The 57,671-nt window shown below is 46.9% G+C and carries 53 protein-coding genes, 1 pseudogene, 1 CRISPR repeat array and 1 riboswitch (2 of these 56 only partly in view); of the genes and pseudogenes, 38 read left to right on the top strand and 16 right to left on the bottom strand.

The features are described 5' to 3' along the window. A protein-coding gene (ltrA, locus tag BCOA_RS22525; RefSeq protein WP_014096417.1) for a group II intron reverse transcriptase/maturase crosses the window boundary here: on the top strand, nt 1-63 show its final stretch. Its footprint begins 1,347 nt before the window's first position; 63 of the gene's 1,410 nt are visible here — the last part of the coding sequence; its start codon lies off the left edge, out of view; it ends in the stop codon at nt 61-63. 67 nt (nt 64-130) lie between these two features. Here ltrA and BCOA_RS22520 read toward each other — a convergent pair whose 3' ends face one another. Further along, nucleotides 131-1,315 carry a hydroxymethylglutaryl-CoA synthase gene (locus BCOA_RS22520; protein ID WP_014096416.1) on the bottom strand — a complete coding sequence of 395 codons (1,185 nt, stop codon included), beginning with the start codon at nt 1,313-1,315 and terminating at the stop codon, nt 131-133. A 143-nt stretch (nt 1,316-1,458) separates the two neighbouring features. On the opposite strand from BCOA_RS22520, the gene BCOA_RS22515 reads away from it, so the two are divergent. Together BCOA_RS22515 and BCOA_RS22510 are read left to right on the top strand one after the other, a co-directional pair. After that, nucleotides 1,459-2,874 carry an ISLre2-like element ISBco6 family transposase gene (locus BCOA_RS22515; RefSeq protein WP_014096415.1) on the top strand — a complete coding sequence of 472 codons (1,416 nt, stop codon included), beginning with the start codon at nt 1,459-1,461 and terminating at the stop codon, nt 2,872-2,874. A gap of 447 nt (nt 2,875-3,321) precedes the next feature. Continuing rightward, complete coding sequence (locus BCOA_RS22510) at nt 3,322-4,500, top strand: acetyl-CoA C-acetyltransferase (RefSeq protein WP_014096414.1); 1,179 nt, start codon at nt 3,322-3,324, stop codon at nt 4,498-4,500. A 236-nt stretch (nt 4,501-4,736) separates the two neighbouring features. On the opposite strand, the gene BCOA_RS22505 is transcribed toward BCOA_RS22510, so the two are convergent. Next, on the bottom strand, nt 4,737-5,075 hold the full coding sequence (locus BCOA_RS22505; protein WP_014096413.1) for a DsrE family protein: 339 nt from the start codon (nt 5,073-5,075) through the stop codon (nt 4,737-4,739). 129 nt (nt 5,076-5,204) lie between these two features. Beyond that, nucleotides 5,205-5,663, bottom strand: a complete 459-nt coding sequence (locus tag BCOA_RS22500; protein ID WP_014096412.1) for a CBO0543 family protein — start codon at nt 5,661-5,663, stop codon at nt 5,205-5,207. A gap of 162 nt (nt 5,664-5,825) precedes the next feature. Here BCOA_RS22500 and BCOA_RS22495 point away from each other — a divergent pair, with 162 nt between their 5' ends. From BCOA_RS22495 to treR, 7 genes are all read left to right on the top strand, one after another. Next, the gene (locus tag BCOA_RS22495; protein ID WP_014096411.1) at nt 5,826-6,803 is read left to right on the top strand and encodes a 2-hydroxyacid dehydrogenase; all 978 of its coding nucleotides are present in this window, start codon (nt 5,826-5,828) and stop codon (nt 6,801-6,803) included. Nucleotides 6,804-7,822: 1,019 nt separating this feature from the next. Beyond that, nucleotides 7,823-8,779, top strand: coding sequence for an osmoprotectant update ABC transporter ATP-binding subunit OpuFA (opuFA, locus tag BCOA_RS22490; protein WP_014096409.1), 957 nt, complete (start codon nt 7,823-7,825; stop codon nt 8,777-8,779). Then, nucleotides 8,772-10,301, top strand: a complete 1,530-nt coding sequence (gene opuFB / locus BCOA_RS22485) for an osmoprotectant update ABC transporter permease/substrate-binding subunit OpuFB (protein WP_014096408.1) — start codon at nt 8,772-8,774, stop codon at nt 10,299-10,301. The genes opuFA and opuFB overlap by 8 nt, the downstream gene beginning before the upstream one ends. 532 nt (nt 10,302-10,833) lie before the next feature. After that, the gene (locus BCOA_RS22480; protein ID WP_014096407.1) at nt 10,834-11,316 is read left to right on the top strand and encodes a PTS sugar transporter subunit IIA; all 483 of its coding nucleotides are present in this window, start codon (nt 10,834-10,836) and stop codon (nt 11,314-11,316) included. A gap of 30 nt (nt 11,317-11,346) precedes the next feature. Further along, nucleotides 11,347-12,765, top strand: coding sequence for a PTS system trehalose-specific EIIBC component (gene treP, locus BCOA_RS22475; protein ID WP_014096406.1), 1,419 nt, complete (start codon nt 11,347-11,349; stop codon nt 12,763-12,765). Between the two features lie 128 nt (nt 12,766-12,893). Beyond that, complete coding sequence (gene treC / locus BCOA_RS22470) at nt 12,894-14,570, top strand: alpha,alpha-phosphotrehalase (RefSeq protein ID WP_014096405.1); 1,677 nt, start codon at nt 12,894-12,896, stop codon at nt 14,568-14,570. Nucleotides 14,571-14,610: 40 nt separating this feature from the next. Further along, on the top strand, nt 14,611-15,330 hold the full coding sequence (gene treR, locus BCOA_RS22465; RefSeq protein WP_014096404.1) for a trehalose operon repressor: 720 nt from the start codon (nt 14,611-14,613) through the stop codon (nt 15,328-15,330). A gap of 93 nt (nt 15,331-15,423) precedes the next feature. Here the strand turns inward: treR and BCOA_RS22460 are convergent, their stop codons facing one another. From BCOA_RS22460 to gnd, 4 genes are all read right to left on the bottom strand, one after another. Next, nucleotides 15,424-16,752 carry a GntT/GntP/DsdX family permease gene (locus BCOA_RS22460; protein WP_014096403.1) on the bottom strand — a complete coding sequence of 443 codons (1,329 nt, stop codon included), beginning with the start codon at nt 16,750-16,752 and terminating at the stop codon, nt 15,424-15,426. Nucleotides 16,753-17,153: 401 nt separating this feature from the next. Next, entirely contained in the window at nt 17,154-18,710 is a 1,557-nt protein-coding gene (gene gntK / locus BCOA_RS22455; protein ID WP_014096401.1) for a gluconokinase, read from the bottom strand. A gap of 150 nt (nt 18,711-18,860) precedes the next feature. After that, nucleotides 18,861-19,553 (bottom strand): GntR family transcriptional regulator, encoded by a 693-nt coding sequence (locus BCOA_RS22450; RefSeq protein ID WP_014096400.1) that lies wholly within the window; start codon nt 19,551-19,553, stop codon nt 18,861-18,863. A gap of 60 nt (nt 19,554-19,613) precedes the next feature. Then, on the bottom strand, nt 19,614-20,522 hold the full coding sequence (gnd, locus tag BCOA_RS22445) for a phosphogluconate dehydrogenase (NAD(+)-dependent, decarboxylating) (RefSeq protein WP_014096399.1): 909 nt from the start codon (nt 20,520-20,522) through the stop codon (nt 19,614-19,616). A gap of 767 nt (nt 20,523-21,289) precedes the next feature. On the opposite strand from gnd, the gene BCOA_RS22435 reads away from it, so the two are divergent. Together BCOA_RS22435 and uvrC are read left to right on the top strand one after the other, a co-directional pair. Next, entirely contained in the window at nt 21,290-21,751 is a 462-nt protein-coding gene (locus BCOA_RS22435) for a flavodoxin (RefSeq protein ID WP_014096398.1), read from the top strand. Continuing rightward, nucleotides 21,748-22,833, top strand: a complete 1,086-nt coding sequence (uvrC, locus tag BCOA_RS22430) for an excinuclease ABC subunit UvrC (RefSeq protein ID WP_014096397.1) — start codon at nt 21,748-21,750, stop codon at nt 22,831-22,833. The genes BCOA_RS22435 and uvrC overlap by 4 nt, the downstream gene beginning before the upstream one ends. Before the next feature lie 13 nt (nt 22,834-22,846). Here the strand turns inward: uvrC and BCOA_RS34595 are convergent, their stop codons facing one another. Further along, nucleotides 22,847-23,005 carry an ATP-binding protein gene (locus BCOA_RS34595; RefSeq protein ID WP_017550597.1) on the bottom strand — a complete coding sequence of 53 codons (159 nt, stop codon included), beginning with the start codon at nt 23,003-23,005 and terminating at the stop codon, nt 22,847-22,849. A gap of 71 nt (nt 23,006-23,076) precedes the next feature. On the opposite strand from BCOA_RS34595, the gene BCOA_RS22425 reads away from it, so the two are divergent. The 7 genes from BCOA_RS22425 (at nt 23,077) to BCOA_RS22400 (ending at nt 31,383) form a co-directional block, all read left to right on the top strand. Beyond that, nucleotides 23,077-23,829: a Crp/Fnr family transcriptional regulator gene (locus BCOA_RS22425; RefSeq protein ID WP_014096396.1), complete on the top strand. Its 753-nt coding sequence runs from the start codon at nt 23,077-23,079 to the stop codon at nt 23,827-23,829. Nucleotides 23,830-24,036: 207 nt separating this feature from the next. Further along, nucleotides 24,037-25,980, top strand: coding sequence for a heavy metal translocating P-type ATPase (locus BCOA_RS22420; RefSeq protein ID WP_014096395.1), 1,944 nt, complete (start codon nt 24,037-24,039; stop codon nt 25,978-25,980). Nucleotides 25,981-26,001: 21 nt separating this feature from the next. Next, complete coding sequence (locus tag BCOA_RS22415) at nt 26,002-26,223, top strand: heavy-metal-associated domain-containing protein (RefSeq protein ID WP_014096394.1); 222 nt, start codon at nt 26,002-26,004, stop codon at nt 26,221-26,223. 1,148 nt (nt 26,224-27,371) lie between these two features. Beyond that, a riboswitch (cobalamin riboswitch) is annotated at nt 27,372-27,567 on the top strand. Beyond that, on the top strand, nt 27,525-27,743 hold the full coding sequence (locus tag BCOA_RS35300; RefSeq protein WP_158657222.1) for a hypothetical protein: 219 nt from the start codon (nt 27,525-27,527) through the stop codon (nt 27,741-27,743). Its footprint overlaps the riboswitch before it by 43 nt. Next, nucleotides 27,694-29,928: a ribonucleoside-diphosphate reductase subunit alpha gene (locus BCOA_RS22410; RefSeq protein ID WP_014096391.1), complete on the top strand. Its 2,235-nt coding sequence runs from the start codon at nt 27,694-27,696 to the stop codon at nt 29,926-29,928. The genes BCOA_RS35300 and BCOA_RS22410 overlap by 50 nt, the downstream gene beginning before the upstream one ends. Then, entirely contained in the window at nt 29,913-30,395 is a 483-nt protein-coding gene (locus tag BCOA_RS22405; protein WP_014096390.1) for a flavodoxin, read from the top strand. The genes BCOA_RS22410 and BCOA_RS22405 overlap by 16 nt, the downstream gene beginning before the upstream one ends. Continuing rightward, the gene (locus BCOA_RS22400; RefSeq protein WP_014096389.1) at nt 30,340-31,383 is read left to right on the top strand and encodes a ribonucleotide-diphosphate reductase subunit beta; all 1,044 of its coding nucleotides are present in this window, start codon (nt 30,340-30,342) and stop codon (nt 31,381-31,383) included. Before BCOA_RS22405 ends, BCOA_RS22400 begins: the two co-directional genes overlap by 56 nt. A gap of 322 nt (nt 31,384-31,705) precedes the next feature. On the opposite strand, the gene BCOA_RS22395 is transcribed toward BCOA_RS22400, so the two are convergent. Both BCOA_RS22395 and BCOA_RS22390 read right to left on the bottom strand, forming a co-directional pair. After that, nucleotides 31,706-32,320 (bottom strand): glycerol-3-phosphate acyltransferase, encoded by a 615-nt coding sequence (locus BCOA_RS22395; protein WP_014096388.1) that lies wholly within the window; start codon nt 32,318-32,320, stop codon nt 31,706-31,708. Next, the gene (locus tag BCOA_RS22390) at nt 32,317-33,402 is read right to left on the bottom strand and encodes a glycosyltransferase (protein WP_014096387.1); all 1,086 of its coding nucleotides are present in this window, start codon (nt 33,400-33,402) and stop codon (nt 32,317-32,319) included. The genes BCOA_RS22395 and BCOA_RS22390 overlap by 4 nt, the downstream gene beginning before the upstream one ends. Before the next feature lie 268 nt (nt 33,403-33,670). Between BCOA_RS22390 and BCOA_RS22385 the strand changes: the two genes are divergently transcribed. From BCOA_RS22385 to BCOA_RS22365, 5 genes are all read left to right on the top strand, one after another. Then, entirely contained in the window at nt 33,671-34,600 is a 930-nt protein-coding gene (locus BCOA_RS22385; protein ID WP_014096386.1) for an Rpn family recombination-promoting nuclease/putative transposase, read from the top strand. Nucleotide 34,601: 1 nt separating this feature from the next. Next, entirely contained in the window at nt 34,602-34,838 is a 237-nt protein-coding gene (locus BCOA_RS22380; RefSeq protein ID WP_014096385.1) for a hypothetical protein, read from the top strand. Further along, the gene (locus BCOA_RS22375) at nt 34,835-35,098 is read left to right on the top strand and encodes a hypothetical protein (RefSeq protein WP_014096384.1); all 264 of its coding nucleotides are present in this window, start codon (nt 34,835-34,837) and stop codon (nt 35,096-35,098) included. The genes BCOA_RS22380 and BCOA_RS22375 overlap by 4 nt, the downstream gene beginning before the upstream one ends. Nucleotides 35,099-35,230: 132 nt before the next feature. After that, entirely contained in the window at nt 35,231-35,728 is a 498-nt protein-coding gene (locus BCOA_RS22370; protein WP_014096383.1) for a PaaI family thioesterase, read from the top strand. 143 nt (nt 35,729-35,871) lie between these two features. Then, nucleotides 35,872-36,801 (top strand): DMT family transporter, encoded by a 930-nt coding sequence (locus BCOA_RS22365; RefSeq protein ID WP_014096382.1) that lies wholly within the window; start codon nt 35,872-35,874, stop codon nt 36,799-36,801. A 13-nt stretch (nt 36,802-36,814) separates the two neighbouring features. Here BCOA_RS22365 and BCOA_RS22360 read toward each other — a convergent pair whose 3' ends face one another. The 5 genes from BCOA_RS22360 to BCOA_RS22340 all read right to left on the bottom strand — a co-directional run bounded on the left by BCOA_RS22360 (nt 36,815) and on the right by BCOA_RS22340 (nt 40,557). Continuing rightward, the gene (locus BCOA_RS22360) at nt 36,815-37,129 is read right to left on the bottom strand and encodes a DMT family transporter (RefSeq protein WP_014096381.1); all 315 of its coding nucleotides are present in this window, start codon (nt 37,127-37,129) and stop codon (nt 36,815-36,817) included. Next, nucleotides 37,129-37,470, bottom strand: coding sequence for a DMT family transporter (locus tag BCOA_RS22355; RefSeq protein ID WP_014096380.1), 342 nt, complete (start codon nt 37,468-37,470; stop codon nt 37,129-37,131). The genes BCOA_RS22360 and BCOA_RS22355 overlap by 1 nt, the downstream gene beginning before the upstream one ends. 93 nt (nt 37,471-37,563) lie before the next feature. Beyond that, the gene (locus tag BCOA_RS22350) at nt 37,564-38,346 is read right to left on the bottom strand and encodes a TSUP family transporter (RefSeq protein WP_013858187.1); all 783 of its coding nucleotides are present in this window, start codon (nt 38,344-38,346) and stop codon (nt 37,564-37,566) included. 139 nt (nt 38,347-38,485) lie between these two features. Continuing rightward, nucleotides 38,486-39,511, bottom strand: a complete 1,026-nt coding sequence (locus tag BCOA_RS22345; RefSeq protein WP_014096379.1) for a FecCD family ABC transporter permease — start codon at nt 39,509-39,511, stop codon at nt 38,486-38,488. After that, on the bottom strand, nt 39,511-40,557 hold the full coding sequence (locus BCOA_RS22340) for a FecCD family ABC transporter permease (RefSeq protein WP_014096378.1): 1,047 nt from the start codon (nt 40,555-40,557) through the stop codon (nt 39,511-39,513). The genes BCOA_RS22345 and BCOA_RS22340 overlap by 1 nt, the downstream gene beginning before the upstream one ends. A gap of 156 nt (nt 40,558-40,713) precedes the next feature. Between BCOA_RS22340 and BCOA_RS22335 the strand changes: the two genes are divergently transcribed. The 3 genes from BCOA_RS22335 to BCOA_RS22320 all read left to right on the top strand — a co-directional run bounded on the left by BCOA_RS22335 (nt 40,714) and on the right by BCOA_RS22320 (nt 43,889). Then, nucleotides 40,714-41,676 (top strand): ABC transporter substrate-binding protein, encoded by a 963-nt coding sequence (locus BCOA_RS22335; protein WP_014096377.1) that lies wholly within the window; start codon nt 40,714-40,716, stop codon nt 41,674-41,676. A 328-nt stretch (nt 41,677-42,004) separates the two neighbouring features. Next, nucleotides 42,005-42,820, top strand: coding sequence for an ABC transporter ATP-binding protein (locus BCOA_RS22325; RefSeq protein WP_014096376.1), 816 nt, complete (start codon nt 42,005-42,007; stop codon nt 42,818-42,820). Nucleotides 42,821-42,851: 31 nt separating this feature from the next. Continuing rightward, on the top strand, nt 42,852-43,889 hold the full coding sequence (locus tag BCOA_RS22320) for an NAD(P)/FAD-dependent oxidoreductase (RefSeq protein WP_026104535.1): 1,038 nt from the start codon (nt 42,852-42,854) through the stop codon (nt 43,887-43,889). Nucleotides 43,890-44,028: 139 nt separating this feature from the next. On the opposite strand, the gene BCOA_RS22315 is transcribed toward BCOA_RS22320, so the two are convergent. Further along, entirely contained in the window at nt 44,029-44,667 is a 639-nt protein-coding gene (locus BCOA_RS22315; protein WP_014096374.1) for a hypothetical protein, read from the bottom strand. Nucleotides 44,668-45,460: 793 nt separating this feature from the next. Between BCOA_RS22315 and BCOA_RS22310 the strand changes: the two genes are divergently transcribed. The 11 genes and pseudogenes from BCOA_RS22310 to BCOA_RS34585 all read left to right on the top strand — a co-directional run. Further along, complete coding sequence (locus tag BCOA_RS22310; protein WP_230951711.1) at nt 45,461-46,027, top strand: membrane-spanning protein; 567 nt, start codon at nt 45,461-45,463, stop codon at nt 46,025-46,027. Next, nucleotides 46,020-46,607 carry a hypothetical protein gene (locus tag BCOA_RS22305; RefSeq protein ID WP_014096372.1) on the top strand — a complete coding sequence of 196 codons (588 nt, stop codon included), beginning with the start codon at nt 46,020-46,022 and terminating at the stop codon, nt 46,605-46,607. The genes BCOA_RS22310 and BCOA_RS22305 overlap by 8 nt, the downstream gene beginning before the upstream one ends. A gap of 384 nt (nt 46,608-46,991) precedes the next feature. Then, nucleotides 46,992-47,711 carry a YebC/PmpR family DNA-binding transcriptional regulator gene (locus BCOA_RS22295; protein WP_014096371.1) on the top strand — a complete coding sequence of 240 codons (720 nt, stop codon included), beginning with the start codon at nt 46,992-46,994 and terminating at the stop codon, nt 47,709-47,711. Between the two features lie 198 nt (nt 47,712-47,909). Beyond that, nucleotides 47,910-48,929, top strand: a complete 1,020-nt coding sequence (locus BCOA_RS22290) for an STAS domain-containing protein (protein ID WP_014096370.1) — start codon at nt 47,910-47,912, stop codon at nt 48,927-48,929. A 187-nt stretch (nt 48,930-49,116) separates the two neighbouring features. Continuing rightward, nucleotides 49,117-50,361 (top strand): acyl-CoA dehydrogenase, encoded by a 1,245-nt coding sequence (locus BCOA_RS22285; RefSeq protein WP_014096369.1) that lies wholly within the window; start codon nt 49,117-49,119, stop codon nt 50,359-50,361. Next, nucleotides 50,339-51,112 carry an SDR family oxidoreductase gene (locus BCOA_RS22280; protein WP_014096368.1) on the top strand — a complete coding sequence of 258 codons (774 nt, stop codon included), beginning with the start codon at nt 50,339-50,341 and terminating at the stop codon, nt 51,110-51,112. The genes BCOA_RS22285 and BCOA_RS22280 overlap by 23 nt, the downstream gene beginning before the upstream one ends. 70 nt (nt 51,113-51,182) lie before the next feature. After that, nucleotides 51,183-52,796: a long-chain-fatty-acid--CoA ligase gene (locus tag BCOA_RS22275; protein ID WP_014096367.1), complete on the top strand. Its 1,614-nt coding sequence runs from the start codon at nt 51,183-51,185 to the stop codon at nt 52,794-52,796. Between the two features lie 68 nt (nt 52,797-52,864). After that, nucleotides 52,865-53,428: a TetR/AcrR family transcriptional regulator gene (locus tag BCOA_RS22270; RefSeq protein WP_014096366.1), complete on the top strand. Its 564-nt coding sequence runs from the start codon at nt 52,865-52,867 to the stop codon at nt 53,426-53,428. A gap of 215 nt (nt 53,429-53,643) precedes the next feature. Further along, nucleotides 53,644-54,048 (top strand): acyl-CoA thioesterase, encoded by a 405-nt coding sequence (locus BCOA_RS22265; RefSeq protein ID WP_014096365.1) that lies wholly within the window; start codon nt 53,644-53,646, stop codon nt 54,046-54,048. A 42-nt stretch (nt 54,049-54,090) separates the two neighbouring features. Then, nucleotides 54,091-55,149, top strand: coding sequence for a phosphotransferase family protein (locus BCOA_RS22260; RefSeq protein WP_014096364.1), 1,059 nt, complete (start codon nt 54,091-54,093; stop codon nt 55,147-55,149). 338 nt (nt 55,150-55,487) lie between these two features. After that, nucleotides 55,488-57,366: a CRISPR direct-repeat array (repeat unit 30 nt; unit sequence GTTAGTATTTTACCTATGAGGAATTGAAAC). A gap of 303 nt (nt 57,367-57,669) precedes the next feature. Then, nucleotides 57,670-57,671 (top strand): annotated as a pseudogene (locus BCOA_RS34585) (transposase) (its annotated part continues 127 nt past the right edge of the window); the annotation flags it as partial.

The raw sequence follows: 57,671 nt of genomic DNA, 5'->3' as shown, positions 1-57,671 counted from the left end.
GAACTCTTCCGAAGAGCAAGATATATAAGTTTTCTGGATTATTATCTGTCTGTACGGTCGTAAACTTTAGAACCGCCGTGTACGGAACCGTACGCACGGTGGTGTGAGAGGTCGGCTAATCAAATAATGATTAGCCTCCTACTCGATTGTTTTTATTAACGTATTGCCGCTTGTGCCCTTCGATTCCGGCAAGGCAAACGGTGGCCGGATCCTCGTTCACCGGCAAGGTAACGGCCGACCCGTCGTTTGGAAGCGATGTGGTAAAAATGGCTTCGTATTCGGCAACGCTAATTTCTTTTCGTGCCTCGAGCATTTGCTGATGGCGGGCCGGCTGCAAGGCTTTACGGTAGCCCGGCTGCAGGATCCCTGAGAAAAATTCCCCGACTGCGCCGGAACCGTAGCTGTACAGGCCGATCCTCGCACCTGCTTCTATATTTGTATTTTGTTCGAGCAGGGAAAGCAGGCTCAAATACAAAGCGCCGGTATAAATGTTCCCGACTATTTTGTTATAACTTTTGCTTGTTTCATAATGGGCCAGGAGTCTTTCGCGCCCGTCTTCATCCGTTTCATCCAACACCGTTCTCAGCGCTTTTAAGCCCATTTTTGTATACGGCATATGGAAGCAAATGGCTTTGAAATCACTTAGCGTAAAGCCGGTTTTTTCTCTGTACTGCTTCCAGACATTTTGGAAGAAACTGATGTATTTTTCATTGGAAAACTTGCCGTCCACATAAGCGGAATCCGAATAGACCGGCCGCCAAAAGTCCATGATGTCTTCCGTATGGTACACGCTCGGTTCTTCGATCGCAAGGATGTTCGGATGGGCGCTTACGACCATGGCGACGGCGCCCGCCCCTTGGGTGACCTCTCCTGAAGTATTCAATCCGTATCTGGAAATATCCGACCCGAGCACGAGCACTTTGCTTTCCGGATGCAGGGCGATATGCCCTCTTGCCATTTGCAGCCCTGCCGTAGCACCGAAGCATGCTTCTTTCACTTCAACGGCCCGCACTTCCGGTTTTAAGCCGAGCAGGCGGTGCACATAAATTGCGGCCGCCTTCGAGTGGTCGACGCCGGATTCCGTGCCGAAAATAACGAAATCAATTTTTTCTTTATCTTCGTCTGTTAAAATTTCGAGCGCCGCATTGGCTGCGAGCGTCACCGCGTCCTGGGTCACCGGGGCGACGGCCATTTTTTCCTGGCCGATTCCGATTAAAAATTTTCCAGGGTCCTCATTCCGGGCAAGTGCCAGTTTTTCCATGTCAACATATAAATGCGGGGTATAAAACCCGATCTTGTCTATTCCGATTTGCAACTGCTATTCACACCTTTTTTACAGGAATTGTTAGTATGTGTAAAATTTTACTCGACGGGGCATATGAGTGGAAAAAAATGGGAAGACGCTCTATCATCTAATTGTACACTTCAAGATGAACATCTAGAGAGAGAGGTCTTCCCATGGATATTATATCAATAATTGCTGGATTATTAAAGGATACAAAGAGTCTTATCGAATTTGAAGAACAGCTTAAACTTCTGATGCAGAAGGCTTTTACACAATGGGTTGGGGAAATATTTGAAGAGTTAGATAAAATAATTAAACAGGAGAAGTTAGAGGAGGGCTGGGTGTACTGCCGGAGTGATAACAGAAACATTCAGTTTCTATTTGGAAGTGTGACCTTTAAACGCTCATTAATGCATGACAAGAGAGGAAATTCCCATTATCCTCTGGATGAATGGTTAGGGCTGGTACCACACCAACGATACAGCCCGTTAGTGGAATTAAAGGTGGCAGAGTTGGCAAGTGAGAACACCTATCGGGAAGTAGCTGATATTTTAAAAGAGTGGACAGCAGTGAGTCTTAGTCACACAACTGTAGGGAACATGGTAAAACACGTAGGGAAAACTCAGGCGGAAGCCGATAAGGCACTTGTAGAAGAGCTAGAAATAGCTGTTTCCCTGCCTGAGGGGAAGAAGGTAGACTACCTGTTTTCTGAAGCAGATGGTGTATTCGTTCGGGGACTAAAAAAGAAACAGAGTATGGAAGTCCACCACGCCATTCTCTATGAGGGATGGGAAACCAATGGAAAAAGGGTCTCCCTGCGTCAGCCCACAGTCATCATGACGACGGAAGACATTCAGACATTTTGGGATGAAGTCCAAGCCACAGCTGCCAACACCTATTCCCTCGAAAAAGCGCAAGTCATTACAAACAGTGATGGAGGTGCTGGGTACACAGCTGAACGGTTTCAAACAGCATTCTCACAGTCGGAATTTCCGGTGCTCAACCAGCTGGATACCTACCACGTTGCACAAGCCATCATAAGGACATTTGGGGGCGGAAAGAGCGAGATCAAGGAGCAAATTAGAAAATCGATTAGAACGCATGACCTGGACCAATTCACGTTATATTTGGATACGCACGAAAGCACCTTGACGGATAAAAAGGCCCTCAAGAAAATCAAGGAATTCCGTTCGTATATCTTGAAAAACTGGGACCGCATTTTTGACTGGAGGGACAGGGTGAAAAACGTGCCGGAAGGTGCGAGAGGCCTAGGAGCGATGGAATCGAATCAAAGGCATATCTCCTTCAGGATGAAAAAAAGGGGCATGCATTGGAGTGAACTTGGCGCAGAAGCCATGGTGAAAATCAAACAAGGCATACTCAATGGGACATTGAGAGAAGCCTATCTGAAACACCGTTCAAGAAGCGAGAGAAAGCAACGGAACTTGAAACAATTCATCAGGATGTCTCAACTACTCAAGCAGCCTGTACGCCCGTCAGTGGGCGTAAAGCACGGATCAGTTGCCCTGCATTCAAGCAGTTCATCGGCAATGGGACATTTAAGCAAAATATTAGAGCTTTCGTTTTAAGCCTGGCTCAGTGGGGACTGATCGTTGAGGCGCGCGAAATTTACGAGACTCCTGCGGGAAAAGCGAGCCAGGAAAGACCCCGCAGCGAGGTACGAGCGAGGAGGCTCGCCGGCCGCCCGCGGAAAGCGAGTGAATTTCGCGCGCCTCAACATCCCCGTTATCCATCTTTATACGGAAATATTACATCTTTTCCGAAAATTACACCGAGCAAGTAAAGCACGGTAGCCGAAAGTGTACAAAAAGAGTGTCTTGGAATACCCGATATTTAAACCTTGTCGAGAAAAACTTGACACATACGAATTGTTATTGAAATTTGAGAAACTGTACTAAATAATTTAATATAAACGGTGTCGAAATACAACTTATCACGATGCACGGACACCTTCCCATTATAGTACAAGTTGCTAGGATTGTGGATGGGAAATGACAGAGAGGGAGTAAACGTATATGCATGAAGTTGCGATTATCAGCGCCGTCCGGACCCCGATCGGGAAATTCGGCGGCAGTTTAAAAGATATATCTGCTGTGGAACTGGGTGCGATTGCCGCAGAAGAAGCGATCCGGCGCACCGGCGTTTCTGCACAGGAGGTCGATTATGCCGTTTTTGGCAATGTTCTGTCGGCGGGTCTCGGTCAAAATCCGGCCCGGCAAATGGCAGTCAGAGCCGGCATTCCGTATGAAGTGCCTGCCGTAACCGTGAATGAAGTATGCGGCTCTGGATTGAAAGCTGTGCTGCTTGCTGCCCAGATGATCCAGCTTGGTGAGGCGAAAATAATAGTTGCCGGCGGGGCGGAAAACATGTCGCGTGCGCCCTTTCTTGCAGAACAGGCACGCTGGGGCCATAAGCTTGGCAATATGGCGATGGCAGACAGCATGCTGCGCGACGGCCTGACGGATGCATTTGAAGGCATCCATATGGGTTTGACGGCGGAAAATGTGGCGACAAAATTCGGCATTTCCCGCGAGGAACAGGACCGTTTTGCGCTTCGATCCCAGCAAAAAGCCGCACAGGCACAAAAGACCGGCCGCTTCAAAGACGAAATTGTGCCGGTAAAAGTAAAACAGAGAAGAAGCGAGATGCTGTTTTCCGAGGATGAGCATGTCCGCCCCGATACGACGCTTGATGGGCTCGCGAAGCTGAAACCCGCTTTTCTCGAAAACGGTACTGTCACAGCAGGGAATGCTTCGGGGATCAATGACGGCGCAGCTGCTGTTGTTTTAATGGAAAAATCACTTGCGGATGAAAAAAAGATTCCTTATTTCGGGGTCATTAAAGGGTATGCAGAAGCAGGAGTGGACCCTTCCATCATGGGTTATGCCCCTTATTATGCAATTCAAAAGCTGCTTGAAAAGACTGGTGCATCCCTTGAAGAAGTGGATTTAATCGAGCTGAACGAAGCTTTTGCTTCCCAAAGCCTTGCCGTTATCAGGGATTTGGGGCTTGATCCGGAAAAAGTCAATGTTAACGGCGGGGCGATTGCACTGGGGCATCCGATCGGGGCATCCGGCGCAAGAATTCTCGTTTCACTTTTACATGAAATGGAAAAAAGAAATGTGCGCACCGGCCTTGCCTCGCTTTGTGTCGGCGGCGGCATCGGCATTTCGATGCTGGTCGGGCGCACCTGACACCACCGGGATTTTCCGGCTTTTTGGAAAAGTGAGGAAAAAATCTGTCAGACGCAAAACTTTTCCGCTGTTGCTCTTGCATGAAATGAAAAAAAGAAATGTGTGCACCGGCCTCGGTATTTCGAAGCTGGTTAGGCGCACGTGACATCGCCGGGATTTAGCAAGAACAGAAAAAGCCCTGCCTGATGCAGGGCTTTTTCTCTATTTTTTAGTCCGAATGAGATTTTCCCACCTGGTCAGGATAATGTAAGGACTTCATATTTGGATGCTAATTCTGCAAATTGTGCCATGCTGCTGATTTTTCCAGCTGTAAGTTTTTCGTTTAGCCCATAAAAGTCCACACAGGTTTTACAAGCAAGAACGTCCACGCCTTTTTCCTCCAATTCTTTCAATTGAAGGGAAACAAGCGAGCCTTCTGTTAACGTAAACACACCGCGGTTTACGCAAAAAACAGCGGCCGGCAGTTCTTCCTTTTGTTTCAGGATGGTAAAGAAGGTTTCCAACAATCCTTCCCCCAATTCTTGTTCTCCTTTTCCAAGCTGATCCGATGCAAGCAAAATAACTTTGTTTTTCAATGTCTCCACCTCAATGACTTTCTTTCTATTTTAGCAAATCCTGCCAGACTTTTCCCGTGCCAGATACGGCGGCTGCCACAAGCCCGGGGCGTTCAGTGCCGCGGTTTCTTTAACCATTTTTTTGGATGCCTAGCGGTTGAGGGTATATTTGAGCAAAAGCAGGTGAACAAGCTGATAGAATAACGCCAGGATGCAAAAGAGGATAGGGTACGCAATAGCAGAATACACAGGTTTCCAGCCATTGTAGTAAAACGTACCCGTCATGATGAACAAAAACTCAAAAACCATCGCCACGATCGTCCATCCTGCAATATAGAGGAACCGGGTGCGGAACCGGTTTGGAAAAAAGTTGATAAAGGTAATATTGATGGCCGGATAAATCCCAAACAAATAACAAAGGGCTTTCCAGTCGACTCCTTTTGTAAAGTATCCAAAAAGATCATACTTGAGATCCAGAAATAAATTGACGATTAATTCAAGGTACATGGCAAACAGGGTGGTGCACAGCATTTCAATGCCACTAAATTTTTTGGGCATGAGAAAAGCAAACAGATTCAGGACAATCATCAAAATGATAAGGAATACCATGCTTCAACACCCCGATTCCAGGATTGGCTTTTTCTTATCCTATCCTATTTTGGCCGGGAGATTACAAAAAATCGCACATTCCGGAAACCCGGTTAAAGGACGCTCGCCTTATTCTTTGTTATAATTTTACAAGAATAACGTAAACAAAGGGGGATGGCTCGGTTGGCGAAAAAAGTATTGGTATACAGCGAACTGTCTGGGGATTTGATTGAAAAGCTGAAGGAAACATTTGAAGTACGCTACATACCGGGGGGCAAGGATATTTCCGATCTTCTGCCTGACTTAGCGGAAGCGGACGGGCTGCTTGGTTCCTGGCTCCGGGCAGGAAAAGAATTGCTGGACCACGCACCGGCCTTGAAAATCATCAGCAATATAACGGTCGGATATGACAATCTCGATATCCCGTTGCTAACAGAGCGGGGGATTATGGCAACCAATACGCCGGGTGTGCTCGATGAAACAACAGCGGATACCATCTTTGGCTTGATGCTTGCAGCGGCGCGGCGATTTACGGAACTGGACCGGCTTGTCAAAAACGGAAATTGGAAAGCGCCTGTTTCCACTGAGCATTACGGCATTGATATTCACCATAAAACGCTTGGCATTATCGGAATGGGCAGAATCGGAAGCAAAATTGCGAAACGGGCCCATTTCGGTTTTGATATGGACATTTTATACCATAACCGTTCCCGCGACCCGGAAGCCGAGCAGCTGTATGATGCGGTATACTGTGAGCTTGATGAACTGCTGGAAAAATCGGATTTCATTTGCCTGATGGTGCCGCTTACCCCGGAAACGCACCGGTTAATCGGGGAACGGGAATTCAAAATGATGAAGAAAACGGCCGTTTTTGTCAATGGTTCAAGGGGTAAGACAGTAGATGAAGCGGCGCTTGTCAAAGCCCTTCAGGAAAAAATCATTTATGCGGCCGGCCTTGATGTATATGAACAGGAACCTGTTTCGCCGGATAACCCGCTTTTAAAAATGGATAATGTCGTCACCCTTCCGCACGTTGGCTCTGCTACACACGAAACACGCTATGCAATGGCAAAACTGGCGGTTGAAAATCTCACGAAAGGGCTGCTTGGAGAATGTCCGCCCAATTTGATTAACCGGGAAGTTTTTCGCAGCCGGGCGTAATCACGTACACTTGCTGAACGATTCCGATTCGGTCGGCATGTGCAGGAAAGTTTGAAGACACGGGCACGGGCAAAAAACCTGATGGCAATGGAACGTTTCTAATAAACATGATTGCTGTATTTTTACAATGGGCGTTCCCCGGCCGGGTTGCTTGCCGGGGAACGCCACTGTTTTTACGGCGGGAGCATCCGCTTTTTTTATTTTCCAAGGGGTATATCAATGAGTAAGCGGGGATGTAGACAAACCATTCGTTAATGTAATATAATGAGGAACAATTGTTCTTTTTTGGCAGATTTATTTTATAAAAATATCCAATGTTGGCCTGATTCGACCAAGAGAGATCCTTATAAGGAATGGAACCGTGTGTAAAACGGTTGTCAGTGTGAAAATCCCGCAAAATTTTGGTTGAAAGGTGAATCTGGAGTGGCTCTATGTTAAGAAAGGGAGCCAAATTTGTCTTGTATCTTAACATAGAAGCGCTCTACGTTAAGGAAGCAGCTGAAATTTTCCGTGTATCTTAACATAGAGAGGCTCTACGTTAAGGAAGCAAGTCAAATCTGCCGTGTATCTTAACATAGAGAGGCTCTACGTTAAGGAAGCAGCTGAAATCTGTCTTGTATCTTAACATAGAAGGGCTCTACGTTAAGGAAGCGAGCCAAACCTTCGCCGTATCTTAACATAGAGAGGCTCTACGTTAAGGAAGCAGGCGAAATCTGTCTTGTATCTTAACATAGAGTGGCTCTACGTTAAGGAAGCAGCTGAAATCCGCCGCGTATCTTAACATAGAAGCGCTCTAAGTTAAGGAAACAAGCGAAATTTTGGTTAAAAGTAAGCACAGACAGGTTATATATATATGAAGGAACAGGCCGATATTTTGCCAAAAATAAACGCGGACCGTGCTTAGTCTACGAATTCACCAAAAATTTGCCGGAAAATGAACGCAGAAGCATTTTATTCCGAAAACCCGGTGCAGTTCAAGTGCCGGATAATCGAGAATTCATTGATAAAGGAGAGATAAAATGATCCGGTTTGAACATGTATCGAAACAGTTTCCGAACGGGACCCTTGCTGTAAAGTCTCTGGATTTGGAAATAGAAAAAGGGGAATTTTTCGTTCTGATCGGCCCGAGCGGCTCGGGGAAGACGACAACATTAAAAATGATCAACCGCCTCATCGAACTGTCAAAAGGCTGGGTCCGAATCAACGGAAAGAAAATCAGCGATTATGACATTCATGAACTTCGCTGGGATATCGGATACGTGCTCCAACAAATTGCGCTTTTCCCGCATATGACCATCGCGGAAAACATTGCGGTTGTGCCGGAACTGAAAAACTGGGACAAAAAAAGAATCCGTACCCGTGTCGATGAACTGCTGGAAATGGTGGGCCTGGACCCGAAAGAATACCGGAACCGAAAACCCCATGAACTTTCCGGAGGGCAACAGCAAAGAGTGGGCGTTCTACGGGCTTTGGCTGCCGACCCGGAAATCATTTTGATGGATGAGCCATTCAGCGCGCTCGATCCGTTTAGCCGGGAAAAATTGCAGGATGATGTGCTTGAAATTCAACAGAGGCTGAAAAAGACAATCGTTTTTGTTACCCATGATATGCGGGAAGCATTGAAACTCGGGGACCGGATTTGTCTCATGAAAGACGGGGAAATCGTTCAGGTCGGGACGCCACATGCATTTTTAACCAACCCCGCGAACGATTTTGTACGCGAATTTGTCGGGAATAAACAGGTACCGGTCCGCCTGGAGGAACTCATGGTCCCGGTTACAGATGAACAGGCAATATTGCCCCAAACGAAAACCGTTTCTTTACAGGCTCCATTGGCAGAGGTATTCGAACAGCTGGCCTCGTTTGAACAGATTGCCGTTGAGGATGGCGGAAAAATGGTCGGGGTGATCAACCGCCCGCACGCCATGAAAGTCATGTCACAATACTTAAGGGATGGAGGCCGGATGCATGAGTAGTTTCATCACCACCTTTTCAAACCGGAGAGCCCAGCTTTTGGACGCCCTTTTACAACATATAGAGATTTCATTAATCGCGCTTTTTTTCTCATTATTGATCGCGATCCCGCTTGGTATTTATTTAACGCGGAAACAAAAAATCGCGGAAACCATTATTGGCATAACCGGCGTGCTGCAAACCATTCCTTCTTTGGCTTTGCTCGGCCTGTTAATCCCGCTTTTTGGCATAGGGACCGTCCCGGCCGTGATTGCGCTCGTCGCATATGCGCTGCTTCCGCTTTTGCGCAACACCTACACTGGCATTAAAGAAATCGACCCTTCATTATTGGAAGCAGCAAGGGCGATGGGAATGAACAGAAGAATACGGCTGATAAAAGTGGAGCTCCCTCTGGCCATGCCCGTAATCATGGCGGGGATCCGGACGGCTGCCATTTTGATTATCGGAACAGCGACGATTGCGGCGCTGATCGGGGCCGGCGGACTAGGTGACATTATCCTGCTTGGCATCGACCGGAATGATTATGCCCTTGTCATCCTCGGTGCCATTCCTGCCGCCTTGTTGGCCATTCTTTTCGATGTTTTGCTCAGGCAGCTTGAAAAAGTTTCTTTTAAGAAGATGATGGTGGCATCCGGCATTTTTATCTTGATGATCGTGTTGATCGTTGGTTCACTGGTTGCGCCAAACTTGCTTCATAAAGACGGGCAAAAAACGATTGTGATTGCCGGCAAGCTGGGGTCGGAACCGGAAATTCTGGACAATATGTACAAGTTGCTGATTGAAGAGAACACAGATTTAAAAGTGAAGTTAAAAACAGGGTTGGGCGATACAACCTTTGTTTTCAATGCGTTGCAGTCAAAGGATATCGATCTTTATCCGGAATTTTCCGGGACAGCCATCGTCAACATGCTGAAAGAGAACCCTGTCAGCACAGACGGCAAGGAAGTGTACGCGCAAGCAAAAGCAGGCATGGCCAAAAAATACAAGATGGCATTGTTACGCCCAATGAAATTTAATGACACTTATGCGATTGCAGTTCCGCAAAGTTTTGCAAAGAAATACCATTTGAAAAAGATATCGGACCTTGTAAAAGTCGAACAGGACGTAAAAGCCGGATTTACCCCCGAATTTGCCGATATCAAAGACGGATATCCCGGTTTGTCAAAAAAATACGGGTTGCATTTTCATGTGGTGACAATGGATCCGTCTGTACGGTACCATGCCATCCAACAAGGCAAAGTGAATCTAATGAACGCCTACTCCACAGATGGCGAACTGCAAAGGTATCACCTGGTCGTTCTTGAAGATGACAAGCATTTCTTCCCGCCATACCAGGGTTCGCCTTTATTGCGGCAGGAAACGGTTGACAAATATCCGGAAATTGTGCCGGCATTGAACAAGCTGGCCGGGAAGATTACAAACACCCAAATGCAGAAAATGAATTATGAAGTCGGTGTCAAAGGTAAGAAAGCGGAAGATGTTGCAAGAGCCTTTTTAGTAAAAGAAGGGCTCCTGAAAAAGTGACCGGATTATGCCGGGGCGTGCCGCGGAAACGTTACGGTGCATCGTTGAATGCGTGAACCTCTTGTTGCAAAGGTAGTCCAAAGTTTTAATCTGTGCCGGGAATTTCGCCCCGTATCGGGTGGAAATTGCCCGGCACGAAATTTGTCTGCGATATAAAATGCACAAAATATTGCAGCCTGTTGCCTGCTGTAAAATGGAGTTATCATGCAAATGGGTGCTTGAGCTTATGGTAAAAACTTAAGTTTATTTTTGCCCTCGTCCATCGACATGTTAGGTTATTCCACGATCCTGCCACAATTTTTCAATTCCCTGCCCTAGCATCAGCATATCTAGTAGTCTGCCCCTTGCCTCTTCAATCAATGCCTGAATCGTATTTTCCCACCCCATGGAACACCGGCAGCATTTTATTTCTGGGAAAAAGAAAGCGCTATTGACAAACTTGTATATACAGGATATGATGAGAATGTAAGATGTATATACAAGATTACGAGTAAATGAAAACGGTTTTGTGAAATAAAGTGAGGTGGCAATCATGTTTAAATTATTTCAAAAGAAGCCAAAGGAAGAACGTATTTTTGCTCCGGTAAGAGGGCAGGTTGTTGCCATTGAAGAAGTGCCGGACCCAACTTTTTCCGAAAAAATGATGGGGGACGGCATTGCGATAAAACCAACCGAAGGCCTCCTCGTGGCGCCATTTGACGGGGAAGTGGTGCAAGTCTTTCCGACGAAGCATGCCATCGGGCTGCGCGGCGCATCCGGGCTGGAACTTTTAATTCATATTGGGTTGGAAACGGTGACATTAAACGGGGAAGGATTTGAAACCGCTGTAAAAGCAGGCGATAAGGTGAAAAAAGGCGATACGCTCATCACCTTTGATCTGGCATTGATTCAAGAAAAAGCGGCGGATACCATCACATCCATCGTGGTGACAAACGGCGAGGCAGTTCATCTTGACAAAAAAATAAATTTGGATGCTATGCCGAAAGAAACGGTGGTCATGGTTGCCCAGTTGTAAGATCGCCAACAAGACAGGAGGAATGACAACATGGCGAAAATCAGCAATGAATCTGTAAAACAAATTGTTGAAGCAGTAGGCGGAAAAGACAATATTGCCGTGGCAACGCACTGTGTGACACGGCTGCGGTTTGCATTAAAAGATGAAGGAAAAGTAGACAAAGAAAAACTGGGGAAAATCGATCTTGTCAAAGGTTCTTTTTCAGCAAACGGACAGTACCAGGTTGTGATCGGCCAAGGGACAGTGGACAAAGTATATGACAAAATGGTTGAACTGACGGGTATCGGGCACGCTTCAAAAGAAGATGTGAAAAACGAAGCCGCAAAGAAAATGAATCCGCTTCAACGATTTGTCAAAATGCTTTCCGATATTTTCATCCCGATTTTGCCGGCAATCGTGACAGCTGGTTTGTTAATGGGATTGAACAATCTTTTGACAGGCCAGGGCATTTTTTACGCCCATAAGTCTTTTATTCAAGTTCACGAAAGCTGGGCCGGGCTTGCGGACATGATTAACATCATTGCCAATACCGCCTTCACGTTCCTGCCGATCTTAATCGGGTGGTCGGCTGTGAAACGGTTTGGCGGCAATCCGCTTCTCGGGATTGTGCTCGGCGCGATGATGATCCATCCGGACTTATTGAATGCTTATTCATACGGTGAAGCACTGAAAAGCCACTCTATCCCGGTATGGAATCTGTTTGGCTGGCATGTCAATAAAATTGGCTATCAGGGGCAGGTGCTGCCGGTCCTCGTATCGTCCTTTATTCTGGCGAAACTTGAACTATGGCTGAAAAAACGGATCCCGGATGCCATTCAGTTGCTGCTTGTCGCCCCCATTGCTTTACTTGTAACCGGATTTGTGACATTCGTGGCAGTCGGGCCGCTGACTTTTGGCATCGGGAACTGGATTACAGGCCTTGTCGTATATGTATTTAACCATGTACCGGCAATCGGCGGCCTGCTTTACGGCGGCTGCTATGCGCTCCTTGTCATTACAGGGATGCACCAGGCTTTTCTTGCGGTCGACTTCCAGTTGATCTCGAGCGCTGGCGGCACGTATTTGTGGCCGATTCTCTGCATGTCCAATATTGCACAAGGTTCGGCTGCGCTTGCCATGATGTTTTTGGCAAAGAACAAAGTGGATAAAGGGATGGCCGGCACATCTTCCGTTTCTGCTTATCTCGGTATTACGGAACCGGCGATGTTCGGTGTCAATCTCCGCTTCAAATATCCGTTTGTTTGCGCACTGATCGGCTCAGCCATTGCAGGGATTGTACTGGCAACCGGACATGTGAAAGCCCCGGCAATCGGCGTCGGCGGGATCCCTGGATTCTTGTCCATCTTCCCGCATTCGTGGGGAACGTTTTTTACCGGTATGGCGATCGTCATTGTCGTGCCGTTCGTGCTGACCTTCTTGTTCGGTAAATTAAAAAGACAAAAAGCGTAAAGGACAGGAAAGCGGACTGTACAATGGCAGGCCGCTTTCCGGCTATATAAAATTGGATCGCTTTAACATCCAAATCATATTTCGAGCCTTCATGGCATTACGACGATAGCAATTTGGGAGTGGAAAAAATGGAACAACCTTGGTGGAAAAAAGCAGTTGTCTATCAAATTTACCCTAAAAGCTTTAAAGATACAAACGGGGATGGCATTGGCGACCTTGAAGGGATTATTGAGAAACTAGATTATTTGAAAAAGCTTGGCATCGATGTCATTTGGTTGACGCCGGTTTATCCGTCCCCGCAGCGCGATAACGGGTATGACATCAGCGACTACTATGCCATTGATGAGACGTACGGTACGATGGAAATATTTGAGCAACTGCTTATAGAAGCGCATGCACGAAATATAAAAATCATGATGGACATCGTTGTCAACCATACTTCAACCGCGCACAGATGGTTTATCGAAAGCGCATCATCGAAAGACAACCCGTACAGGGATTACTACATTTGGCGGGACCCGAAAGACGGGAAAGAACCGAACAACTGGGTCTCCAAGTTCGGCGGGCCGGCATGGCAATACGATGAAAAAACCGGGCAGTACTACTTGCACCTGTTTGATGTGACACAGGCGGACTTGAACTGGGAAAACGAAAAAGTCCGGGAAGCAGTCTACACCATGATGAAGTTTTGGCTTGAAAAAGGGGTTGACGGCTTCCGCCTTGATGTCATCAATTTGATTTCCAAAAACCAGGATTTCCCCGATGATGACGGATCAGTCCCGCCGGGCGACGGGCGCAAATTTTATACGGACGGCCCGCGCATCCATGAATTTTTGCATGAAATGAACGAGAAAGTGTTTTCAAAATATAATGCGATGACTGTCGGGGAAATGTCTTCAACCACGATTGAAAACAGCATCCGCTATACGAACCCGGCTTCCCGTGAGCTGGACATGGTGTTTCAGTTTCATCATTTGAAGGTCGATTACGAAAACGGCGACAAGTGGACGGCTGCCGATTTTGATTTTCTAGCACTGAAAAAGATTCTGTCCACATGGCAGACGCGCATGCATAAAGGCGGCGGCTGGAACGCCTTATTCTGGTGCAACCACGACCAGCCGAGAATCGTATCAAGATACGGAGATGACGGCAAGTACCGGGTGGAATCGGCGAAAATGCTGGCAACGGTGATCCATATGATGCAGGGAACGCCTTATATTTACCAGGGAGAAGAAATCGGCATGACCAATGCGCATTTTGACCGGATTGAACAGTACCGGGATGTCGAGTCCCTTAATATGTACAACATTTTACAGAGCCGTGGAAAAAGCCATGCGGAAATCATGGAAATATTAATGCGGAAATCAAGGGACAATTCGCGTACGCCGATGCAATGGGACAGTACGAAAAACAGCGGGTTTACCGAAGGCACGCCATGGATTGCAGTCGCTTCCAACTATCCTGATATTAACGTAGAAAAAGCGCTGAAAGATCCGAACTCCGTTTTTTACCATTATCAAAAACTCATTCAGTTAAGAAAAACGTATGACGTCATCACAGATGGGGACTTTCAGCTATTGCTTCCGGACCATCCGCGAATCTTTGCTTATTTGCGGACAAGTGAAGACGGCAAGCTGCTGGTGGTGAATAATTTTTACGGAGAACCGGTGCAGTTTGAGCTGCCGGGTACACTGGACGGGGTAGCTGAAATATTGATTTCCAATTATCCCGATTCTCCTCTGGATTTTCATTCTTTCACTCTGCGTCCGTATGAATCTGTTGTGTACTTTTTGACAGAATCGTAATGCCGGTTTTGCCATGGTACAATACAAGTGGTGATCCCAAATGAAAGAAAACAAGTATTACACGATTTACCATCAGCTTGCTGAAAAAATCGAAAACGGGGAAATGGAAGCAGGTAGCCTCCTGCCATCCGAGCATATTTTGGCGGAACAATTCGGGGCTTCAAGGGAGACGATCCGGAAAGCCCTCAATCTGTTATCCCAAAATGGCTATATTCAAAAAATCCGGGGAAAAGGTTCTGTTGTACTGGACGTGAAAAAATTTGATTTTCCGGTTTCGGGCCTTGTCAGCTTCCGTGAAATTGCGGAAAGCTCAGGGAAGGCATGGCGCACGAATGTCCATGAACTTGTCCTTATTAGACCTGACGATGCCCTGGCCCGGCAGTTGAAAATATCCGGAAAAGAAGAAGTATGGCAGGTGGTCCGGTCGCGGGAAATTGACCATGAGAACATCATTTTGGATAAGGATTACATCCGGAAAAAGTTTGTCCCGTCGATTACAAGAGATATTTGTGAAATCTCGCTTTACCAGTATTTTGAAAAAACGCTCGGCCTTGTGATCAGCTTTGCGAAAAAAGAAATCACAGTCGAAAAAGCAACAGAGGAAGACTACAAGTATCTGGACATGGGCGAGTACAATCATGTCGTCGTTGTCCGGAACCATGTTTATTTGGATGATGCAAGCCTTTTGCAATATACCGAATCGCGCCACAGGCTGGACAAATTCCGGTTTGTCGATTTCGCGAGGCGGGAGCACCGGTAAGCGGATTTGTTTAAAGCCAAGTGCAAAAAATACCCTGGCGATGTGCGCCAGGGTATTTTTGTGCATGGAGGAATCCTCCCGTGTTTTTCCTGATTATACAAACAGATTGATGATCAGGACAATAAAGAATGCTGCAAACGACAACAAGGTTTCCAATACGGTCCAGGTTTTAAACGTCTGTTTGACAGACAGCCCGAGATATTCTTTAACAAGCCAAAAACCGGCATCGTTGACATGGGAGAACATGAGCGATCCCGCGCCGGTTGCAATAACCAACAGCGGAAGATTGATCCCTGTCATGTGGACAACAATCGGATCGACGATGCCTGCTGCCGTGGTCAGTGCGACCGTTGCAGAACCGGTTGCGATCCGGATCAGGCCGGCTACAACAAAGGCCATGACAAGCGGGGAAAGCTGCCATTGCGTGGCAACCTGGGCAATCGCATCACCGACACCAGAGGAAATCAGCACTTGTTTAAATGCCCCGCCTGCACCGATGATCATCATGATCGAGGCAAGAGGAGCGAGGGACTCCCCGGTCAGTTTATTGATCAAATTCCGCCCGATGCCCTGTCTGGTTCCAAGCAAATAATAAGCGACAAACACTGAAATCAATAATGCAATCAGTGGGTTTCCGATAAAATTTAAAAAGTGGGCCAATTGGACAGGCATCCGGACGAACGGAACAATAACCGTTCCGATCATTAAGATAATTGGCAGTAAAATCGTAAAAAAGGAAACCCCGACAGACGGATAAGATGTTGCCGAAACATTTGCCGCCACTACTTTCGGTTCTGTTTCCGGTTTTACCCTTTTACTAATATAATGAGCAAATAACGGGCCGCCAATGATACCGGCCGGCAAAGCGACAATCAATGAATAAAGCAAAACCTGCCCCACATCGGCATGAAAAATACCGATCGCTGCCATTGCTCCCGGATGGGGCGGGACGATGCCGTGTGAAATGGATAAAGCAGAAATCATCGGGATCGCAATCAGCAAAAGATTTTTCTTCGTTGTTTTTTGGATCGCAATCACAAGCGGCAGTAAAATGACAAGGCCGACTTCAAAAAATACCGGAATACTGATAATCAAGCCGGCAAAGAAAGTGGCCCATGGAAGATTCCGGTCACCGAATGCCCGGGTGAAATAATTTGAAATCTGTATACCGGCGCCTGATTCGGACATCATTTTTCCTAGAATGGTGCCCAGTGCAAGAATCCCCAGCAATGAACTGAGAATACCCCCGACACCTTGTTCATAATCTGTCACAATTTTTGTGATTGGCAGTCCGGCTGCAAGGCCAAGAGCCAAACTTGCAACCGACAGACTGATGAATGCATGCCATTTTAACCATGTGACCCCGACAATGACGAGTGCAATGGCAAGGATGGTAATCGTGATGAGATAAGCACTGCTCATGAAAATCACTGCTTTCTTTAATAATTTTAAGAGTACGATTGCTGATGAAGCGAATGGCCTCTTATCCGTTGATGCAAAACAGGAGGCCTTTCCCCCGGCCGCAACACCGCTGATGTATAAATAGGGCTTGTTTTTTGGAACCGGCTAAAAAGCATTCCCGGTTCAAACGGCGAAAATACCCGGCTAGAGCCGGCATTCATCTGCGGCTTTAAAACGCGGCTGGCGTCAGGCAATGTATGCTTCAAATCGCGGCTCATGCTTGCCTCGCATTCGTTTTAACGGATATTCAAGCCGCGGCCAATACCTGTATAAATATCGCAGTACTGTTGCCTGCTGTAAAAATAGGCATCATGCATGGGTGCTCGGGTTTGATATAAAAACTCAAATTCAGCTTATATCGTTCATTTTTCCGCGTCTGTTCCAAATTGCGATTGTTGAAAAGCAGCAATATCGTTCCATTCATCGTTCAGTTTGCGCGAAAGGCGGATGAAGATCGGGAATAGCTGCTCATAAACCGCCACGTTTTCCGGGATCGGCTGATGGCTGTGTACAGAACCAACCATTGTGGAAACGACATCCAGGCTGTCCGCTTCTCCTACCGCATACAAGCCAAGTACAGCCGCCCCCAGGCAGGAACTTTCAAAACTTTCCGGGACATTGACCGGCTGATTGAAAATATCTGCCATCATCTGGCGCCAAAGCGGTGAACGGGCAAATCCCCCGGTTGCCTGGATCCGTGCCGGTTCTCCGGTTCTTTCCTTCATGGCCAGCATGACACTGTAAAGGTTGTAAATAATGCCCTCCAACACGGCCCGGATCATATGTTGTTTTTCATGATGCAGAGTGAGGCCGAAGAAGGCGCCCCGGGCATTCGGGTTCCACAACGGTGCGCGTTCACCGCTGAAATACGGCTGAAAAATTAACCCGTCCGCACCCGGCTTCACACGCGATGCCATTCTTGTCAGCACATCATAAGGGCTGATGCCAAGCCGCTTTGCCGTTTCAACCTCGGAAGCTGCAAATTCATCCCTTGCCCATCTCAATATGCCGCCTCCGTTATTGACAGGCCCGCCTACCACCCATTTATCTTCCGTCAATTCATAGCAGAAAAGCCTGCCTTTTGGATCAGCAGCAGGATGGTCCAGTACGGTCCGGATCGCGCCGCTTGTGCCGATGGTGACCGCAACAACGCCCGGATCAATCGCGTCCACGCCGAGATTTGAAAGCACACCGTCGCTTGCGCCGAGCACAAATGGCGTATCTTTGCCCAACCCCATTTGGTCTGCATATTGGGGATCAAGCCCGCTCATGATCTGTGTGGTCGGAACAGGTTTGGATAACCGGTCCGCTGTTAATCCGGCCAGTTTTAATGCTTCTTCATCCCAGGACAAGGTGTCCATTCTCATCAGACCGGTGCAGGAGGCAATGGAATAATCGACAACGTATTGATGGAACAAACGGTAAAAAACATATTCTTTAATCGAAATAAATTTTGCTGCTTTTTGAAAGATTTCAGGCCTTTCATGCCGCAGCCACATCAGTTTTGGCAATGGGGACATCGGATGGATCGGCGTCCCCGTCCGCATATAGATTTCATGGCCACCCAATTCTTCTTTCAGTTTGCGGCACCAGCCGATGCTCCGGTTATCCGCCCAGGTGATGCAGCGCATAAGCGGTTTGCCTTCCCGGTCTACAGGGATGACACTGTGCATGGCGCAGCTGAAGCTGACAAACCGGATTGTTTCGGGGCTTTGACCGCTCTTCTCTGTAACAGCCTGAATGGCATGAAGGACAGCTTGGAAAATCTGCTCCGGATCCTGTTCTGCAGTAAATGCATCCGGCGTATACAACGGATAACCTTGATTGGCATTTGCGATGATGGTTCCATCGGTTTTGTAAAGCACAGCTTTGGTGCTGGTTGTGCCGATATCAACCCCTATCATACAGGCGTCATGCATCGTAAAAGCCTCCTTTTTAGTATGTTAAAGCGAACGTAGCAAATTCATTGAATACTTGTCGACAACTTGAATGTAATAAAAAGTGATGCCGCCGGGCCAGATTGCCGAAAAGAAATGGAAACATAAAACCCTGTGCCAGGCAGGCTGCGCCTACTCCGTTTTTCCCTCTGCCGGAAAAGATTTATCGAGTGTTCTTTTTGAGTCTTTAAAATAAGCAGAAACAGATTGTTCCACGTTTTCTTCATTTCCGGTTAAAAGGCTGTTTACGATTTTCCGGTGTTTTTCAATGACCCATGCCAGATGGTCAGGGCCGTGGGCAAAAACATGTTCCGTTGTCACGAGGAGTACGGCCATGATCAAGGACTTCATGCCATTCCAAAGATTCAAGATCCGTTTATGGCCGGCATGGCGGATGATCCGATCATGGAAAGAAAAATCGTAATAGGCGAAATCGCTGTGATTCTCGTATTTTGCTGCAATCTTCATTTTATCGATCGTCTCGTTCAGGAATTGGATCAACTGTTCCTGAGGAGCAGCAGACACTCTTTGCTGCGCAAAAATCTCAATCATTTCACGTACGTCGTACAGTTCATGAATATCTGTCAGTCCCATTCCCAGTACGCGGGCGCCCATTCTTTCCAATTGAATAAGACCGTCGTTGGCAAGGGCTTTCAATGCATCACGGACCGGCGAACGGCTCGTCCCGTATTTCCGGGCAATCTGGTTTTCGGAAATGATGTCACCAGGCTTGATTTCATTTGTAAGGATCAGCAGGCGCAATTCATTTGCGATCTGCTCGCCAAGAGAAGCATTTTTCATCCATTGTTCAGGGAACTGCAGCATATTCAAAACTCCCGTTCGTGTAAATTTGATCCCGAAAAGCCTGTCTCCGTTTCAGGCGGCTTACTGGCCGGACCGGGTCACTGCATGTCCGCCAAATTCATTCCGGAGTGCGGCAACGACTTTGCCGGTAAAAGTATCTTTTTCAAGGGAACGGTACCGGTTCATTAAGGATAAGGCAATGACCGGTATGGATGCTTGCAAATCAAGTGCGGTTTCAACCGTCCATTTGCCTTCGCCGGATGATGCCATGACACCACTGATTTCATCGAGATGGGCGTCTTTTGAAAATGCATCTTCCAATAGTTCAACAAGCCAGCTGCGAATGACGGATCCGTTGTTCCACACTTTTGCAACAGCCTGGTTGTCGTAGTCATACGGGCTTTTCTCGAGAATTTCAAATCCTTCAGCCAATGCTTCCATCATGCCGTATTCAATACCGTTATGCACCATTTTGAGGAAATGGCCGCTTCCCGGTTTTCCGGTGTATAAATACCCGTCTTTTTCTGAAATTTTTTCAAAAAGGGGCTCCAACTGATCAAATACCGGCTTGTCTCCCCCGATCATCAGGCAGGCGCCATTCCGGGCTCCGCTGATCCCGCCGGACGTGCCGACATCAAGAAAATGGATGCCTTTGTTTTGAAGCAAAGTATAATGCCTGCATGAATCGGTATAATGAGAGTTGCCGCCGTCAATTACAATATCGCCGGCGCTGAGCAAGTTGCTGAGCTTGTGAATGGTTTCGTTTGTCGGTTCCCCGGACGGCACCATCACCCAAACTTTTCTCGGGACTTCAAGATTTTGGACCAGCGCTTCCAATGAAGGAAAGCATTTTGCCCGTGAATCAAGGGATGACAACTGTGCGGTTGCATCTCTGGAAGTGTCATACGCCTTTACATCCACTTGATGATCCAGCATATTGAGTGATAAATTCAACCCCATTTTTCCAAGTCCAACGATCCCGATTTCCATAAGAGATCCTCCTCTTCATAAGATTGTAAGATTAGTATACTTGTCGACAAGTTGAATCGTGAGCGCTTTCTTTTTTATGAAAAAGTAAAATGTTTTCGTTTTCAAATCCATCATAGTTGATCGAACAGGGGTTGTCAAGGAAGAGAATGTATTCCTATTTTTTCCACTTATCTGCATACAAGCGTTCCATCGATCCGGAATGGGAAGTTTCAGGTGGTATAAAACTGGATCGGATCTCCCCAGACGCTCCAAGAGCTTTACCTCCGTTAAGTGTGGAGCCTCAAAACGGCTAGAGGTCTAAAGAAAGGCTCTTAAGCTGTTTCGAGGCTTTTTACTCTTTGATTCTTTCTTAATTGTACTCATATTGAGTAGAAGCTTATTATGCCAACAACCCAAAGGAACAATAGTATTCCAATAATTGTAAACAACATAATTTTTGTACTTTTTTTCATGACCCGGCCCCCTTTTTATTAACACTTTTTACCAATCCGCGTAATGCCTGTCCATCTTTTTCCATCACATTTTTACCAATTCTTCATCTATCATTATTAATCAAACAATAAGGAAATTCCTTTAAAAAATGGCCATTTTGTTGCGGGAAAGTAAAATATTTTCGATTTCAACTTTTTCATAGTCTGAGAGATATGCCCGCCGGTCCGCATGGAAATTTTCAGTTGGTATCTAAACTTGATGCAGATCAAATGCAGATTTTCACAATTGATATAGAATAAAGGGAGGGGGAATTCAACAGATCGGAGTGAAAAAAGATGAAAACGATCATTGTGTATTCAACCATGACAGGTACAACCGAATTTATGGCAGAACAAATTGCGGCAGCCCTGACAGAAGCGGGTTATGCCGTTGATATAGCAGAATCAACCAATACAAGCGCGCATGAACTTACCGGTTATGATCTGATTCTGATCGGCGCAAATACATGGGACGAGGGCGATCTTTGGGATGAGATGATCGATTTTTATGAGGAACTTCCGGAAGTCGATTTAACCGGCAAAAAAGGTGCGGTGTTTGGCGCCGGCGACTCTTTTTACGAGCATTTCGCCACCGCGGTGGATACGATGGAGGAAGCATTGAAAAAGCAGGGGTGCGAGCTGCTTTTGGACGGGTTAAAAGTGGATGTCGTCCCGGATGAGGAAATCGAAACCGCCTGCAAAGATTTTGCCCGGAAACTTGATTTGCGCTGCCGCGAGCTGGGGCTTGTGCAGCAATGAACACCGTCATCCTGCACAAGCTTTCCCTTTTGCCAGAAGAGCCGGGATGCTATTTGATGAAAAGCCGGGAAGGGGAAATCATTTATGTTGGAAAGGCAAAAAAGCTGAAAAACCGGGTACGCTCTTACTTTACCGGTTCCCATGATGAAAAAACAACCCAGCTTGTCGGAGAGATTTTTGATCTGGAATGGATCGTCACAGCGACCAACACGGAGGCTTTGGTGCTGGAAATGAATCTGATTAAGCAGTACCGGCCGAAATACAATATTATGCTAAAAGATGATAAAAGCTACCCCTTTATCAAAATTACGGATGAACGGCACCCTCAGCTCATTTTAACGCGCGAAGCAGGCCGTGATAAAGGGAAATATTTCGGCCCGTTTCCGAATGCCCGGGCGGCAGCGGAGACAAAAAAAGTACTGGACAGGCTTTATCCGCTCAGGCGTTGTCCGGAATCAAGCACCCGCCCCTGCCTGTATTACCAGCTTGGACTGTGCATTGGCACCTGTGCAAGGGAAGTGGGTGAAGAAGAATACAAGGAACAAATCCGCAAAATTGTCCATTTTTTCCACGGCGGTTACCGAGCAGTTTTAAAAGACATGAAAAAAGAAATGCTGCAGGCAGCAAAAAAGCTTGATTTTGAAAAAGCGGAACAACTGAAGGAACAAATCATGCAAATTGAAGTGACCATGGAAGATCAAAATATCGTGCTGAACGACCCTGTAAGCCGGGATATATTCGGCTTTGCTGTTCAAGACGGGTTCATGTGTGTCCACGTTTTTTATATGCGGGACGGCAGGATTATAGAGCGGGAGGTTATTTTCAGACCAATTGGAAGTAAGGAACCGAAAAGGGCATTTCTTGACTTTTTACAGCATTTTTATGGCGAGAGTGGCAATACGTTGCCAAAGGAAATGCTCATTCCGGCAGCAGTTGGGAAGGAAGCGGCCGAAATATGCGTTTCCGCCCGTATCGTACAGCCGAAACGCGGGCAGAAAAAAGAAATGGTGCAGCTGGCAACTAAAAATGCGCGTATTGCGCTGGAAGAAAAGGTTTCGTTAATGGAGCTTGAAACGGTGTAGACTGCCGCATATTTCACGGCAATATCGGCAAAAGAATGCGTACTGCAGTGCCTTTGCCAGGTTCGCTTTTTACATTGATAGAGCCCCCGTGAAGTTCCACGAGCTGTTTCGTAATCGCCATACCGAGGCCGGGATCACTTGTCTGTAAAGCGTTTTCCGGGTAAAATGGCATGAGAAGCTAAGCCATCATCATATGACATAAGAGCTTGGGCAAAACTAAATTTTTTTTAGGGGGCTCATCACATGGAGTGCCATCATCATATCCATGGTTCCCATCCCGGGCATGGTTGTAAAAGCCATGCGGGATGCATACGGCTCGTGCCTATTTTCAACCATCTGGAAGAAGAACAGATGGCGAAAATCGGGGCGTCTGTTGAAACGCTGGCATTACAAAAGGGGGAAATACTTTTCCGGGCAGGGGAAAGAGATGATACGCTGTATATTATCCATACCGGAAAAGTGAGAATTTACCGGTTGGCAGATTCGGGAAAGGAGCAGCTTGTCCGCATATTAAATCCGGGTGATTTTACCGGCGAGCTGGCTGTTTTTCAACCGGGGGAAATTCATGAGAATTACGCAGAGGCCCTGCAGGATTCGACTATCTGCAGGATGAAACAGAAGGACCTTCAAGCCTATTTGCTGGCATATCCCCAAATCGCTTTAAAAATCTTAACGGAAATCACAAAGCGTTTGGAAGAATCGGAAAAACAAACGGCCCGGGTAGCGGTCGAAAATGTGGAATCCAGAATCATCTCCTTTTTAGCCAGTTGTGTGGAACAAAGCGGCACGAATGATACAGTGATTGCCTTGCCAATGTCTAAAAAAGATTTGGCTTCTTATCTTGGAACAACCCCCGAAACCATCAGCCGAAAGTTTACAAATCTGGAAAAACAGGGATTAATAGAGCAGTTGCCAAATAAGAAAATCAAAATTCCTGACTTGGACGAGCTGTTATTGTATGCAGATGAGGCAACGTCAGCCGGCGGCCACCACTGAAAAAGTGCTGAAAAAAATAAACAAGCGGCGGGAAACCACTAATAATGGTGACCCGCCGCTTTTTGTGTGTGCAAAATTTTGCCTGCGCATTTTTTCAATGGACCCGTCCTGCGGTGTATTTTTAAATTAAAAAATCTTGACAAGGGTCAATGATGAAAGCAAGGGGCTCTTTTAAAATAATCGTATAACAGGTGAGGGGGAGTTCCAATGTTAGAACAAATCCATCAACATAAGCATCATCTGGCATGGATCGCCGGCATTTTAATCGTTCTTGGTTTATGGATGAAATGGATGGGCTTTTACGCCTGGAGGGACGGTTTTTTGATGGCGGCAACCGTTGCTGCTGTCCTTCCCATCGCCATCAAAGCCTGGCAAGCGGCGAGGATGAAAACGTTCAGTATTGAGTTGCTCGTTACGGTGGCGGTTGCAGGTGCCTTGCTAATCCACGAATATATGGAATCCGCAGCTGTCACTTTTCTGTTTTTGTTTGGCGATTATTTAGAAGCCAGGACATTAAAGAAAACCCGTTCGTCTTTAAAGCAATTGGCAGATATGGCCCCGCAGGAAGCGATCTTGCTTCAAGAAGACGGAACCCGAAAAAAAACGGCCGCAGATCGCGTCCGGGCAGGGAACAAGCTGGTTGTCCTCCCGGGCGGCAAAATTCCGGTTGACGGGATCATTACAAACGGCCGGGCATTCGTGGATGAATCAGCGGTTACCGGGGAACCGGCACCCGTCATGAAAAAAGAAAACGATCCTGTTTTTAGCGGCTCGATTTTAGATACCGGCTATATCGAAATGATCGCTGAAAAGATCGGGAATGACACAACCTTTGCAAAGATGATTGAACTGGTGGAAGAAGCACAGGATGCAAAATCGAAAACCGAACGTTTCCTCGACCGGTTTGCAAACTATTACACACCGGCGATTGTCATCCTTGCACTCGCCGTGTTTGTTTTTACCCGTGATTTTCACAAAGCGATTACCTTCCTGGTCATTGCCTGCCCAGGTGCGCTCGTGATTGGCGCTCCCGTGTCAAACGTAGCGGGAATTGGAAACGGCGCGAAACACGGTGCGCTGATCAAAGGCGGGGATGTGATGGAAAAACTGTCAAAAGTGGATACGCTCGTATTTGATAAAACCGGCACGCTGACAAAAGGGAAGTCGGAAGTCACGGATTTGCACCTGCTTGGCACAAGGCGCGAAGAGGAAGTGCTCGGGCTTGTGGCCAAGGCGGAAACCGTTTCTGAACACCCGCTCGGCCAAACGATTGTGAAAGAAGCAGAAGCAAGGGGCATCCCGTTTAACCGGTATCACTTGCAGGAAGGTGAAGCGATAAAAGGGAAAGGCATGACGGCAACCATTGATGGCATAGCCATTACTGTGGGGAACCGCAAATTGATGGAAGCACAAGGCATCACCATTTCTCCATCAGCGGGCAGTTACGCAACCGATCGTGAAAAAATGGGGAATACTGCTATTTTTATTGCGGTCAATGGAAAGTTGGAAGCCATTCTGTCCATCGCCGACCAAATCCGTGAAGATGCCCGGGCTGCCTTGGAGGACATGCGCGCTGCCGGGATCAAAAGGATCGTCATGTTAACAGGCGATAACCGCCATACCGCCCGAGCCGTCGCCAACCAATTGGGTATTGATGCCTTTCATGCAGAGCTGCTTCCGGATGAAAAAGTGGACTATGTGAAGAAACTGAAAGAGGAAGGAGCTGTTGTGGCGATGGCAGGAGACGGCATGAATGATGCCCCTGCGATTGCAACGGCAGATATCGGGCTTGCCATGGGGAAAGGCGGAACGGATATCTCTATCGAAACGGCTGATATCGTTTTGATGGCAGACAAGCTTTCCCAATATGCCCATGCCTTTGCCCTGTCGAAAAAAACGATGCGGAATATGAAACAGAATATAGCAATTGCACTTTCGGTCGTCGTATTTTTGCTTGTTGGTGTTCTTCGGGGACAAGTAGACCTTGCAGCCGGGATGTTTGTCCATGAAGGAAGCGTTTTAGCTGTTATTCTAAATGCAATGCGGTTGATCGGATTTGCACCAAAGGGCGGACGGCAGAAGTTCAAGATCAGCAAAATCGGCCAACTTGATGGAGATCAATTACGGAAACCAGTGCGGCATGTAAAATAAAAACAAAAGGAGGGAAACGGAATGAAAAAAGCCGTGATGCAATTAGAAACGTTAACCTGTCCGTCTTGTATGAAAAAAATAGAAGGCGCGCTGGACAAAGTGGAAGGTGTGGAAAATGTGAAAGTACTTTTCAACGCCAGCAAAGCAAAAGTGGATTTTGACGAGGCAAAGGTTTCGGCAGATGAATTGAAAGAAATCGTTGAAAAAACAGGCTATCAAGTTCAAGCAGTGAAGACGAATTAAAAAAGGATAAGGTTGAGGCCAGTTGTTGGTCCCAACCTTTTCTTTTTTTGCAACCTGAAAGACGTATACGAATCAGCCCAGAAAGGTCGCGGTTGTTGGATCAACTTTTTCATTTTTGCAACTGCTGCTTGAAAGGGGCGGGAATAACGGGCTAATCGGGATTGCCTCTATAACGTAGACAGGTTCTATGTGAAGGAAGGCCTCCGTTTTTTTCAAGCTTCCTTAACAGGAAGATCTTCGTTATTTCGTGCTTCCTTAACGTAGCTGGGCTCTATGTGAAGGAAGGCCGTCGTTTTTGCATGCTTTCTTAACGTAGCCGGGTTCTATGTGAAGGAAGGCCGTCGTTTTTGCATGCTTTCTTAACGTAGCCGGTTCTACGTGAAGGAAGGCCGTCAATTTTGCAAGCTTCCTTAACATAGCCGGGTTCTATGTGAAGGAAGGCCGTCAATTTTGCAAGCTTTCTTAACGTAGCCGGGCTCTATGTGAAGGAAGGCCGTCATTTTTTCAAGCTTTCTTAACGTAGCCGCACTCTATGTAAAGGAAGGCCGTCAATTTTCCGTGTTTCCTTAACGTAGCCGCCCTCTATGTAAAGGAAGACCTCCGTTTTTTCAAGCTTCCTTAACATAGCCGCGCCCTATGTGAAGGAAGATCTTCATTTTTCCGTTCTTCCTTAACGTAGATGGGCTCTATGTTAAGAAAGCCCTTCATTTTTCCACGCTTTCTTAACATAGCCGGGCTCTATGTGAAGAAAGACCTTCGTTTTTCCATGCTCCCTTAACGTAGCCGGGTTCTATGTGAAGGCAGCAGCCCACATTTTCACCAGTGCTTTACGAAGAGCGCCCCTATGAGAAGGAAACGCTTAAAATTTTTGCCATTGTGCTTCTGGTTTTTTGCAATGTCATGTGTGGGGGAGAAATTTAATGGGTAAAGTCAAACCGATGTATTGTACCTGCTCCCTCAATCGTCTAAAATGGATAACGGACTGTGAAAATCCATTCCTTAAGGAAAAAGGCGAAGAAGGCTGCTCCGTATTCGGCATCTTTTTACGGACAAACTTGAAACATATTCAACGTAACTGAGGATTGATATCTTTTGTCGAATATGGTAGGATAACAACATATAGAAATTCTAAAACAAAAAAATACTAAATATAGTATGCGAGTATTGGTGGCTTTGAGATGCCTGAAAAGGGAATCCGGTGGGAAACCGGAGCTGCCCCCGCAACTGTCAGTGTGGACGAAAGAGCAAACCACTGTACCGGCTGCTTTTTTTGGCGGCGGTATGGGAAGGGCTTCATTAGAATGAAACACAAGCCAGGAGACCTGCCAATACTTGAAGTTTCTATTCTTCGGGGTGCGGGAACGGGAAACGGTAAAACAGATGATCACGGATGCTGTTTTTCTGCCGTTTTTGCCGTTCATCCCCCTGAAATGAACGGTTTTTTTGCGTTCAAAAAAGGGAGGAGAAAACGTGATATCTATTCAACTGGAATCAAAAGAAATGATTTTGCAGCTCATTGATCAAATGTCTGCAGGCCTGGAGATTGAAACCGGCGCTTATAAGGAAAAGATTTTAAAGTTATGGGACCAGGATGCCTCTTTGGTGGAAAAAACAGATCTACTTATTAAACATGCCCTTGAAAATATCGATGAAGCAGGTGCGGCCTGGACATTCTTTGCAGCGAGAATTTACTTACATAAGCTTTATGCCGAAGCCGCCAAAAACCGGCATTATGATCCAACCCTCAAGTACGGGTCTTTCTATGATTTGATCAGGCAGCTGGTAGAAAAAGGCATTTATTCTCCAAAACTGCTTGACAAATATACAAAGCAGGAAATAGAAACGCTCGGCCGCCTAATCGACCCGGAGAAGGATTTGCTTTTTACGTATCCCGGCCTCTATACGCTCGTAACCCGTTATCTGGCAAGTGATTTTGAAAAGCATGTCTATGAACTGCCGCAAGAGCGCTGGATGGTGATTGCGATGTACCTGATGCAGGATGAACAGCAGGAAACCCGGATGGAACATGTGAAGGAAGCGTACTGGGCACTCAGCAATCTGTACATGACGGTCGCAACACCGACGCTCGCGAATGCGGGCAAAACGCATGGCCAGCTCTCGAGTTGTTTCATTGATACAGTGGCGGACAGCCTGCAATCAATCTATGACAGTAACACCGACATCGCCCAGCTTTCGAAAAACGGCGGCGGGATCGGTGTGTATATGGGAAAAATCCGTGGACGGGGAAGCGCGATTAAAGGTTTCCCGGGCATGTCGAGTGGTGTGGTGCCGTGGATCAAACAACTGAACAACACGGCAGTGAGCGTTGACCAGCTCGGGACAAGAAAAGGCGCCATTACCGTCTACCTCGATGTGTGGCACCGCGACATTGAAGATTTTCTCGATTTGAAGTTAAATAACGGCGATGACCGGCTCCGTGCCCGCGATATTTATACAGGCGTGTGCATCCCAGATTATTTTATGGAACAGGTGGAAAAGCGCGGGGACTGGTATGTTTTTGATCCGCATGAAGTAAAAGAAGTCATGGGGTTTGCTCTTGAAGATTTTTACGATGAAGAGAAGGGAAAAGGGAGCTGGCGTGAAAAATATGAGGCGTGCATCCATGCCGATCTCCGTTCGAAAAGGAAAGTTCCGGCGATCGAGATTATGAAGCGCATCATGAGATCGCAACTTGAAACAGGAGCGCCGTTTATGTTTTACCGCGATGAAGTGAACCGGCAAAACCCGAACAGCCACAAAGGGATCATTTACTGCTCCAATTTATGCACGGAAATTGCCCAGAACCAGTCCCCGACTGAGCTGATTGAAGAATGGATCAAAGAAGAAAATGTGATCGTAAAGAAATACCGTTCCGGGGATTATGTCGTCTGTAACTTGAGTTCCATCAATCTTGGGAAAGCTGTCCCGGACGGGGTGCTCGAACGGCTTATCCGCATCCAGGTCCGCATGCTCGATCATGTGATTGATGTCAATACGTTGCCCATTAAACAAGTGCAAATCACGAACAAAAAGTACCGTGCGGTCGGGCTTGGCACATTTGGCTGGCATCATTTGCTGGCACTTGAGGGAATTGAATGGGAAACGGAAGCAGCCGTCGAATATGCGGATAAACTGTACGAAAACATTGCCTACTATGCGATTAAAAGCAGCATGGAATTAGCCAGGGAAAAAGGCAGCTATCCGGCATTTCCAGGCAGCAAGTGGAGCACCGGCGCTTATTTTACCGGTAAAGGCTACACAAGTGAACGCTGGTTGGCGCTTGCTGAAGAAGTGAAAAAATACGGCTTGCGGAACGGATATTTAATGGCGGTTGCACCGAATGCGACCACTTCGATTATTGCCGGCTCGACAGCAAGCATTGACCCGGTTTTCCAGCCTTATTATATGGAAGAAAAAAAGGATTACAGATTTCCGGTTACAGCGCCTGATTTAGACCACCGGACGTACAACATTTACCGCCGTTCGGCTTATAAACTTGACCAAAGATGGTCCGTCCGGCAGAATGCGGCAAGGCAAAAACATATTGACCAGAGCATCTCTTTCAATTTTTATGTGCCGTACAATATCCGCGCGCAAGTGTTGCTTGATCTCCATCTGCAAGCTTGGAAGTCCGGCTTGAAAACGACCTATTATGTGCGCTCGACCTCCAATGAAGTGGAAGAATGCGAGTGGTGCCAAAGTTGAAAGTGCTGATTGCGTACTTATCCTATAGTGGCAATACAAAAGAAACGGCGGAACTGCTGGCATCCTGGTGCAGGGCGCGCGGGATGGCGGTGGACATGCACGAAATCGGCATTTCCCCGCCGTTTTCGCCGCGCGACTATGATTTGATCCTGGTCGGAACTTTCACATGGGAACGGGGCGCCACGCCTGAAGAAGTGAAGGATTTTGTTCTGGAAATTGGCTGGAAACCTCCCAATGTCGCTGTGTTTGGAACGGGGGAAACGCAATTTGGCGGTGATGATTTATTCTGCCTGGCCGCCCGCAAACTTGCAAAATTTTATAATAGCCCATGGGAACCGTTAAAAATTGAACAGTCTCCGAGGGGAAGCCAGGAAAAAGAAGTGGAAAAATGGATAGAAGGAGTGCTGGAAGATGTCAAACGCTTTGCTGGAAAAAGCGAAAACGTTGGATCCGGTTCACCCGAATAAAGCGACTGCCTTATTCGGAGGAAAGTCAAGCGGAATTTTAAACTGGAATGATCTTGCTTATCCGCACTGGTATAAGACGTATAAACGATTGTTGGGGAATTACTGGCAGTCGGATGAAGTGAATATGTCAACAGATGTGAAACAATTCCCGCTGTTATCGGAAAAAGAGCAGGAAACGTTTTTGAAAATCATCAGCCTGCTGGCAACGCTCGATTCTTCACAAACGAGGACGATTTTGCTTGCTTCACTGTATGCGACCGATCCGTCCATCCAATCGATTTTGGCGGTGATTGCCCAGCAGGAAGCTGTCCACAATGAGAGTTATTCTTATATTTTATCGTCCGTCGTGTCCCTTGATAAACAAAATGAAGCGTTTGAAATCGGGCGGAAAGATCCGGTGCTGCTAAAGCGAAACAAAAAACTGATGGAGCAATACAATGCGTTTGCCCAGCAGCCGGATGTGGAAGATATTGTGAAAACGCTCGTGTATTCGACACTGCTGGAAGGGTTGTTCTTTTATTCCGGTTTTGCTTTCTTTTATAATCTGGCGCGGCAGAACAAAATGGTCGGCACATCGACGATGATCAGTTATATTAACCGCGATGAGCTGGAACACGGGCGCTTTATTTCGGAACTGATCCGCGCGGTGCTTTCCGAACATCCGGAATTGAACACGCCGGCCTTTTCCGATTGGGTATATGCCCGGTTCCGCGAGTCCGTTGACTTGGAAACCGAGTGGTCGGAATACGTGCTCCAGGACGTGGAAGGGATCGATCTTGAGGAAATGGCAGGTTTTATTAAATACCGTGCCAATAAAATGCTGCGCATGATCGGATTAAGCGAGCTGTACCCGGAACATGTTGAAAATCCGATGAAATGGATTCGCGCCTATGCTGATAATTTCGATGCAACCAAAACGGATTTCTTTGAACAAAAGTCCCGTTCTTATACAAAAGTGAGCGATTTGAACGGATTTGATGAGCTGTAATCTGTCTAGAACACAGTTTGCAGCACGGTGAAAAAATATTTTCGGAAAGAAAACGGCAAAAAAAGATCTGATGGATGGCACTAGCAAAAAAGCGGGAGTGATTCCCGCTTTTTGCATGCCAACTAGGGCTTGCTGAATAAGCAAAATTTCTAGATTTGGCAAGGATGCTGACGGATTTGGCAAAAATTTAAATGCAAGGGGTTTACAACCAATTTAGGGAAAAACTTGCATTCAAAAGCCAATACAAACGAGATATTTTTAGACAGCGTTTACGGACAAATAGGGTGCAAACTCAGAATTGGATTCGTTCAGCAAGCCCCAATTACGTGGTGAAATGCTTTTCCTTTTTCAAACGCATGAGCGCTTTTTTATTTTTCCACAGCAGGATGATGAAGTTGCCCAGCCAGATCCATAAGAGAAAACGAGGATATTTTTGAAAAATGAGAAAGAGGGATAGCAGCAGGAATCCGGTTGTCGTTTGCAGGCTGTCTTCACTGCTGGTTGTTTTTTTGCCTTTTTTCACCACCTTTGCTAGGACATAAAAGCATGCAAGAATAACGGCATAAGTGAGGGATATGCGAAATTTGGTCAATGCGCTCCATACGCCGAAGCTTACGGCAAGGCCTTTTCCACCGTTTCCCTTTAAAAAAGGGGAAAAGGCATGCCCGGCAATCGGTGCCAGGGCAATGGGAATCAACGCCTTGTGCGATGGGACCGCCCCCGATTTTATGATCAGCCAAACTGGAAGAAAACCTTTGCCGAAGTCACCCGCAATGCCAAGCAGCCCAAATTTGTAACCGGCTTTTTTCCAAAGGTTTGCTGCACCAGGGTTTCCGTCCCCGGTTTTGCGAATATTGACGTTTAATAACAAGCCGATCCAGTAAGAAAACATCAGCGAACCGGAAAGAAAACAAAGTGCTGATAATAAAAAAGTCATTTGTTTTGCCCCCTTCCCACATCAATGTATCTGCCTTTCCAAAGCACTTTTTTACGAAAATGGGACTGATAAAGGGAATACAGGATGACAACCAGGAAAAAAATCATCGATAAAAAGTGAAATAAAGGATGCAGGATGCCAAAGTTTCCCGTATGCCGGTTAAAATAATAGATTTGGGCGGCATACAGCAAATACCCCGCAACAAAGTAAGGGATGCCGGAGAAGCAGCCGAGCTCGGATATGAGCAGACCGAGAATCCAGAAAACTACAGCCGCAATTGTAAAAGGATGAATGGCTGATGTGCTTAACACCGCCCCTTTTGCAAATCCTTGCAGCTCATGGCTGAAACCGCCGGGATACATGTGGAAGAAGACGAGCCCGCTTCCGGTAAAATTGGTGACCGGAATGCCAGCCTGTTGAAAACGGGCGCCTAAGTTCAGGTCGTCCAGCATTTCAGCGCGGATATTCCCGTGCCCGCCAATTTTGTCATAATCTTCTCTTGATACACAAATACAGGCACCATAAAGCCCTTTTTGTCGGTTTAGGCGCTCAAACGGCGAGGTGAATGAGAAAATCCCGAGCAGGTTCAGAACCATTGCCAGTTTCTCATAAAATTTTTCAGTAAGATGGTATGGAACGACAGAGATGGCGCCTCCCTGCTGTTTTTGTGCTGTAACAAGAGAGCTGATGGCGTGTTCAGCAAGGCGGATGTCGGCATCGAGAAAGATAAGCAGATCCCCGGTGGATTTCACGTAACCGTTCCAGACGGCCCACGTTTTTCCGGTCCATCCATCCGGAAGATCAGGCGCAGAAACGACGGTGACACCGAATTTTTCTGCTGTTTCTTTTGTTTTGTCTTCGGAATGGTCGTCCACCACAATGATTTCACCGGGTTTGGTTGTTTGCTTGTTTAAAGAATCCAACAGGGCAGGCAGGGTGTTTTCTTCATTTCTTGCCGGAATAATAACGGATATCTTTTCCCGCCCGGCTGTGCCGTGTGCTTGCGGTAAAGGGCGCTTACGGAAAAGGACGAATCCCGTCAGCAGGCCGCATAAAATAAACCAGAATAAAATGGCAGACATGTTCACCACTTCCTGTTCTGCTGTATAGAGTGAACGTAGGGTAAATTTGTATGGCAAAGCAGTTAAGATGAATTTTGTATCTCTATTTTACATCAGGGCTTCCCGGAAGGAAAAAGTTAGCATGCAGATAGAATGATGGTTTTGCGTCTGCCCCTCCTGTTCTGAGGGCATGGCAGATGAAATTTGAAAAAATAGTGTGCCCACCACTTGAAAAACGAACGTTTGTCCTTTATAATAAAACTGAAAAATAAGAAAAGGAGTGCTGCCTTTGGAACTTGTAATGGAAAAACATGCCGGTTATCACGTGCATGATCGTTTTTTTAAGGAGCTGATCCAAAACTTTTTTCAGGAGTTTATGGAGGCGTTTTTCCCGGATCTTTCAGCGGATCTCGACTACCGCCGGGTGCGGTTTTTGTCGCAGGAACAGTTTACGGACTTTCCGGGCGGTGAGCAAAAACGGGTTGACATCCTTGCCGAAACGAAGGTAAAAGGCAAAGATACCGTGATTCTCATCCATGTAGAGCCGCAGTCGTATTACGAGAAACCTTTTCCTGAACGCATGTTTCGTTACTACATGATGATCAGTCTCCGGCACCGGAAACCGGTATTGCCGATTGCCGTTTTTAGTTACGAGGAGAAAACAGAAACCCCTGATACGTACACCTTTGCGTTCCACAACATTGAAATTCTTCGTTTTCACTATTTATCCATTCATCTGATGAAACAAAATTGGAGAAATTATATCCGGAGCAACAACCCTGTTGCCGCGGCATTATTAAGCAAAATGGGGTATACAGAAAAAGAACGGGTGCAGGTCAAACTGGAGTTTCTGCGGATGCTGGCCCGGATGGAACTTGACCCTGCAAAAATGAGGCTGTTACACGGTTTCTTTGATTATTATTTAAAATTGAACGAAAAAGAGGAGGCGGAAGTAATGGAAAACATTAAAATGCTGGATCCAGACGAAGCAGAGCAAGTATTGAAGCTGCCGAATTCCTATTTTGACCGCGGGTATAAGAAGGGGAAAGAGGAAGGCAGAGAAGAAGGAAGGGAAGAAGAAAGAAAAGAATTGCTACAAACGATTCCAATTGCCATCAAAATGTTGCAGGAGGGTATGAAGCTTCAATTAATTGTGGAAAAAACTGGCCTGAGCCAGAGAGAAGTGGAAAAAATAAAACAACAATTGGAGCATTCATAAGATGGAAGTCAGGCTGCCTGGTGTGGATGGAAAAGAAGTTGTCCTGGACTTGCCAAATTCTTACTTTGACCGCGGGTATAAGAAGGGGAAAGAGGAAGGCAGAGAAAAAGAAAGAGAACGATTGATTATCAATTTTCTAAAAAATCAAGTGGATGTGAAGGTCATTGCCCAGGGATCCGGCTTGAGTGAAGACGAGATCATGAAGATCAAAAGGCAGATAGAAGGGGAAAAGCCTTGAACCCGAGTTATGACGAGGCAGAGCAAGTATTGAAGCTGCCGAATTCCTATTTTGACCGCGGGTATAAGAAGGGGAAAGAGGAAGGAATTGAAATAGGAGTAGAGAAGGGAAGAGAAGAAGAGAGAAAAGAAATGTTACAAACGATTCCAATTGCCATCAAAATGTTGCAAGAGGGTATGGAGCTTCAATTAATTGTGGAAAAAACTGGCCTGAGCCAGAGAGAAGTGGAAAAAATAAAACAGCAACTGGAAAATTTATAAGTAAAAAAAGATTTTCACCGGACATCTGTTTGCCGGTGCTTTTTATATGGCCAAACTTTCTAAAAATACAGCTGTTAAAATTTCGTGCAAAATGTATTATAATTTTAAATAGAATAAAAAAGGGGTGAGGAAATGGAGGAAAGTGTTACAAAGGCAGTTCAGGATTACTATCCCGATTCATTTGCAACTTGTTACGGCTGCGGGCGGCTGAATGAAAAAGGCCATCATTTTCGCACGGGCTGGCTGGGGGACAAAACCATCACGATTTATACGCCGCTTCCTGAATATATGGGGGGGATCCCGGGGTTTGCCTACGGAGGGATCGTAGCATCGCTGATTGACTGCCATAGCGCCGGTTCCGCATCGCTGTATGTGCTCCGGAAAAACGGCAACGAACTTGGCGACGGGACAGAGCCGCCGCGGTTTGTAACCGGCACATTAAAAGTGGAATATAAACACCCTACCCCGCTTGGTGTGCCGCTTAAGGCAATAGGAACCGTTACCGAGATCCATCCCAAAAAGTACCGGATCAACACAGAAGTATTTGCGGAAGATAAAGTGGTCGTAACAGGGGAAGTTATCATGGTGATGATGCCGGAAAAATTCAGGGAGAAAGTAAAACAGCAGTAAAGCCTAGCGCGGCATCGGTCCTTGAAAGATGCGCCGGGTAAAAACAATCAAGCAGCATGGAAAGCATCTTCCGGGCAACCGGCACGGATGCGGACCGCCATTTCCACAAGACAGCCAAACAGAATAGAAAGATGGGGAATAGATTGGAAAAAGTTGTCCAGCAGCTTGCAACAGAAGCGCATACACTACGAGCGAAAGGAATCGCGCTTGTTTTATCAGGCGCGGTACTATGGGGTGTATCCGGTACGATTGCGCAATATTTGTTCCAGCATTTGCAAATGGATATGCAATGGCTCACGGTCATGCGGCTGCTTGTATCCGGCCTGCTTTTGCTCGGATTTTGTTACGGAAGAGAAAGAAATCGTGTCACAGGGGTATGGAAAGACCCGGCTTCACGGAGAGATCTGATTTTTTTTGCGGTTTTCGGCATGCTCGGCGTCCAGTACACCTATTTTGCCGCTATCCGGTACGGCAATGCAGCAACAGCAACCATTTTGCAAAGCCTCGAGTGTGTCATTGTGCCGTGTTTTCTGGCCGCCCGATTCAGGAGAATGCCTGGCCGGCGTACGTTATTTGCCGTCTTTCTTGCAGTTGCCGGAACATTTTTGCTTGTCACACACGGCAGTTTTACGACGCTATCCATTTCGGGAAAAGCGCTTTTCTGGGGTATTTTAACGGCTTTTACCGCTGCTTTTTACACACTCCAGCCGATAAAGCTCCTTCACCAATGGGGTGCGGACGTAACCGTCGGCTGGGGGATGCTAATTGGGGGCGCGGTCTTAAGTTTCATTCATCCGCCGTGGCATGCAGCTGGGAACTTTTCTCCGGCCGCGGTGCCGGGGATTGCTTTTGTCATTTTATTTGGAACGCTGGTTGCCTTTCTTTGCTATTTGGAAGGGCTGAAATATTTAAGTGCATCAGAAACAACCGTACTTGCCACAGCAGAGCCGCTTTCCGCCGCATTTTTAACTGTGGTGTGGCTCCATGTTCCGCTCGGTTTTTTTGACTGGGCCGGTGCGCTGATGATTATCAGCACCATTTTCATTTTGGCGTTAAAAGGAAAACATGCATAACACCGCGTGGCGGTCATGATACCAGCTTCAGCCCGACCGCTGCGCCTAAAATCATCGTGATAAAAACAATTCTCCGCCAGTCTCTTGATTCTCCAAAAAATAACATGCCGACAATTGCGCCCCCTGCTGCACCGATTCCTGTCCAGACGGCGTAGGCCGTGCCCATCGGCAATGTCCGCATCGCAAACGACATAAACAAAAAACTTCCGCCGAAAGCAAGCACCATGAGCAGCACAGACTGCAGATTGCGGCGGCGGTTTACCATATTCATGGCGGCCACGCCGAGCATTTCACATAACCCTGCAATGAGTAGAGAAGCCCAAGCCATCAAGAATCCGCCTCCCCGCTGCTTTTTTCATTTTCCGCAATCCTTAAGCCGATAATGCCCGCCAGCAGAATGAAAATCAAAACAATTTTTATGAAACTGAACGGCTCGCCGAAAAATACGATTCCGGAAAAAACCGTTCCGGCTGTGCCGAGCCCGACAAAAACGGCATACACCGTTCCGACCGGCAAATCCTTGCTTGCCGCAATGAGTGCGTAAAAGCTTGCAGTAATGGCAACCAGCGTGCCCGCCCATTCTAACAAATTATCCGCATGCTTTAGCCCGATGACCCAAAAGACTTCGAAAAAAGCACCAACAAGAACAATGAGCCAGGACTTGTTCATTTCAAACACCTCCATAAAAAATCCCGGCGAGCTGCACAAAAAGCATCCCCCGGGTTGCATGGCAAAAACGTGATCCTTCATCTAACCTTTTTGTCAACCGAAAAGAAACGCGTGTACATAATCATATGTATTTTTGGCAAGCAGCAAAAATGTGACGGCGATAAACAGCGCGCGCACATAGCCGCTCCCCTTTTTGATCGCGAACCGCGAGCCGATGATGGAGCCGGCGATTTGCCCAAGGCCCATCGGAATCCCGTAGGCATAATGAACCTGCCCTAAAAAAATAAACATAAGGAGGGCCGAGATATTGCTGCCAAAATTTAAAAACTTCGCGTTTCCGGCTGCTTTTAAAAAGTCAAACCCGATCATGAGGTAGGCAAACATTAAAAAGGAACCGGTGCCCGGGCCGAGAAATCCGTCGTAAAAACCGATCAGAAAAATGAGTGCCGTAAACAAAATCAGCCGGCGGACGGATAACTTTTTATACGCCATGATTTTTCCCCAGTCTTTCTTCGTCACCGTATAGATGCCGACTGCGGCAAGCATGATCAGCATCAATGGTTTTAACACATCCGGATCCATGAGATGGACGGTGTAAGCGCCGAGCATCGAACCGAAAAAGGTGAGCGGAAACATTTTATAAATGGAAGATAAATCAAGTTTCCCGGAACGATAAAATACAAATGTGCTTGTAAATGACCCCATTGTCCCCGCGAGTTTGTTGGTAGCAACCGCTGCAGACGGCGAAAGCCCAGTAAACAGCAGGGCAGGCAGGGCAATCAGGCCGCCCCCGCCGACAACAGAATCAATAAAAGCTGCACAAAACCCAAAACCAACTAACAGTGCCAACATGGATGGATCGAGCCCGAATATCATAAAATCAGCCTTCCTTTTTTATCACTGTTGTTATCGTAGCGAAAAATTTAAAAATTGTAAATATCTTTCCGCTCTGGGCATGTGCAAAATTTTTCCAACGGAATGAATAAGGGACTTCCGTGTGCTTTACTATTATGCATTATGCTGTCCGTATCAGCAGATAAATAAAGTATGGTGCGCCGAGGATTGAAATGACAATCCCGACCGGCAGTTCCATGGAAGGTATCACGACTCTCCCGACTGTATCAGCCAAAAGCAAAATGTTTGCCCCAATCAGCGCCGTTAAGGGCAGGGAAAATTCATGTTTTGTCCCCATAATCCCGCGGGCAATGTGGGGCGCAATCAGGCCGAGAAACGTAATCCCGCCCCCGACCGCTACACAGCATCCGGCCAGCCCGACCGCGGTCCCGAGAAGTTTCAGCCTTTCTTTTTCAAGCGGCACCCCGAGCCCTGTGATGACCGGCTCATCCAGACGCATAATATTCAAGTAACGGGCTTTGTATATAGCAAATGGGAGCAGAACAACCAGCCAGGCCAAAGTGACAAGGACATAATCCCAGTTTGTTGCCCAAATGCTTCCGGATATCCAGGTCAGCGTTTTTGTAAAATCTTGGGGATCCATTTTCATTTGCAGGACTGTTGTTGCCGCATTAAAAGCCGCATTTAATCCAATACCTGTTAGAACGAGACGACCGGGCGCCACGCTTCCGCCTTTTTTGGCAAGCAAATAGACGAGGATCGCCGAAAGAAAGGCGCCGGTTAATGCGAAAAACGGCATGACAAAAATAGAAACTACCCCGGCAAGAAAGGCCGTGCCTTTAAAAAAGAATGTATATAATACAACGGAAAAGCTTGCCCCTGCATTCACGCCGATAATGCCGGGATCTGCAAGCGGGTTTCTGGAAATGCTCTGGAGAATGCCGCCTGAAACGGCAATTCCGGCGCCAATCAGCATCGCGAGCACGATCCGGGGCAGACGGAATTCAAACAAGGTCATCCGCTGGTTGCCAACATCACTGCCGAAAAAGGCAGACCATATTTGCGGAAACGGAATGTTCATCGTGCCCGTCCGGATGCTGGCAAAAAAGAGGACGATCAGCAAAACAAGTAGGATAGTGCAAAGCATGCTGAATTTCCGTTTGTCGGTTGCAAGCCGTTTTTCCACTACAATCCGCCCCCTTCTCTTCGTGCCAAATAGAGAAAGAATGGGACGCCGATGATGGCGGTTACTGCGCCTACTGGTGTTTCAAAAGGGGCATTGATCATTTTTGCAGCATCATCGGCAATGATCAACAAAAGGGCGCCCAGAATCGCTGAACAAGGGATGATCAAACTATAATCCGATCCGACAAGGAAGCGGGTAATGTGCGGGATGACCAATCCGACAAACCCGATCATCCCGGCAATGGATACAGCCGCCCCTGTCAGCAAAAGAACGGCCACAATGCCTGCGATATAAACAAATACCGTATTTTGGCCGAGTCCTTTTGCGATTTCCTCCCCGAGGCTTAAAATGGTGACGGCGCGCGAGATGGCAATGGCGATAATCACACCGGCAATGATGGCCGGAATGACATACTTGAGCTGGCTGGATTGCACACCGCTCACGCCGCCTGCATACCAGTAGCTCAAATCTTTTGATATGTTGAAACGAAGCCCGATCGCCGTAGATAAGGCGCTAAGCAGAGAAGTAACGGCTGATCCGGCAAGCGCCAGCTTCACAGTGGTGTTCCCGCCTCTGGATAAAGCTGTGATTAAAAAAACGAGGGCCGCCCCCAAACCGGCTCCGGCAAAAGATATGAAAATCAGGCTCTTGTAAGAAATGCCCGGAAAAAAAGCATAGGCAATCGCCATAAGAAAAAGGGATCCCGAGGTTACCCCCAAAATAGACGGGGATGCGAGCGGATTTCGCGTCATTCCCTGCATGACCGAACCGGAAACGGCCAGCCCGGCACCGACGCATAAAGCGGCAATGGCACGCGGCAGCCGCAATTCATGGATGACGACATGGGCCGGGTTGTTTGCATCATAAAAAAACAAACTTTTCCATACAGTTGTATAGCCGACATTCGATGCACCCAATTGAATGGAACCCGCGACGGCAAGTATGATAAAAATCCACCCGAAGCCGAGGATAAAATAAGCCAGTCGTTTTTTATACGGTTGATCCTGCACGCGGTGTGCCGCTTTACTTGTGTGCGCTTTTGCCATCCCTGACTTCCTTCCTTCTATTTCGATACGGTTAAAAATTTATGATTCAAAAAGAAAAAAGATTGACAGAATGAAAAATTTTCGCTTTAATTGATGTTGATAATCATTATCATTTATCTGTCTACAATATTTTAACATAATGCCAGGGGGATGAAAATGTCTTACAATCTAAAATTAAAAAAGATTTTCCAAATATGCGGGATTGTCTTTCTGTCCGTTGCCCTTGCTGCCTGCGGGAACAGCCAGTCCGGAAATGGAAACGGAAACAAGCCTGCCGGCGGTTCAAAAACCCGGACGGTAACAGACGTGATGGGGCATAAAGTAAAAGTGCCGGCTCATCCGAAACGCGTCATTGCGACTTATTTGGAAGACCATCTTGTTGCACTCGGGGTGAAGCCTGTCGCACAATGGAGTGTCAGCAACGGCATTCAGGAATATTTGCAGGACGATTTACTGAAAGGGGTACCGGCTATTTCTTACGACCTGCCTTATGAACAAGTGCAAAAATTCAAGCCGGATTTAATCCTGATTGACGATGCCAGTATGGTGGAAGGCGGGAAGTATGAACAATACAGCAAAATCGCTCCGACCTTTGTCGTAAGCAAAAAGCAAAACAGTGACTGGAGAAAAGAACTGCTTACTGTTGGGAAAGTGTTGAACAAGGAAGCAAAGGCAAAACAAGTGCTCGCAGATTATGAAAAAACAGCCAAGAAAGCAAAAGCACAACTGGCGAAAAACGGAAAAGCGCCTTCTGCTGCTGCAATCTGGCTTGTGAACAATAAATTTTTTATCGTATCGAAAAATGTATCAAGTGGGGACGTCCTGTACAATGATTTAGGTTTGAAGGTGCCGGCTGTTGTAAATGAAATTTCTGCAAAAGCAACCAGCAACTGGAATGCTATTTCGCTTGAAAAATTAACCGAGCTGGATGCAGACTATATTTTTTTGATTAACAGCGATAAAACCCACGCAACAGAGCTGGACAATGCATTATGGAAAAGCATTCCTGCCGTCAAGAAACACCATGTAGCTGAATTTTCTGCTGATACCGGCTGGCTTTACTCTGGCGCGATTGCAAACAAAGAGATGATCCGGGATGTATTAAAAACGATCAAATAATCCTTTTCGCGGCCTGCCGTCCATGTTGCATGGACGGCTTTGGCTGCGGGAAGAACATATTGATGTTTCCAAACCCGGCATCATGCGGATACGGGGGAAGAACACCCTTATTCCAACTGGAAAGGCCCAAAAAAGGAGAGCCTTTCCTCCGAAAAAAATTTGCAAAATTTCAAAAGTACAGGAAGGGCAGCAGGAAATGCTTAAATTGCGGAAAAACCTGGAGATTGCCGGTGAAAAATCGATTTGACACCTATTTGGAAACCTTATAGAATGAAATTGATATTAAGAATCATTTTCATTTAATGCCAGATTCATAGGAGGAACTGAGATGCCAAAGCTTTGTGCAGAAAATTTAAAAGTTGCCTATGGAGATCATGAAATTATTAAAAACTTAAATTTAAATATACCAGCCGGAAAAATGACGGCGATCATCGGCCCGAACGGATGCGGCAAATCCACTTTGCTGAAGGCATTGGCGCGCATTCTCTTTCCGAAAAACGGGTCCGTTTATTTGGATGGAAAAGAACTGGCAAGACAATCAACAAAGAAAATTGCGCAAAAGCTTGCGATTTTGCCCCAGTCTCCGAGTGTGCCGGAAGGACTGACGGTTTCGGAACTTGTATCTTATGGCAGGTACCCGCACCAAAAAAGGTTTGGAAAGCTGAATCGTGAAGATTGGAAAGCCATTCACCGGGCCCTTGAAATGACCGGGACGGAAGAATTGAAAGACCGTCCTGTGGATGCGCTTTCGGGCGGGCAACGGCAGCGGGTCTGGATTGCGCTCGCACTTGCGCAGGATACCGAAATGATTTTACTGGATGAGCCGACAACCTATCTGGACCTGTCCCATCAGCTGGAAGTGCTGGAACTCTTGCAGGAGCTGAACAGAATGGAGCACCGCACGATCGTGATGGTGCTGCACGATTTAAACCAGGCCGCCCGTTTTGCGGACCATATCGTTGCCATGAAAGATGGCGAAATCCTTTACGAGGGCAGCCCCGAAGCTGTGGTGACAGCGGAAATGATGCGGGAATGTTTCGGATTGGATGCCCAAATTGCGCTTGATCCGAGGTGCAAAAAACCGGTTTGCCTTTCCTATGATTTGATTAAACCGTATAAAGAAGTACGCGCACAAATGGCGTAGCCACTTTTTTTATGAGCGGGATTGGAGGATCTTGGCATTGGACCATGAAATCTACGATGTAACCATTATTGGCGGCGGGCCGATTGGCTTGTTTACGGCGTTTTACAGCGGCATGCGGAAATTAAAGACGAAAGTGCTGGAATCTAGCGGCCAGCTGGGCGGAAAAATCTCGATGTTTTATCCGGAAAAAACATTGCGGGATATTGGCGGGATCCGGAAAATAACAGGCGGGGATCTTGTGAAGGAACTGATCCGGCAGGCGGAAACTTTTTCGCCAACGATCCTTTTTCATCAGCATGTATCCGGTTTAAAGCGGCGCCCGGACGGCATCTTGATGTTAAGCACGGAAAACGGCGGCCTTCACCTGACAAAAACGGTTATCCTCACCGTCGGGGCGGGCATTTTTAAACCGATTAAGCTACATATTCCGGGGGTAGAACGCTATGAATCCGGCAATCTCCATTATGCCGTCGACGACTTAAATCGCTTCCGCAACAAGCGGGTGCTGATTTCCGGCGGCGGAAATGCGGCAGTTGACTGGGCAAACGAACTGGCCGGGATTGCCGAAAGCATTACGATCGTCCACAGGCGGGAAGCATTCAGCGGGCATGAATACGATGTGTCCGAAATGGTGAAAAATGCACGCCTTTTTATCCCTTACTGCATTTCAGCCCTGCACGGGACTGGCAACAGGATCGAACGCGTTGCGGTGAAACACGCCGGGACGGGCGAAGAAATATGGCTTGAAGCCGATGAAGTTGTCGTGAACCACGGCATTCAGGGCGATTATGGTGGCATTTTAAACTGGGGTCTTAAAATGAAAGACGAGCGGATCGAGGTCAATGGCGCGATGGAAACGAATATACCCGGGATCTTCGCGGCAGGGGATGCGGCAATTTACCCGCACAAATTAAAATTGATTGCCGGGGGGTTTGCGGAAGGCCCGGTTGCTTTAAACAGCGCCGTCCGCTATATGTGCCCGGATGCAGAACCGATGGCCATGTATTCTACGCACCACGAAGATTTTGTAGATAAAAACGGCCGCGAAAAAGAACCACAGGCACGCTAAAAGCTAATAAGGGCGTTGAGATGTGTCTCAGCGTCTTTTTTGTGTGCACTGAAAAGCAGCAAAATGCGCATCCGCTCCTTTCTGTCCGCACATGGCGGTAATTACAGGGAAACGGCGGATATCATGACCCGCCGTCTGTTCATGCGCTGCGCTTGTTATTTTTAAATTCGCACCGCACCACTAAAAGGGTTGCGTAAGATTGTATTTCCTTTTTGTGTTTTTTCAGGTCTTCAAAGTCATGAAGCGGAGGGGCCGGGGCAGAATCATCTTTTGAAAAACCAATGGCTCCTAAAATCTTTTTGCCGCTTGCCGATTCCGCGCTGTCAACGCCGCTCAAGGAAAACGCGTTGATGTCTTTATCCCCTGCTGCCGGGAAAGTTTTAAATGTGCTGAAAGTGGTATTGCCTTTACCCGTATAGATGCCTTCGATGACCTTATAACGTTTGCTGTTTTCGCTTACCGGAGAGGCTGTGAACATAATTGTCCCTTTCTTCCCCGCTTCCCCTTCTAGTTCAAAAAGATGGTCATTCACCAATTTTCCGTATTTGTATTCTTCCAGCCAGATTCTAACGGATTTATACTTGTTAGGGTCGACACGGTATTGATAAAGAAAAGAGTTGTCCGTTGAAGCGTGTAAAATGGCTTCTTCATTTGCCGTTAGTTTTGCCGGTTTAAATGTGTTGGCATTGGCAGGCTTCCCGCTTTTCCCAAGCAGATTCCATCCGGTGAGAACACAGAGCAACGGCAGGGCCAAGCATGCAAACAAAACTTTTTTCATAAAACACCTCCCTAGCTTATTTTATCATTAAAATTGAAATGTTTTAAATACTTTTTGGAAAAGAAAACGCCGCTCATACGGATGTTTTTACGATCAGCGGTTTGTCGGCTATATAAGTTGGGCTTAACATTCCTGCTCCTTATGCGTTGCCAAAAGCCATATCTAACCTTGAATTTTGACGAGAAAAATCTATGTACGGTTTGCTGAATAAGCAAAATTCATAGATGTGGGCAAGGATGCTGACAGCTTAGGAAAAAATTTAAATGCAAGGGTTTTATGAAAGACCCATGAAAAAGTTGATCCAACGTATAGAGAAGACAGAATCGCATTTTCGCAGATGGATTCTTCTAGATCTTGCTGACAAATTGGGTACAAACGCAGAATTGGATCCGGGGTTCAGCAAACCCTAATATAGACGGGTTCTATGTGAAGGAAGGTCTTCGTTTTTTCGTGCTTCCTTAACGTAGACGAGCTCTATGTAAAGGCACAACGTCTTTTTTCCATGCTTCCTTAACATAGGGCTTGCTGAATAAGCAAAATTCCTAAATTTGACAAGGATGCTGACAGCTTAGGAAAAAATTTAAATGCAAGGATTTTATAAAAAATCCAGGGAAAAGCTTACACCAGAATCGCATTTTCGCAGATGGATTCTTCGAGAGCAGAGCTTGCTGAAAAATTGGGTACAAACGTAGAATTGGATTCGTTCAGCAAACCCTATGTTCATTTTATATAGGATGAAATGGAAAAAGAAAGGGTATCCTATTTTTGGAAAAGAACAGAACGGGGTGGAAAGGTGAAACGCATCATCATTATACTGCTCAGTACCGGCATGATGTTGCTTTTGGCCGGGCTTATGGTCTATTTTATTATAAAGCATGATACATTGCGGTGGGGAATTGCGGCCGGCGGGATTGTGTTAAGTACGCTGCCGCTCGGCTTATTATTTTTAAAACATAACCGAATCAATACGCCCTCGATTATTGGCTGGTATATTTTCGTGATTTGCTCCATCTGCCTCGGTTCGATCGCCGGATTTTACGGGCGTTTTTCGTGGTGGGACACGTCCGTTCACTTTTATAAGGGCATTTTTACAGCTTGTATCGGCGTTACGCTGTATAAAATACTGGTTCCGGAGGCGGCAAGGCGGGGCATGTCGCGCTTGATTCCCGCATTGTTTGCCCTCGGGCTTGCGATAACAGGGAGCGTTCTTTGGGAGATGTATGAATTTTTGGGGGATGTAATTGCCTCCCATACAATGCAGCGTGGCGGCAATACCGATACGATGGTGGACTTGCTGGCCGGATTTTTTGGCGGGGTGCTGATCGCGATATATACTGGATTCAGGAAACAAAATGTATAAGAAAGAAAGTGGGAATATGGACCGGAAAATTGTGTTTGGAATCAGCTTGGTTTATGTACTGTGGATGGCCGTTTTGTGCGCCATGCAATATACGGCCGGCGCGTCCTGGAAGGCTGCAGTCGCTGCGGGCGGGGTGATCTCGGGTGCAATTCCGCTTATCCTTTCGTGGGTTCCGCGCCTTCGGTTTCACCTGCCCCTTGTCATTTCTTATTTTCTTTTTTTAACCGGCTCCCAATATTTCGGATCGATCCGCGGCTGGTACGGCTTAGGCTGGTGGGACACCTTCCTGCATTTCGTGAGTGGCCTTCTTCTTGGATTTGCCGCGATCGCACTTTATGAACGGCTTGTGCACCGGGATGCGGGCAAGGCGATCTCCGCATGGTTTGTATTTTTATTTGTGCTTGGGTTTGCCGCGCTTGGCGGTGTAATGTGGGAGATCTATGAGTTTTCGGGTGACCAATTTTTTGGCACTACTTTGCAGGGCGGAGGAAACAAGGATACGATGACCGATTTGATTGCAGATGTGCTCGGCGGCCTGGTTGTGGCAACAGGGTCCGGGATACGAACGAAACGAAAGTGAGAAACAAAAACCAGCATGCCGCATGCGTGTGGAGCCCTGTGTTTCTGGACCTTTAAGAATGGTGGAATTTTAAAAAAATCTGCGGTTTTCAAGAAACCGGCGAAATAGAAATGGCTTGAGGAAATAAAGCGGAACCAAAAATCAATGGAAAGCGGATCTGAAAAACCAGCCATTTTCCAAAAACCAATGAAAAATGGCAAAACTGCGGAAAGATCATCCGGGACACCGGCGAAAAGGAAGAAAAAATTGGCACATCATGAATCCCGGCTATCCAACCGGGATGTTTTTTCAATTATTTTCCCCCACCGGAAAGCTTTTGGTGTATAATTCAACAATGGGCAAGTACGGAAGCATTCGAATTTTTGTTGAAAGTGAGTGATCCCCGTGGGACGCAAATGGAATAATATAAAAGATAAAAAAGCAGCAAGGGATGCCAATACGAGCCGCATTTATGCGAAATTCGGCCGCGAAATCTATGTTGCTGCGAAACAGGGTGTGCCGGATCCGGTGGCAAACAGCGCATTAAAAATGGTGCTCGAGCGTGCCAAAACATACAGCGTGCCGAAAGCGATCATTGACCGCGCGATTGAAAAAGCAAAAGGCGGCGCTGATGAAAACTATGACGAGCTGCGTTATGAAGGCTTCGGCCCGGGCGGCTCGATGATCATTGTCGATACGTTAACGAACAATGTCAACCGGACCGCCTCCGAAGTGCGCGCCGCTTTCGGGAAAAACGGCGGCAATATGGGGGTGAGCGGTTCAGTCGCGTATATGTTTGATAAAACGGCAGTCTTTGGCATTGAAGGGAAAACAGCGGATGAAGTGCTGGAACTTTTGCTTGAAGCTGATATTGATGTCCGCGATGTCTTTGAAGAAGACGGTGCCGTTATTGTTTACGCGGAACCGGACCAGTTTCATGCGGTTCAGGAAGCTTTTGAAAATGCCGGCATTACGGAATTTACCGTTGCCGAACTGACAATGTTGCCGCAAAACGAAGTCACATTACCGGATGAGGACCGGGAGAAATTCGAAAAACTGATTGATGTGCTGGAAGACCTGGAAGATGTCCAGCAAATTTACCATAATGTCAATTTAGATGATTAATTAAGATGGACGGCGGGGTGATCCCGCCTTTTTTTCGTATAAGCAAATTTCTTTGAAAGTAAGGCCCTGGTGTGTGAGCACATTTTCCTGCAAGCACGCGAATTTTGTCACATTACAAAACTCGTATCAATAGACGCAAGAAAACTGAACCGGTATAATAAGAATACAATTTATTGTACATAATAGAGGGGATATTCTGTGAGCGAACATCCGAATATACATGTGGGCGGTCTTCAATTTGAATGGGAATTGGAAAAAGGAAGATTCATTTTCGAAGGGGAGGATGCGGTCCTTTTCTGGATTCCAACCGCGATGCGCGATCTGTTTACTACAATTGAAGAAATATCCGGGGAAGAAGCATCCAATGTTGTCTTTGAAACAGCGGGTTTCCGTCAGGGATTGCTCGTTGCCGATTATTTTAATAAAATCAAAGATTTCGATGTGAAAAAGGCGTCTGAACTCATTACCACTACTTACGCATCAGCGGGCTGGGGAAGAGCCGTGATGAAAGACATGAACTTTGATCAGAAGACGTTGACGATTGAGCTGAAAGACAGCTGGGAGCATAAAATCAATGTGGCCCAGGGAAAGAAAACGGGCAGCAATTTTCTGCCTGCCCACTACGCTGGTATTTTTACCGGACTGTTCCATACAAATATATGGTATAAAGTCGTCCGGTATCAGATCGAAGGCCACGACTCCACGATCATTGAGTATTTCCCGTCGGATATCACGGTGTCACATAATATTCACCAGCTGGCGCGGAAAAAAGAAGCTGAGCAGATTATTCAGCTGGAGGCGCTCGTCGAAGATAAGACGCGGGAGCTGAAAGAACTCATCAAGCAGCTGTCCTCACCGATTATTCCGATTTTAGACGGCATTGTCGTCGTGCCTTTAATCGGGAAATATGACGATGAACGTGCCGAAGAGCTGGTAGAAAAAACATTGAAAAATTTGCCGCAGTACAAAGCAAAGTATTTGGTGCTTGATTTAACGGCACTCGATGTGGAAGACGATCCGCACAGCATCCAGTTTATTGAAAATATCGGAAAAGCATCTTCCTTAATCGGCACGCAAACGATCCTTGTCGGTATATCGCCGTCCATGAGCATGACCATTTCTTCTTCCGGGCTTGATTTCAGCCAGTTTGACTGCTTCCAGACGTTGCAGCACAGCATCCACTATGCGCTCGGACAATTGGGGAGGAAAATACTCTGATTGGCAAGGCCTGAAAAATCTGTTTCAAAAAGCGGGAGATTTGTTTCCCGCTTTTTTTATTTTTTACCGGGAAGATTCAACACAAATCGAGGAAATTCGGCTTATTTTTTTATTGAAATTTTCGAATGATTGTTTATAATGAAATTAACATACTAACCGGTTAGTCAACGGGGAGGGGATGAATCATATGGATTTTGATTACTCACCAAAAGTGAAGGCACTGATTTCAAAGCTTGAGCGTTTTATGGAAGAAAACGTCTATCCGGGTGAAAAGATCTTTGAGGAACAACTGAATGCACAGGAAACACGGTGGGCTGCTGTTCCGCCGATTATGGAAGAATTGAAGGCAAAAGCAAAGCAGGAAGGGCTTTGGAATTTGTTTTTGCCGGACAATGAATACGGGGCCGGGCTTTCGAACCTCGAGTATGCCCCGCTTTGTGAAATCATGGGAAGATCCATCATCGCCCCCGAAGTATTCAACTGCAATGCACCCGATACCGGAAATATGGAAGTGCTTGCCCGGTACGGAAGTGATGAGCAGAAAGAAAAATGGCTAAAACCGCTTTTAAACGGCGAGATCCGTTCGTGTTTTTCTATGACAGAGCCGGATACTGCTTCAAGTGATGCGACCAATATTTCATGCAGCATTGTACGTGACGGTGATGAATATATTGTGAACGGGCGGAAATGGTGGTCATCAGGCGCCGGCGACCCGAGGTGCAAAATTGCGATTGTCATGGGAAAAACCAATCCGGATGCACCGCGGCACGAACAGCAGTCTATGATTCTCGTACCGCTCGATACACCAGGCGTGAAGATTGAGCGGATGCTCCCGGTTTTCGGTTATGATGATGCCCCGCACGGCCATGCGGAAATTACATACGAAAACGTGCGGGTGCCGGCTGAAAATATCATTTGGGGGGAAGGAAAAGGGTTTGCGATTGCGCAAGGGCGGCTTGGGCCGGGCAGAATCCATCACTGTATGCGGCTGATTGGAGCTGCAGAGCGTGCGCTTGAACTTTTATGCAAGCGCATACAAAACCGTGCGCCGTTTGGAAAGCCACTCGCCGAACAGGGTGTCATCCGGCAGTGGGTGGCCGAGTCGCGTATTGAAATCGAGCAGGCACGGCTTCTGACATTGAAAGCAGCGTATAGGATGGACACGGTCGGCAATAAAGTGGCGAGAAAGGAAATTGCAATGATTAAAGCAGTGGCACCGCGGATGGCGCTTGCTGTGATCGACCGTGCCATCCAAGCGTTCGGCGGCGCCGGCGTTTCGGACGATTTTCCGCTCGCCCGGCTGTGGGCCAACGCGCGCACATTGCGGCTTGCAGACGGCCCGGATGAAGTCCACCTCGACCAGATTGCAAGGCTTGAGATAAAACCATACCAGGAAAGGGGATCGGCCGATGAACGTGTTAGAACTGTTTAGTTTAAAAGGAAAAACCGCCATCGTGACAGGCGGCGGTAGGGGGCTCGGTGAACAAATCGCGCGGGCATTTGCGGAAGCGGGGGCGGATGTCGTGCTCTGCTCCAGAAAAAAAGCGGCATGCGAAGAAGCGGCTGCACGCATCGAATCGCTCGGGGTGAGAGCGCTTGCAATGGAGTGTGACATTACAAATCGCACCCAGGTTGATGAAGTAGTCGCGGAAACCGTAAAACAGTTTGGCAAAATCGACATCCTCGTCAATAATTCCGGCGCGACCTGGGGGGCGCCTGCCGAGGATATGCCGGTTGAGGCGTGGGAAAAAGTGATCAGCACGAATGTGACCGGCACTTTCCATATGAGCCAGGCAGCCGGAAAAGCCATGATCAAGCAGGGGCACGGCAAGATTATCAATATTGCTTCCATTGCCGGGCTTGGCGGCGTCGATCCGCGCATCATGGATACGATCGGTTACAACACAAGCAAAGGGGCGGTCATCACGTTTACAAAAGATCTCGCTGCCAAATGGGGCAGGTACGGCATCCATGTGAACGCAATTGCGCCGGGCTTTTTCCCGACAAAAATGGCCAAAGTGATCATCGAACGCGGCAAAAACCCAATATTGGAAGCAACGCCGCTCGGCCGGTTCGGCAATGACCAGGATTTAAAAGGTGCAGCTGTTTTTTTGGCATCGGCAGCCTCGGACTACGTGACGGGGGATGTGCTGCTCGTTGATGGCGGCATGCACGTGCTTTAAAACCGGCAAGCCGGGCGGGTGGATGATGGTTAAGCAGTCCATTTGGCAATAAAAACAAGGGGGATTTGGAATGGAAAACAAAGTGTGGCATGCTGTCTATACCGATGAGATTCCCAAAGAAATTGAAGTGCTGGATATTCCGCTGTATCAAATACTTGCAACTGCAGCCGAAAAGTACCCGGACCGGACTGCCCTCTCTTTTTACGGCAGAAAGACGCCCTATGCGGAACTTTACAAAGCATCGCTTGCCTTTGCCTCCTCCCTTCAGAAAAGAGGCGTGCAAAAAGGCAGCAGGGTGGCGGTCATGCTGCCGAACTGCCCGCACTATGTCGTGTCCTATTACGGTGCGCTTATGGCAGGTGCGATGGTTGTCCAGATCAATCCGATGCTCGTTGAACCGGAAATCAGGCATATATTAAATGACTCGGGCGCCGAAACGATCATTGTCCTGGATGATTTGTACCCGAAAGTGCAGGCCGTCCGCCCGGAAACATCGCTGAAAAATGTAGTCATAGCCGGTTTTAAACCGGCGGCCGGCCCCTTGGATGAGGCCGAACCCTTTGATGCCTTGTTACAGGCAGGAACGGATTACAACCCTCCTGCGCTCGACCCCTGGGAGGATATTGCCGTGCTCCAGTACACGGGCGGTACCACCGGCCGGTCAAAAGGGGCGATGCTGACCCACCGGAACCTTCTTGCCAATCTGGTGCAAACATATGAATTTTTCAAACCGGTCATGGGGCCGGGAAAAGAACGGATTTTGACCGTTATCCCGCTTTTTCACGTATTTGGCATGACATGCGCCATGAATTATGCGATCTACACCGGTTCGGAATCGGTCATGCTGCCGCGTTTTGATCTTGAAGAAGTACTCAAGACCATCAAGGAAACGCAGCCGACCTATTTTCCGGGTGTGCCGACGATGTATGTCGCCATCACGAACCACCCGAAAGCGATGGAGTACGGGCTGGATTCCATTAAGACCTGCAACAGCGGGAGTGCACCGATGCCGCTCGGGCTTTTGCGTCAGTTTGAAGAAAAAACGGGGAGCGTCATTGTCGAGGGGTACGGCCTTTCGGAAGCTTCCCCGGTGACACACTGCAATCCGGTTTTCGGTAAACGCAAGCCGGGCAGCATCGGGATCGCGATTCCATCAACAGATTATAAAATCGTCGATGTTGCAACCGGCACGGAAGAACTGAAGCCGGGCGAGACGGGGGAGCTGATTGTAAAAGGTCCGCAAGTAATGAAGGGGTACTGGAACATGCCGGAAGAAACGGCGGAAGCACTCCGGGACGGCTGGCTGTACACCGGCGATATCGCGACGATGGATGAGGAAGGGTACGCTTATATTGTTGACCGCAAAAAAGATATGATCATTGCAAGCGGCTATAACGTATATCCGCGCGATGTCGAGGAGGTGCTGTATGCGCATCCCGCCGTCCAGGAAGCAGTGGTAATCGGTGTGCCGGATCCATACCGGGGTGAGACGGTCAAGGCATTTGTCGTGTTAAAAGAAGGGCAGAAAATGACGGAAGAAGCACTGATCGAATATGCAAGCGCCCATCTCGCCCCGTATAAACGCCCGAAGATCATAGAGTTCCGTGATGCGTTGCCGAAGACAAATGTCGGGAAAATTTTGCGCCGCAAGCTGCGCGATGAAGAAAGGAAAGTGCGCGAGTAAAAGCAGGAACGTGAAGCCGGGTATGTGATATAATTTTCTTAATATAGTAATAGATGGAGAGGACCGGCATGAAAGCGAAGATTACGGAACACAGCATACGCTTGTTTGAACAAAAAGGCTTCACGGAAACATCCATTCAGGATATCGTTGACAGCATCGGCGCGACAAAAGGCACGTTTTACTATTATTTTTCCAGCAAAGAACAACTTTTGATGGACATTCATATGGACTATATTACGAAACTTTTGGAAAAGCAGAAGGCCATCCTTTCGGAAAACGGATCGTGCAAGGCAAAACTGCATGCGCTTGTCCTGATGCTACTTGAAAGCATCAAAACGGAAAAAGCAAAAGCCCTTATCTTTTTCCGTGAGATCAAAAATTTAAGCGGTGAAAAGCTCGAACTGATTTTACAAAAACGCGAAGCTTTCCGCCTCGGGGTTGAAAAGCTGATCCGGGAAGGCATTGAGATCGGCGAGTTTGCGGGGCATCTGGACGCGAATCTTACTTCCTTTGCCATTCTCGGCATGGTGAACTGGAGCTACCAGTGGTTTCAACCGGAAGGCCGGAAATCAGCGGCAGAAGTGGCAGAACTGTTCATGGACATCGTCCTGCACGGGATTGAAAAAGCGTAGAGCCATATGGCTACCGAAATGGGGATGTTTTGAGATCAAGCCGGGTGGGTGGCAGCAGGGCTGCATGAAAAGTGCATACGTTACGGCGGCTGCGTCAGGAAATAGCCTTGTGAAAAGAAGGGGTGGCAGCAGCGGATCATTCATGGTCAGGGCCTTGCAAGGTGCAAAACCATACAGCTGCGGTAATGGTGTTCAAGCGAAAGGGAGGGATTTGTTTGCATGAATTGAAATTGCGGACACGCTTTTGCGAAACAGATGCAATCGGCCATATTAACAACACCAGTTACTTCATCTACCTGGAAGACGCCCGGTTGAAATTTTTTGAAAGCATCGGTGCAAGCGTGGAAATAAAAGATTTCAATATTATTCTAGCTTCAGTAAAATGCGATTTTATCAGCCAGGCGTTCTATAATGAAGAACTCACGATCCGGACCGGCGTGGCAAAGCTCGGCAATACGAGCTGTGAACTGGCCCATGAAATGCTGGATGCAGAAACCGGCCGTTTGATCGCAAAGGGGAAAGCAGTTGTCGTCTTTTTTGACTTTGATAATCAGCAATCACGCCCGATTCCGGATGATATAAGGGGCATCCTGGAAAAGCATTTGCAGCCGGTGATGTGAAAAAACGGCCTGCCTATTACGGGACACAAAGGGGAGAGGAAAATGAATTCAGACACTATTCCGGTCCGCAAAGGGGAAGAACTGGACTTAACCAGACTGCAGCAATATTTGCGCGAGAAGCTTCCGCAAATGCCGGATGCACCGCTTGAAGTTGCACAATTTTCAGCAGGCCGTTCGAATTTGACCTATCAATTAAAAGCAAGTTCGTGGGAAGCGGTGCTTCGGCGCCCGCCGCTTGGCCCGGTTGCCCCGAAAGCGCATGACATGGGGCGTGAATTCCGTGTGCTGAAGGCGCTCCGGCCGTTTTTCGCACCGGCTCCGGAAGTGTTGCTTTTCGAAGAGGACCCGTTTGTGATCGGCGCTCCGTTTTTTCTTATGGAAAGAAAGCATGGCATTGTGCTCGATACCGCTTTTCCGCCGGGAGTGGAGCCGAAAAAGGAAACGTGCCGGCGGATTTCCAGTATCATGGTTGACAGGCTTGTGGAGCTGCATGCGATCCCGTATGAAGAGACAGAGCTCCTTTCCATGTCAAAGCCGGCCGGTTTTCTCGAACGCCAGGTGAACGGCTGGATTGAGCGCTATCTGCGTGCGAAGACGGATGAAATTCCGGAAGCGGAGCCGCTCATCCATTATTTGCGTGACCATATTCCGCCGCAACAAGGTGCAGCCGTGATTCATTATGATTATAAGCTGAATAACGCGATGTTTAATGAAGATTTTTCGGAAATGACCGGCCTGTTCGACTGGGAAATGGCAACCATCGGCGACCCGCTCGCAGATCTCGGCGCTGCTCTCAGCTACTGGACGGAAAAAGATGACCCGGATTTGATCAAAAATGGGCTCGGCGAACCGTCCGTCACGACGCTGGACGGCTTCATGACGCGCCGCGAGTTTGTCGAAGCTTATGCGAAAAAAAGCGGACGCGACGTCTCGAACATCGATTACTACTTGATTTTCGGTTACTTTAAGCTTGCCGGCATTTGCCAGCAAATCTACTACCGTTACAAGCGCGGCCAGACACAAGACCGGCGTTTCGCCCATTTCGGCAACGTCGTCCGCAGCCTGATCCGGCACGCGGTGGAAGTGGCGGAGAGGGTTTAACGCAAGCGCTCCATAGCTGATTTAACGTAAAAGAAGGCGAATCTAGCATTTTCGCAGATGGATTCTTCTATAATATTGAAACAGCATTTACTGGCAAATCGGATACAAGCCAAAATCTGATTCGTTCAGTAAGCCCTAAATAAGATGCTCGTCAAAAATGTCGTCGACCTCCATTAGCGTAGAAAACCCGGGGGATCGACGACAAATTGTTAAAACGGGCAAGTCTTTGACACTATTGGTATTGCCTGGATTCCATTAGATGTTGAAGAGATTTTTTTGCGCAAGCAGGAAATTCCAGCGGTCATGGAGAAATGTTATAATATCAGTGAGTTTTTGGAGTTAGTATTTTACCTATGAGGAATTGAAACTTTGGCATAACCCATTGGTCTGTCTTCACTTGCCTAGTTAGTATTTTACCTATGAGGAATTGAAACATTTTTACCCATGCACCGTTGCAAGGAACATTTAGGTTAGTATTTTACCTATGAGGAATTGAAACCATGGACAGGCGTTCAGAAAGCTCTGTCCGGTATTAGTTAGTATTTTACCTATGAGGAATTGAAACAGGGTGTAAACTGGGTTTTAAAACGGGTAGGTGCTAAGTTAGTATTTTACCTATGAGGAATTGAAACCTGCTACAGCGATGTATTGGCGTGGCGCAATCTGGCGGTTAGTATTTTACCTATGAGGAATTGAAACCGCTTGTCCTCGTCGACTTCCGTGAAATATCGTTTTAGGTTAGTATTTTACCTATGAGGAATTGAAACTACCTATAGCTTTTTATACCAAATCAAAAATGTGCACCGTTAGTATTTTACCTATGAGGAATTGAAACCTTTTTTTGCCACAGTATGGGCAAATTACCGTTTGCGTTAGTATTTTACCTATGAGGAATTGAAACATATCCGGCCGCGATCAGATCCTTTGCCTCCTCGCCGTTAGTATTTTACCTATGAGGAATTGAAACCCCAGATACTGTACATTTAGTTGTAAAACGGTATAAAGTTAGTATTTTACCTATGAGGAATTGAAACAGGAGTGGTAGCCACGTACCAGTCAAACTGCATTTGTGTTAGTATTTTACCTATGAGGAATTGAAACAAAAATGACCAGTTATTAATTTTTTTGTGCTGTACCGTTAGTATTTTACCTATGAGGAATTGAAACACCGCGTATAAATTGCTAGGCCTTTCCTCGAGTATGTTAGTATTTTACCTATGAGGAATTGAAACGCATTTCCGCCATGGCCTGTTTTTCCGTGGCGTGCGTTAGTATTTTACCTATGAGGAATTGAAACAAGGCTTCTAAAAAAGATCCAATGCTAATTGCTCGTTGTTAGTATTTTACCTATGAGGAATTGAAACATTTTTAATTGCGTTGTTGAGAGACCCAAAGCTAAGTTAGTATTTTACCTATGAGGAATTGAAACTGAAGCAGGCCGAGCGCTTTCGTGCGCTGCTGGGCGTTAGTATTTTACCTATGAGGAATTGAAACTCCGATATATTATCGACAATCACGCCGATCTCGCCGGTTAGTATTTTACCTATGAGGAATTGAAACTCCCCTACGCCTTTCATGCTATTTTGTAAGGCGCCCGTTAGTATTTTACCTATGAGGAATTGAAACCGAAAATGCAAAAACTGGAGATAATCAAAAAGCAAGTTAGTATTTTACCTATGAGGAATTGAAACTTAAAAAAGCTGGAGTAAGGCATATCCGCCTGCACGTTAGTATTTTACCTATGAGGAATTGAAACACCGCGTATAAATTGCTAGGCCTTTCCTCGAGTATGTTAGTATTTTACCTATGAGGAATTGAAACCTCGCTGTGACATAGTAAGGCGTTGTTTTTGCCGTGTTAGTATTTTACCTATGAGGAATTGAAACTTCGTTTGAGTCTACTAGCTGGACGCGATATTTTTGTTAGTATTTTACCTATGAGGAATTGAAACGCGACTGTAAAACTAGAGTTGATACGATATAAACCGAAGTTAGTATTTTACCTATGAGGAATTGAAACATCGCTTTGCTAAACCAAATCCTGGTTAGCTGTGGATGTTAGTATTTTACCTATGAGGAATTGAAACGCAGTATTCCAGTCAGTAAACACGTTGGAAAATACCGTTAGTATTTTACCTATGAGGAATTGAAACAGACAAAGAGGGAGGCACAAATTGCCGCCGCCGAAGTTAGTATTTTACCTATGAGGAATTGAAAAACACTCAATATAGCCAGTGGGAAGTTAATTTCTATTCTGAAAATATGTGCCGACTTGATTTTCATTCACCCGCTGGTGTCGCGTTCACTGCGGCACGGACTCCTAATTGAATAAGAAATAAGTCACTTTCACAGTCTATCCCGCTGAATCAAATTTAACGGCTTTCCGAAAGAAGTCTCCCATCCTCAAGGAATGTGAAGGTGCGAATCGCACCAATGAGTAGGTGGGAGATGAATTTCGGTTGGCTTTAGCCAAAGGTTTTGATATAAACAGTCTTAGATGGAATAAAGGGTTGATATATCAAT

Source organism: Heyndrickxia coagulans 36D1, from assembly GCF_000169195.2.
Lineage (GTDB): Bacteria > Bacillota > Bacilli > Bacillales > Bacillaceae_C > Weizmannia > Weizmannia faecalis.
Note: the sequence above shows the minus strand (reverse complement) of the source record. Positions and strands in the feature narration are given on the sequence as shown.

Bases quoted from the DNA above. Each gene is read 5' to 3' on its own strand.
- BCOA_RS22515 (WP_014096415.1), top strand. From the start codon at position 1,459: ATGGATATTATATCAATAATTGCTGGATTATTAAAGGATACAAAGAGT.
- BCOA_RS22510 (WP_014096414.1), top strand. From the start codon at position 3,322: ATGCATGAAGTTGCGATTATCAGCGCCGTCCGGACCCCGATCGGGAAA.
- BCOA_RS22500 (WP_014096412.1), bottom strand. From the start codon at position 5,663: ATGGTATTCCTTATCATTTTGATGATTGTCCTGAATCTGTTTGCTTTT.
- opuFA (WP_014096409.1), top strand. From the start codon at position 7,823: ATGATCCGGTTTGAACATGTATCGAAACAGTTTCCGAACGGGACCCTT.
- opuFB (WP_014096408.1), top strand. From the start codon at position 8,772: ATGAGTAGTTTCATCACCACCTTTTCAAACCGGAGAGCCCAGCTTTTG.
- BCOA_RS22480 (WP_014096407.1), top strand. From the start codon at position 10,834: ATGTTTAAATTATTTCAAAAGAAGCCAAAGGAAGAACGTATTTTTGCT.
- treP (WP_014096406.1), top strand. From the start codon at position 11,347: ATGGCGAAAATCAGCAATGAATCTGTAAAACAAATTGTTGAAGCAGTA.
- treC (WP_014096405.1), top strand. From the start codon at position 12,894: ATGGAACAACCTTGGTGGAAAAAAGCAGTTGTCTATCAAATTTACCCT.
- treR (WP_014096404.1), top strand. From the start codon at position 14,611: ATGAAAGAAAACAAGTATTACACGATTTACCATCAGCTTGCTGAAAAA.
- BCOA_RS22460 (WP_014096403.1), bottom strand. From the start codon at position 16,752: ATGAGCAGTGCTTATCTCATCACGATTACCATCCTTGCCATTGCACTC.
- gntK (WP_014096401.1), bottom strand. From the start codon at position 18,710: ATGCATGACGCCTGTATGATAGGGGTTGATATCGGCACAACCAGCACC.
- BCOA_RS22450 (WP_014096400.1), bottom strand. From the start codon at position 19,553: ATGCTGCAGTTCCCTGAACAATGGATGAAAAATGCTTCTCTTGGCGAG.
- gnd (WP_014096399.1), bottom strand. From the start codon at position 20,522: ATGGAAATCGGGATCGTTGGACTTGGAAAAATGGGGTTGAATTTATCA.
- BCOA_RS22435 (WP_014096398.1), top strand. From the start codon at position 21,290: ATGAAAACGATCATTGTGTATTCAACCATGACAGGTACAACCGAATTT.
- uvrC (WP_014096397.1), top strand. From the start codon at position 21,748: ATGAACACCGTCATCCTGCACAAGCTTTCCCTTTTGCCAGAAGAGCCG.
- BCOA_RS34595 (WP_017550597.1), bottom strand. From the start codon at position 23,005: ATGCCATTTTACCCGGAAAACGCTTTACAGACAAGTGATCCCGGCCTC.
- BCOA_RS22425 (WP_014096396.1), top strand. From the start codon at position 23,077: ATGGAGTGCCATCATCATATCCATGGTTCCCATCCCGGGCATGGTTGT.
- BCOA_RS22420 (WP_014096395.1), top strand. From the start codon at position 24,037: ATGTTAGAACAAATCCATCAACATAAGCATCATCTGGCATGGATCGCC.
- BCOA_RS22415 (WP_014096394.1), top strand. From the start codon at position 26,002: ATGAAAAAAGCCGTGATGCAATTAGAAACGTTAACCTGTCCGTCTTGT.
- BCOA_RS35300 (WP_158657222.1), top strand. From the start codon at position 27,525: ATGAAACACAAGCCAGGAGACCTGCCAATACTTGAAGTTTCTATTCTT.
- BCOA_RS22400 (WP_014096389.1), top strand. From the start codon at position 30,340: ATGTCAAACGCTTTGCTGGAAAAAGCGAAAACGTTGGATCCGGTTCAC.
- BCOA_RS22395 (WP_014096388.1), bottom strand. From the start codon at position 32,320: ATGACTTTTTTATTATCAGCACTTTGTTTTCTTTCCGGTTCGCTGATG.
- BCOA_RS22390 (WP_014096387.1), bottom strand. From the start codon at position 33,402: ATGTCTGCCATTTTATTCTGGTTTATTTTATGCGGCCTGCTGACGGGA.
- BCOA_RS22380 (WP_014096385.1), top strand. From the start codon at position 34,602: ATGGAAGTCAGGCTGCCTGGTGTGGATGGAAAAGAAGTTGTCCTGGAC.
- BCOA_RS22370 (WP_014096383.1), top strand. From the start codon at position 35,231: ATGGAGGAAAGTGTTACAAAGGCAGTTCAGGATTACTATCCCGATTCA.
- BCOA_RS22360 (WP_014096381.1), bottom strand. From the start codon at position 37,129: ATGGCTTGGGCTTCTCTACTCATTGCAGGGTTATGTGAAATGCTCGGC.
- BCOA_RS22355 (WP_014096380.1), bottom strand. From the start codon at position 37,470: ATGAACAAGTCCTGGCTCATTGTTCTTGTTGGTGCTTTTTTCGAAGTC.
- BCOA_RS22350 (WP_013858187.1), bottom strand. From the start codon at position 38,346: ATGATATTCGGGCTCGATCCATCCATGTTGGCACTGTTAGTTGGTTTT.
- BCOA_RS22340 (WP_014096378.1), bottom strand. From the start codon at position 40,557: ATGGCAAAAGCGCACACAAGTAAAGCGGCACACCGCGTGCAGGATCAA.
- BCOA_RS22335 (WP_014096377.1), top strand. From the start codon at position 40,714: ATGTCTTACAATCTAAAATTAAAAAAGATTTTCCAAATATGCGGGATT.
- BCOA_RS22325 (WP_014096376.1), top strand. From the start codon at position 42,005: ATGCCAAAGCTTTGTGCAGAAAATTTAAAAGTTGCCTATGGAGATCAT.
- BCOA_RS22315 (WP_014096374.1), bottom strand. From the start codon at position 44,667: ATGAAAAAAGTTTTGTTTGCATGCTTGGCCCTGCCGTTGCTCTGTGTT.
- BCOA_RS22305 (WP_014096372.1), top strand. From the start codon at position 46,020: ATGTATAAGAAAGAAAGTGGGAATATGGACCGGAAAATTGTGTTTGGA.
- BCOA_RS22285 (WP_014096369.1), top strand. From the start codon at position 49,117: ATGGATTTTGATTACTCACCAAAAGTGAAGGCACTGATTTCAAAGCTT.
- BCOA_RS22280 (WP_014096368.1), top strand. From the start codon at position 50,339: ATGAACGTGTTAGAACTGTTTAGTTTAAAAGGAAAAACCGCCATCGTG.
- BCOA_RS22275 (WP_014096367.1), top strand. From the start codon at position 51,183: ATGGAAAACAAAGTGTGGCATGCTGTCTATACCGATGAGATTCCCAAA.
- BCOA_RS22270 (WP_014096366.1), top strand. From the start codon at position 52,865: ATGAAAGCGAAGATTACGGAACACAGCATACGCTTGTTTGAACAAAAA.
- BCOA_RS22260 (WP_014096364.1), top strand. From the start codon at position 54,091: ATGAATTCAGACACTATTCCGGTCCGCAAAGGGGAAGAACTGGACTTA.